This is a genomic window from Proteus appendicitidis (assembly GCF_030271835.1).
Lineage (GTDB): Bacteria > Pseudomonadota > Gammaproteobacteria > Enterobacterales > Enterobacteriaceae > Proteus > Proteus appendicitidis.
The window spans coordinates 922747-980417 of the sequence record NZ_CP127389.1 but is presented as its reverse complement, the minus strand read 5'-3'; the positions used below and the strand labels follow the sequence as shown (position 1 = coordinate 980417).

49 protein-coding genes and 1 tRNA gene (2 of these 50 only partly in view) are annotated in these 57671 nt (G+C 37.1%); 13 read left to right on the top strand and 37 right to left on the bottom strand.

Annotation, left to right across the window (positions count from 1 at the left end; genetic code table 11):
* From QQS39_RS04490 to QQS39_RS04440, 11 genes are all read right to left on the bottom strand, one after another.
* Positions 1-143 carry the start of a fimbrial protein gene (locus QQS39_RS04490; protein ID WP_151434442.1) on the bottom strand. 418 nt of this gene lie to the left of the window's left edge, so the window shows 143 of its 561 coding nt (coding positions 1-143); the start codon lies at positions 141-143; its stop codon lies beyond the left edge, outside the window.
* A gap of 100 nt (positions 144-243) precedes the next feature.
* Entirely contained in the window at positions 244-771 is a 528-nt protein-coding gene (locus QQS39_RS04485) for a fimbrial protein (protein WP_151434441.1), read from the bottom strand.
* Between the two features lie 1946 nt (positions 772-2717).
* Positions 2718-3038 (bottom strand): helix-turn-helix domain-containing protein, encoded by a 321-nt coding sequence (locus tag QQS39_RS04480; RefSeq protein WP_285805461.1) that lies wholly within the window; start codon positions 3036-3038, stop codon positions 2718-2720.
* A 21-nt stretch (positions 3039-3059) separates the two neighbouring features.
* On the bottom strand, positions 3060-3887 hold the full coding sequence (locus QQS39_RS04475) for an MrpH family fimbial adhesin (protein ID WP_151434440.1): 828 nt from the start codon (positions 3885-3887) through the stop codon (positions 3060-3062).
* A gap of 21 nt (positions 3888-3908) precedes the next feature.
* A complete protein-coding gene (locus QQS39_RS04470; RefSeq protein WP_151434439.1) occupies positions 3909-4457 on the bottom strand; it encodes a fimbrial protein in 549 nt (182 codons plus the stop codon).
* Positions 4458-4467: 10 nt separating this feature from the next.
* Positions 4468-4953, bottom strand: a complete 486-nt coding sequence (locus tag QQS39_RS04465) for a fimbrial protein (protein ID WP_151434438.1) — start codon at positions 4951-4953, stop codon at positions 4468-4470.
* Between the two features lie 11 nt (positions 4954-4964).
* Positions 4965-5510, bottom strand: coding sequence for a fimbrial protein (locus QQS39_RS04460; protein ID WP_109373863.1), 546 nt, complete (start codon positions 5508-5510; stop codon positions 4965-4967).
* Positions 5511-5523: 13 nt separating this feature from the next.
* Positions 5524-6282 carry a fimbria/pilus periplasmic chaperone gene (locus QQS39_RS04455; RefSeq protein WP_109373862.1) on the bottom strand — a complete coding sequence of 253 codons (759 nt, stop codon included), beginning with the start codon at positions 6280-6282 and terminating at the stop codon, positions 5524-5526.
* A 55-nt stretch (positions 6283-6337) separates the two neighbouring features.
* Entirely contained in the window at positions 6338-8953 is a 2616-nt protein-coding gene (locus QQS39_RS04450) for an outer membrane usher protein (protein ID WP_196736014.1), read from the bottom strand.
* A gap of 21 nt (positions 8954-8974) precedes the next feature.
* The gene (locus tag QQS39_RS04445; RefSeq protein WP_285805460.1) at positions 8975-9535 is read right to left on the bottom strand and encodes a fimbrial protein; all 561 of its coding nucleotides are present in this window, start codon (positions 9533-9535) and stop codon (positions 8975-8977) included.
* Positions 9536-9618: 83 nt separating this feature from the next.
* Positions 9619-10146: a fimbrial protein gene (locus QQS39_RS04440; protein ID WP_023581066.1), complete on the bottom strand. Its 528-nt coding sequence runs from the start codon at positions 10144-10146 to the stop codon at positions 9619-9621.
* A 677-nt stretch (positions 10147-10823) separates the two neighbouring features.
* On the opposite strand from QQS39_RS04440, the gene mrpI reads away from it, so the two are divergent.
* The gene (mrpI, locus tag QQS39_RS04435) at positions 10824-11384 is read left to right on the top strand and encodes a phase variation DNA invertase MrpI (RefSeq protein ID WP_151434435.1); all 561 of its coding nucleotides are present in this window, start codon (positions 10824-10826) and stop codon (positions 11382-11384) included.
* Positions 11385-11941: 557 nt separating this feature from the next.
* Here the strand turns inward: mrpI and QQS39_RS04430 are convergent.
* The 8 genes from QQS39_RS04430 to QQS39_RS04395 form a co-directional block, all read right to left on the bottom strand.
* The gene (locus QQS39_RS04430) at positions 11942-12262 is read right to left on the bottom strand and encodes a helix-turn-helix domain-containing protein (protein WP_285805459.1); all 321 of its coding nucleotides are present in this window, start codon (positions 12260-12262) and stop codon (positions 11942-11944) included.
* Between the two features lie 17 nt (positions 12263-12279).
* Entirely contained in the window at positions 12280-13128 is an 849-nt protein-coding gene (locus tag QQS39_RS04425) for an MrpH family fimbial adhesin (RefSeq protein WP_151434433.1), read from the bottom strand.
* A gap of 18 nt (positions 13129-13146) precedes the next feature.
* Positions 13147-13683 carry a fimbrial protein gene (locus QQS39_RS04420; RefSeq protein ID WP_151434432.1) on the bottom strand — a complete coding sequence of 179 codons (537 nt, stop codon included), beginning with the start codon at positions 13681-13683 and terminating at the stop codon, positions 13147-13149.
* Positions 13684-13693: 10 nt separating this feature from the next.
* Positions 13694-14185: a fimbrial protein gene (locus QQS39_RS04415; protein WP_285805458.1), complete on the bottom strand. Its 492-nt coding sequence runs from the start codon at positions 14183-14185 to the stop codon at positions 13694-13696.
* Between the two features lie 11 nt (positions 14186-14196).
* Entirely contained in the window at positions 14197-14757 is a 561-nt protein-coding gene (locus QQS39_RS04410) for a fimbrial protein (protein WP_151434430.1), read from the bottom strand.
* Between the two features lie 11 nt (positions 14758-14768).
* Positions 14769-15527: a fimbria/pilus periplasmic chaperone gene (locus tag QQS39_RS04405; protein WP_151434429.1), complete on the bottom strand. Its 759-nt coding sequence runs from the start codon at positions 15525-15527 to the stop codon at positions 14769-14771.
* A gap of 29 nt (positions 15528-15556) precedes the next feature.
* A complete protein-coding gene (locus QQS39_RS04400) occupies positions 15557-18175 on the bottom strand; it encodes an outer membrane usher protein (RefSeq protein ID WP_151434428.1) in 2619 nt (872 codons plus the stop codon).
* 388 nt (positions 18176-18563) lie between these two features.
* Positions 18564-19088 (bottom strand): fimbrial protein, encoded by a 525-nt coding sequence (locus QQS39_RS04395; protein WP_151434427.1) that lies wholly within the window; start codon positions 19086-19088, stop codon positions 18564-18566.
* A 1373-nt stretch (positions 19089-20461) separates the two neighbouring features.
* Between QQS39_RS04395 and rnz the strand changes: the two genes are divergently transcribed.
* Entirely contained in the window at positions 20462-21379 is a 918-nt protein-coding gene (gene rnz / locus QQS39_RS04390) for a ribonuclease Z (RefSeq protein ID WP_285805457.1), read from the top strand.
* Between the two features lie 88 nt (positions 21380-21467).
* Here the strand turns inward: rnz and QQS39_RS04385 are convergent, their stop codons facing one another.
* Positions 21468-22130 (bottom strand): DUF421 domain-containing protein, encoded by a 663-nt coding sequence (locus QQS39_RS04385; RefSeq protein ID WP_151434425.1) that lies wholly within the window; start codon positions 22128-22130, stop codon positions 21468-21470.
* 274 nt (positions 22131-22404) lie between these two features.
* Between QQS39_RS04385 and QQS39_RS04380 the strand changes: the two genes are divergently transcribed.
* Positions 22405-23007, top strand: a complete 603-nt coding sequence (locus tag QQS39_RS04380) for a hypothetical protein (RefSeq protein ID WP_151434424.1) — start codon at positions 22405-22407, stop codon at positions 23005-23007.
* A 364-nt stretch (positions 23008-23371) separates the two neighbouring features.
* On the top strand, positions 23372-25375 hold the full coding sequence (locus QQS39_RS04375; RefSeq protein WP_151434423.1) for a BCCT family transporter: 2004 nt from the start codon (positions 23372-23374) through the stop codon (positions 25373-25375).
* Positions 25376-25440: 65 nt separating this feature from the next.
* Here QQS39_RS04375 and hpaR read toward each other — a convergent pair whose 3' ends face one another.
* A complete protein-coding gene (hpaR, locus tag QQS39_RS04370; protein WP_151434422.1) occupies positions 25441-25878 on the bottom strand; it encodes a homoprotocatechuate degradation operon regulator HpaR in 438 nt (145 codons plus the stop codon).
* A gap of 592 nt (positions 25879-26470) precedes the next feature.
* Here hpaR and hpaC point away from each other — a divergent pair.
* Both hpaC and dtpB read left to right on the top strand, forming a co-directional pair.
* On the top strand, positions 26471-26989 hold the full coding sequence (gene hpaC, locus QQS39_RS04365; protein ID WP_285805456.1) for a 4-hydroxyphenylacetate 3-monooxygenase, reductase component: 519 nt from the start codon (positions 26471-26473) through the stop codon (positions 26987-26989).
* 598 nt (positions 26990-27587) lie between these two features.
* Complete coding sequence (gene dtpB / locus QQS39_RS04360; RefSeq protein ID WP_151434420.1) at positions 27588-29075, top strand: dipeptide/tripeptide permease DtpB; 1488 nt, start codon at positions 27588-27590, stop codon at positions 29073-29075.
* A gap of 189 nt (positions 29076-29264) precedes the next feature.
* Here the strand turns inward: dtpB and fbaA are convergent, their stop codons facing one another.
* The 5 genes from fbaA to QQS39_RS04335 all read right to left on the bottom strand — a co-directional run bounded on the left by fbaA (position 29265) and on the right by QQS39_RS04335 (position 36942).
* Positions 29265-30344, bottom strand: coding sequence for a class II fructose-bisphosphate aldolase (fbaA, locus tag QQS39_RS04355; protein WP_151434419.1), 1080 nt, complete (start codon positions 30342-30344; stop codon positions 29265-29267).
* 63 nt (positions 30345-30407) lie between these two features.
* Positions 30408-31571, bottom strand: coding sequence for a phosphoglycerate kinase (gene pgk, locus QQS39_RS04350; protein ID WP_099074324.1), 1164 nt, complete (start codon positions 31569-31571; stop codon positions 30408-30410).
* Between the two features lie 87 nt (positions 31572-31658).
* Positions 31659-32678 carry an erythrose-4-phosphate dehydrogenase gene (gene epd, locus QQS39_RS04345; protein WP_151434418.1) on the bottom strand — a complete coding sequence of 340 codons (1020 nt, stop codon included), beginning with the start codon at positions 32676-32678 and terminating at the stop codon, positions 31659-31661.
* 257 nt (positions 32679-32935) lie between these two features.
* Positions 32936-34930: a transketolase gene (tkt, locus tag QQS39_RS04340; protein ID WP_151434417.1), complete on the bottom strand. Its 1995-nt coding sequence runs from the start codon at positions 34928-34930 to the stop codon at positions 32936-32938.
* Positions 34931-35718: 788 nt separating this feature from the next.
* Positions 35719-36942 (bottom strand): hypothetical protein, encoded by a 1224-nt coding sequence (locus QQS39_RS04335; RefSeq protein ID WP_285805455.1) that lies wholly within the window; start codon positions 36940-36942, stop codon positions 35719-35721.
* Positions 36943-37630: 688 nt separating this feature from the next.
* On the opposite strand from QQS39_RS04335, the gene QQS39_RS04330 reads away from it, so the two are divergent.
* On the top strand, positions 37631-37762 hold the full coding sequence (locus QQS39_RS04330; RefSeq protein WP_285805454.1) for a hypothetical protein: 132 nt from the start codon (positions 37631-37633) through the stop codon (positions 37760-37762).
* Positions 37763-37784: 22 nt separating this feature from the next.
* On the opposite strand, the gene QQS39_RS04325 is transcribed toward QQS39_RS04330, so the two are convergent.
* A tRNA-Asp gene (locus tag QQS39_RS04325) sits at positions 37785-37861 on the bottom strand.
* A gap of 123 nt (positions 37862-37984) precedes the next feature.
* A complete protein-coding gene (dnaQ, locus tag QQS39_RS04320) occupies positions 37985-38737 on the bottom strand; it encodes a DNA polymerase III subunit epsilon (RefSeq protein ID WP_151434415.1) in 753 nt (250 codons plus the stop codon).
* A gap of 65 nt (positions 38738-38802) precedes the next feature.
* On the opposite strand from dnaQ, the gene rnhA reads away from it, so the two are divergent.
* On the top strand, positions 38803-39282 hold the full coding sequence (rnhA, locus tag QQS39_RS04315; protein WP_285805453.1) for a ribonuclease HI: 480 nt from the start codon (positions 38803-38805) through the stop codon (positions 39280-39282).
* Positions 39283-39293: 11 nt separating this feature from the next.
* Here rnhA and QQS39_RS04310 read toward each other — a convergent pair whose 3' ends face one another.
* Entirely contained in the window at positions 39294-40010 is a 717-nt protein-coding gene (locus tag QQS39_RS04310; RefSeq protein ID WP_151434414.1) for a methyltransferase domain-containing protein, read from the bottom strand.
* A 38-nt stretch (positions 40011-40048) separates the two neighbouring features.
* On the opposite strand from QQS39_RS04310, the gene gloB reads away from it, so the two are divergent.
* Positions 40049-40804, top strand: a complete 756-nt coding sequence (gene gloB, locus QQS39_RS04305) for a hydroxyacylglutathione hydrolase (protein WP_196736000.1) — start codon at positions 40049-40051, stop codon at positions 40802-40804.
* Positions 40805-40879: 75 nt separating this feature from the next.
* Positions 40880-42214 carry a murein transglycosylase D gene (mltD, locus tag QQS39_RS04300; protein ID WP_285805452.1) on the top strand — a complete coding sequence of 445 codons (1335 nt, stop codon included), beginning with the start codon at positions 40880-40882 and terminating at the stop codon, positions 42212-42214.
* A gap of 281 nt (positions 42215-42495) precedes the next feature.
* Here mltD and QQS39_RS04295 read toward each other — a convergent pair whose 3' ends face one another.
* From QQS39_RS04295 to mazG, 4 genes are all read right to left on the bottom strand, one after another.
* Positions 42496-43878: an SLC13 family permease gene (locus QQS39_RS04295; RefSeq protein ID WP_151434411.1), complete on the bottom strand. Its 1383-nt coding sequence runs from the start codon at positions 43876-43878 to the stop codon at positions 42496-42498.
* A 322-nt stretch (positions 43879-44200) separates the two neighbouring features.
* A complete protein-coding gene (gene eno / locus QQS39_RS04290) occupies positions 44201-45502 on the bottom strand; it encodes a phosphopyruvate hydratase (protein ID WP_099074305.1) in 1302 nt (433 codons plus the stop codon).
* A 62-nt stretch (positions 45503-45564) separates the two neighbouring features.
* Entirely contained in the window at positions 45565-47202 is a 1638-nt protein-coding gene (pyrG, locus tag QQS39_RS04285) for a glutamine hydrolyzing CTP synthase (RefSeq protein ID WP_151434409.1), read from the bottom strand.
* Positions 47203-47713: 511 nt separating this feature from the next.
* Positions 47714-48511 carry a nucleoside triphosphate pyrophosphohydrolase gene (gene mazG, locus QQS39_RS04280; RefSeq protein WP_109371538.1) on the bottom strand — a complete coding sequence of 266 codons (798 nt, stop codon included), beginning with the start codon at positions 48509-48511 and terminating at the stop codon, positions 47714-47716.
* Positions 48512-48755: 244 nt separating this feature from the next.
* On the opposite strand from mazG, the gene QQS39_RS04275 reads away from it, so the two are divergent.
* Entirely contained in the window at positions 48756-50030 is a 1275-nt protein-coding gene (locus QQS39_RS04275) for a colicin-like pore-forming protein (protein WP_285805451.1), read from the top strand.
* A gap of 23 nt (positions 50031-50053) precedes the next feature.
* Here the strand turns inward: QQS39_RS04275 and QQS39_RS04270 are convergent, their stop codons facing one another.
* From QQS39_RS04270 to dgt, 4 genes are all read right to left on the bottom strand, one after another.
* Positions 50054-50392 carry a colicin E1 family microcin immunity protein gene (locus tag QQS39_RS04270; RefSeq protein WP_082918392.1) on the bottom strand — a complete coding sequence of 113 codons (339 nt, stop codon included), beginning with the start codon at positions 50390-50392 and terminating at the stop codon, positions 50054-50056.
* 149 nt (positions 50393-50541) lie between these two features.
* Entirely contained in the window at positions 50542-52779 is a 2238-nt protein-coding gene (gene relA / locus QQS39_RS04265) for a GTP diphosphokinase (RefSeq protein ID WP_196569409.1), read from the bottom strand.
* Between the two features lie 86 nt (positions 52780-52865).
* The gene (gene rlmD / locus QQS39_RS04260; RefSeq protein ID WP_285805450.1) at positions 52866-54191 is read right to left on the bottom strand and encodes a 23S rRNA (uracil(1939)-C(5))-methyltransferase RlmD; all 1326 of its coding nucleotides are present in this window, start codon (positions 54189-54191) and stop codon (positions 52866-52868) included.
* Between the two features lie 389 nt (positions 54192-54580).
* Entirely contained in the window at positions 54581-56089 is a 1509-nt protein-coding gene (dgt, locus tag QQS39_RS04255; protein WP_285805449.1) for a dGTPase, read from the bottom strand.
* A gap of 127 nt (positions 56090-56216) precedes the next feature.
* On the opposite strand from dgt, the gene mtnN reads away from it, so the two are divergent.
* Positions 56217-56912 (top strand): 5'-methylthioadenosine/S-adenosylhomocysteine nucleosidase, encoded by a 696-nt coding sequence (mtnN, locus tag QQS39_RS04250; RefSeq protein ID WP_285805448.1) that lies wholly within the window; start codon positions 56217-56219, stop codon positions 56910-56912.
* A 104-nt stretch (positions 56913-57016) separates the two neighbouring features.
* Positions 57017-57671 carry the 5' portion of a vitamin B12 ABC transporter substrate-binding protein BtuF gene (gene btuF / locus QQS39_RS04245; RefSeq protein ID WP_285805447.1) on the top strand. Its footprint extends 173 nt past the window's final position, so 655 of the gene's 828 nt are visible here — the first part of the coding sequence; the start codon lies at positions 57017-57019; its stop codon lies beyond the right edge, outside the window.

The following is a 57671-nucleotide window of genomic DNA, read 5'->3' as shown; positions in this document are numbered from 1 at the left end:
TCTAATATAGAACCTTGTAGACTAACCACGCCGAATCGCTGATGTGATTTCACATCTTGTTTTATATCGGTCACTGCCATTACAGGCTTAACAAATAGCCCTGTTGTAACAAGTAATAATAGTGGCACTATCTTGCGATTCATTGTTTTCTACTCCATAAGATAAACCATTAAAAATACAGCTAAAAATAAAACTAAAGATAAAGCCCCATACGTCCTTATACAGGGCCTAAAAGAACATCTATTATTGGTAAGTTAATGCGAAAGTAGCGATTGCAGTAAAGTCACCAGGTACAGCTGCTTCTGTTGAAGAACCTTGTAAGTAAGCTGCAAAGTTCAGTTCATTTGAACCATCACGAAGAGTTTGAGCTTTTGTTGGTTCACCTAATTTAATTTGTGTATTACCAGCATCAGTAATAACAACTGCTGCATTTTTCGCTAAACCTTCGATACCTAAAGAGCCTGGCAGAATAGCCGCTGCTTCAGCACCAGTGAAGGTAGTTTGAACTGTTTTATAAGTTTCAGTAGAGCATTGCAGTAATTTAATTTTGAAAGTATTAGAAACACTACGGCCACCATCTTTCAGTGCAGTTGCTGAAACTTGTCCTAGTGGAACACGTTGGTCGCCTGAGTTAGGATCAATTGAACATGGAGCATCGATGATTGAACCCCAAAATTCTACGGTACCATGACCTTGATCCGCAGCGAATGCAGAACCAGCAGCAACAGTTAAGCCTAAACCTAAAACTAAACCTAATTTATTTAATTTCATCTTTATGTTTCCTGAAAATATAAGAACGAAGATATTTAAAATAATAAAATTCAATATAAGCAATATAAGAAGATTGCTTAAATGAATGACTCACTAAATAAAGTTTCTATATTTTGATAAAGTTCATCCAGCCAATTTCATATTTAATTTTGAAATTAGATAAAGGAAGCGTATCAAGTTGGACATATTATTCTCGCAGGTTTTATTTAAGTCAAACTACCCCTATTTCATTAAGTCTATTTTTATTAATTTACTGATATTAGGTGTATTTTTTACATTTTCATACAAAACATTACTTCTTGAAAATGACTGAAATGGATTTTAAAACTAAATTGGCACTCTTAAAAAGAGATATTTAAGATTTAAATTCTGACATTTCGAAATTTAAAGTAAAAAGATCTGACTGTCTTTTTACGAATAGGAGTAATAGTCAATTAAACAATATTTTCTTATTTATTTATTTTAACTCAAAATAACAAAAGTTTTACATTATGAAACAAGTCAGACTTAATATATTGATTTATAACAAGATCAAAATAGCGAATTTGTTAATTAATTTATCATCATTATTTACTCTCATATAGAAACCGCATTAAATAACGCCTTTTGATGATAATCTTAAATGGAAGTAAATATTAAAAACAAAACATCAAATAAATATAACTAATTGTATTTAATGAAAAATTTAATGGTTACAAATTTTATAGTTACGTACTTTTACAATAAACGATATAAAAAAAGTAAAAAAAACATAACCAATTGATTTGTAACTAGTTATACAGATAGGCTAATCAAAAATAGAGTATTTCGATAAAAATTTAACACACTGACATAGGTATTTATACCTAAGAAATTGAAGTCATAAAACGAATTTTTCGTATAATTTGCATTTTTTGATTAAGAACACTCTTACATGTTAACTGACTGATAATTCAAAAAAGAAATTCGTGTAACGCTCATGTTTTTCTCAAAAAAACCCAAAAACCTAATCATTTGATTGAAAATAATTACACTTTTTTTGGGTAAAATTTTTAATGTATTTATTAAGAGCCACTTCAAAAATTGAAATTAATTATTTATTGGATTATTGACTATTTTACGTATTGTTACTAATTTCATTGTTAGCTTATTCATATTATTAAATTCCCATAGGAACTACATTTTTTTATCCAAACAGAAACACAATAAAATACACATTATTTACATTACGAACGCATCAATTTAACATTACTCAGATAATGCGTATAGATATTAATCACTATTACTTGTTTTTTAATTATCAATTTTTTTTCAATAAGAATATTGGTGTTTTTTTAATCCTACGATAAATTAGGAATATTTTTATTTTATCTGAATAGATTTAACCCATTTTCGAATAGTTAATTCATTTAAAGAAGTAAGTTTTAAGGTATATGTTAGAAACAATCCTTTATCGGATGAATAATGATAAGTTAATAATTTAAATAAAAACGGGAATTACATTAGTAGTATTTAATTATTCGGCTAAATACATCTTAATAAGAAGATCATTATTAGAGCATCTTTATTTAATAAATTAATTTAGCTTTATTTATATTTTTCACGATGAAATAAAAAAAAGGCATTTTCAACCTAATAGAAATCAATATTCTCCAAATACTCGCTTTAAGAGTATTCTTATCCTACATTTCAAGAAAAATACCTGTGTTAGATAATTATCATCATCATAAAATGACAATTTTATATTTATGACCCATTTTCTTCTCTATATAAAAGAGTAAAAATTGATTATCCATACCTTCCTTTTTGCCATTCACCATGTCAATAACTTGAGTTTGGCTAACAGAACTTAGTTTTTTTAGCATAAAAAAATGGCAGGGTTTCCCTGCCTTACCAATTTGGTAATCAATCAAAGAAAAAGCATACGCTCTAAAACACCAAGTTTGAGTATCCTTTAGCGATATGCATTAGTATAAAAAAACATCAGGCATCGTTTCAGCAATGATGCTACTTCGTTTATCGGTACATTGATTTTCTGATGACAATTTTGATATAAAACAGTCTTCAAAAAACCAATAAATAGGTGTATTTAGATAGTTGGCTAATAGAACAAGGTAACTTAAATCTATCTTGTTCATCCCGCGCTCATATCGAGAAAATTGCTGTTGGCTTACACCAATTTTTTCAGCGATTTGCATACCGGTATAACCTAATTCTTTACGCTTTTTCTGAATTCGTTTTCCAACCAACGCATTAACATCAATATCTGTAAAATCGTAATTCATCATAATATTCACCCATTATCATGATTAAGGCATCGTTAAAATAATTGATCCTGAACCAGAGAAATAGCCCGGTGCAACGCGACCATTTGTATGTAAAGTAGAACTTACTTTTACAGGCATTGAGCCGCCAGCAGGAACATTAATTATGCTGCCGGTCTCACCTGGATTATCATCAAGAAATAAATCAGCATATAAGCTGTTGTCTGAACGTAAAGGCACTCTTCCGCTATCTGAACCTGATGCAATAACCATGACTTTCATCGCTAAATTACAAGTAACATTGATATTCTGATAACGCTGAGCACCTTCTAAGCTATATTCATCAATATCACCATAATTAAGGTTTACTGCGCCTTCCGTTATTTTGCAGGCTCCAACAGGGGGTGGCGCTATACCACATAATGAACCTGGTAATAAACGCCCACTTGGCGATATTCCACTTGAATTTGGTTGATAAAATAATCCCACACATTCCTGATTAGAATTTAAAGCAGGTCCTACGTGATTTGTTTTTCCTTCAAGTGGAAAGGATATATTTCTTAAAACTTCCTCTCGAACTTCAGCCAAAGTACGCAACTTCTCAATTCTTGTAATAATTTGCTTCGCTGATCCACCAGACCCATCAAGATCATGTTTATGGTTAATCGTTGCATAGCAAGTAGACCATCCATAACAAGGGTTTAATGTTCCTGTTGTTTCAGGGTCCCAACGCTGAATAACATAGGTATAGGTCGCATTTGAGGGTGTTCCTGTCGATTCAGTAATATAAGAAAAGATAGATGCCATTGCCGGTGCTGAAAACAACAAACCTATTGCAATACATAAAGCCGGAAGTCGCTTTAATATGGACATATAAAACCTCAACCCTAATAATTAGTCATAATTCAAATGGAATGTGGCGATTGCACTAAATGGACCGCGTTTAATGGATTGGTTCGCAATCGCATCCGGCTCCCCTTGAATAAAGGCATAAAAATTTAAAATCGTGTCATCCGCATTTAATGACATTTTGTCTGTTTCTTTATTAACAGGTAGTGCATTTCCATTTTCAGATTCCAGTCCAACAGCAATACCCGCCGCTTGACTGCTTGGGCTAATCGCTAAAAAACCTTGTCCTGCCATGGCTTGATTTTCATCCCCTTTAAAGGTGATCTTGACGCTTTTACCAATCGTTAAATCACATTCGGACAAGCGTATTTGAAACAACTTGCTTGGTGTTCTTTGATACGCATAAAGGTTTTTGTCCGGTATATTGCCAAAATCTAACTCAACGGTTTCGTCACCGGGCTTTATGGTGCAAGGCTCGTCAACTAATATGCCGTGAAAACGCATATTGTCTGGTGCTGATAAAGCGACTGGTGTGGCTCCCGTAAATATGGCAAGACCCAATACGAACGGGATCGATAATCTTTTTATATTCATCAATACGCTCCTATTGGTATTCGGCAAGCAGTGTTGCCGACACTTCAAATGCACCTTCAGGCAAAGTGCTACCGGGTCTTTTAACGGGCACCGCTTGGATCACGGGAGGGCTATCGGGTGATATCGCAATACGCTCGTTTAATTTAAAAGGCTTACCATCTTGCGTAAGATGAATGCCTAAATCTGGAATATTGGTTTGTAGCGCAGCTTCATCAAACTGTGTTTTAGGACCAATAATAGAAAGTCCTAAATCCCAACCTTTTAAATTTGGATCACAGACCAATCGATAATTCACCGATTCGGTATAGTTAATGCCATCTACTTTATGAATACCTACGTTGTGCCCAAAATAGACATCAATGAGTTCGTTGTTACTAATAACACAAGGGGGTGGCACTAATAAGGTGCCATATAATTTCATATTAGGTGCGTCTGCACTCATGACAGAATAAGAATTCAGTAATGCGATCAGACATAGGTACTTTAATTTATTCATCTTCTGACCTCTTACTGATAATCCACATGCAGTGTGCCACTTGCGACAAAATCACCACCCACTAAGCTTTCATTCTGATCACGAACAGGAATAGCTTCTAATTCAGGTAAGTTGGGATAGGTAAAATTTACCGCTTTACCTAAATCTAATAAGTTTCCCTGATACAGAATACGCACCCCTAATCCCGTAATATTGGTTTGTAGCGCATTTGAATCGAACCCCGTTGCGCTCCCCGTAACATAAACTTTCATGGCATTAGTTGGCATTTTTTGGCAAGTCGCGGTGTAGTGAACAGGCTCTTTATAACGAACCCCATCAATACGAGTACTCATTACCTCACCAAAATTAACTTCGATCATTTTGCCGTCATTAATTAAGCAAGGCGGTGGCGCAATGACATTCCCTGAAATATTGATATAAACAATTCCCGGAATAACATCTTTCACCGCTCTAGCGGGTAAATTCGCAACAGCAGTAAAACTTAGGCCTCCAGTAAACGTTGCCAAAATAAGAATCAACACTGCTTTGCTTGGGCTAAACCGCTGTTCCATTTTCATAAAATAGACCTATTTAGTTTCCTGCTGATGTTTCTGTAACTTTGCATTCATTGCCAGTACAGGTGAATTTCATTTGTGGTCGTCCACCGTAATCATTGATGTAACTGAGTACAGGCGATGCGCCAAACGCAGAAGTATGCAGATTTATCGTTCCTGTGCTTTTAGGGGCAATCATGATTGGTTCAAAACCATCAAGGCTTTTTCCTTGTAATCCTGTTAACCCATCCACTAATGTCACGTAATAAGGTGTTGGGTTATTCACTTCATAGCGATCGCCTTTCTTTATTAAGGTGATTTTTTCCTGCCAAGGATGGGTGAGATCCGTTTGTGTGGCATAAATCGATGCTGGGCGATAAAACAACTTAATTCGTGTTTGCAATGCAATTTGCAACACGTTGGGTTTATCACTACGAGGTGGAATTTCGCGCAAGTTAAAATAGAAAACGCTTTCTCTATCTTGAGGTAATTTGGCAATGTCAGGTAATGACTGCACTTTTACTTGGCTTTTATCGCCCGGCTCAATACGCTGAATAGGCGGTAAAACTAATAATGGGCTGTCAATACGTTCTCCATTTTCATTTTCCATCCAGCCCTGAGCCAAGTAAGGCAGTTCTTTATTTTGATTACTGACATTTAAGCTAATAGATTTATCTGCACCATTAAAAATGACACGCGTTCTATCTAAAGCAATCGCAGCAAGAGCTTGACTAGTAAAGACCATTCCAGTCAATAAAGTGGTTGTTACAATGAATAAGCGCTTTGATAACATCATTTTAAATTACTCTTTTTGTCTGAAATTATTTTTATCTTTCCCTTCTTTCCTAACCTTATTGCGTGATCAATTGAGGTTTAGGTAAGGGTTCTGTTCTTTGATTGATTGTTGAAGGTGTTGCTGTACCATCACCACAAGTCAGTAGTAATGAAGACATAAATAATCCTTCAACTAATGTTGGAATACGGACTTTGCACTGCTCTTGACCATTCCAACGAACACTCAATACATCATCACTGTTAATCCCCGTCAGATAGACATTCCCTCCATCATTGACAATACCTAGCTCACGCCCTTTCTCGGTAGTGACACTGGCACCAAACGGTGGATAAGTTCCATCTTGTAAGCGAATGACAGCCATGGCTTTTTGTCCCGATACCACATCAAAGTGGCGGTAGCCTATTGCGCCTTCTGTTAGGGTTAGCTGTTGAATTGAGCGTAATGCTTCAGCGTTATCTGGCATCTGATCAAGGTCGATGCTGGCACTACTGCGGTAATAATCATTGATATCAGGCAGCACGGCTTTACCAAAAGCATTAGTACGCGTAATAGCGCCGATACTTTTCACTGGCACATCTGAAATGCCATCGGTATCAACAAGTAAACGAGTACTCCCCGTACGGCTTGTACGGTGTAATGCACCACCTTTTGGTGTTAATGTTGCCCCACCTTGTAGTGATAATGTGGCTGATGTGTATTCACCATTAATATGGCTTGCACTAGCCGTGACCAATGCAGCATCAGCGTAATGCATGAGATAGGCATCGGCGGATGGTTTACCGTTACTGCTTAAACCCGCACCAACACGATAGCTACTATTGTCATCAATACGATCGTAATAACTGACATTATGTGAATTACCGTGTTTATTAATCACCGTGTTATAGCTGATAGTTGCGCGATCGCTCCAAGGCATACTGACATTCATATAAACGCCATTATCATTGGTGCCATTGAATTTATTGCGAAACGCCGACAGACTGAGATTGATATTTTTAAAGCTACCAATATCCATCGTTTTGGCTAATGACAAGTTATAGTTATCATTATTAGGCTTATTCCAATAAGTCTGATGACTATAGTTTAAGTAAGCACTCAATCCCCATTCAGGGAACTGCTTACTAAACATAATGGTATAAAGCTCTTTATTGTTATCTTCTTCACCACCACGATAACGGCGATCTAAGTATTGGTTCATACTCATAAAGTCACGTTCAGAGAATCGATAGCCTGCAAATGTTACTTGGCTATTTATTTGTTCAAAACGTTTTGAGTAACTGACTCGATAGGAGCCACCGTGATAACGCTTGTCATCACTTGGAATTTTTGCCCAAGAATGTGTCGCATCAAAAGAGATAGCCCCCAGTGCCATTAGGTCACGACCAATACCCGCAGAAACTGAGTTATAATCGCCCGATACTAATGAACCACCATAAAGTGACCAACCGTTACTGATCCCCCATGAGAATTCACCCATACCAAAAATAGGACCTTCTGTATTACGGTTCATATCCGACGGCTTACCCGCAGATAATTTATATTGCACTCGGCCAGGGCGTGTTAAATAAGGAATACTTGCCGTATCCATTTGAAATTCTTGAACAGATCCATCTTGCTCTTCAACACGTACATCTAATTTGCCACTCACTGCATCATTGATGTCTTGAATACGAAACGGCCCCGGAGCAACCTGAGTTTCATAGATCACACGACCTTGCTGGCTAATCGTCACTTTGGCATTCGTTTTTGCTACACCCGTTACTTCAGGAGCATATCCCCTTAAGTTAGGTGGCAGCATATTGTCATCCGTAGACAAGTTAATCCCAGTAAAACGGAAGTTATCGAAAATGTCAGAACGCGAATAAGTCTCCCCCATCACAAGGCGAGCGCCTAACTGCGTGATAGCTCTATAAAGATAAAGCTGGTTCCATTTCCAACTATTTTCAGTACTATCAGGAAGACCGGTTGTATGCTGATAACTTGCTTGCCAATCGGCACGGAAACGCCAAACACCAAGGTTTGCACCCACGGTTCCTAAGCCTGTCACTTGTTGGCGCTGTTTTCCTTTCGCGGGATCAGTCACGTTAGCATTGACGTTATAGTCAAAAAGCACACCTGAAATACCGTGATCCCAACGAGAAGGTGGATCCCAGTTTGGTGCTGAATATTCAAGATATGCTTGAGGAATAGTAAGAATAAGATTGCCGTTTCCCAGACTTGCATTTACCGTCATGCCGGGAATAGAAGAGATATCAAGACAACTTCCGTTATCTTGATATTTCACTTTTTCAGCCCATTCAGGTTTTAACCCTATTTGATGGATCAACTCTGGCGGTAAGCAAGCTTCGCTACCTTTAGGATCATTGGCTGGTACAACATAGCTAATGTTGTAGAGTTCAGGGAGTTCATTATTATTTACGCGAACAACAAACTCATATCGGCCGGGCATAATATACCCAGCGCGAGAGAAATCTGATAAGTCGATATTTTGCTTATCTTTTAGATCTAAGATATCGGCATTAAATTCAATATCACTATTTGCTAAAGCTGAACTTGAAATACTGGAAGCGCCAGTAAGAATTAAATAGATCAGTACAGCAACAGGCCGAATAGTATGTTGTTTTTTCTTTTTTTCCGTCCCTAAACCAACAGTTTTGAATGTTCTAACCATAAGTTATCCAACCCGATCCATTTAATAGTATTCCAGCTTAAATCGCAGCGTTGTTCGGTAATTTCCAGCTTTTGGTATTTCGTTATTTTTGACTAATCGCGCTTGATAAAGTAACGCCATTGATTTGGAGTCAATACTAACTGGGGGTAATGGCTTACCCGGAATAGCTCGCCTTCCATAACGATCCGCTATTGCTAATGACGCACCTCTCGCTTCACCAGAAAGTGCAAAATTGCCATTATCGTTAGAGGGACCTTCAAACGTTGCAATAAAACGAGGGTTGTCCGCTTCCTGACCTTTTTGTTCAATTAGCGTACATTCCGTTAATCTGATAGAAAAATACTCAATAGGTCCTTGCCCTTCAGTCACCAACATTGGAATCGAAACCGTTGTTAGTGGAATAACTTGTTCACCACTTCCTGCTGCAATCGTGCAAGAGGGTTCTAAAATAGAGCCTGAAAGATTAAGTACCCCAAATCGCTGATGCATGTTTTTATCTTGTTTTACATCACTCGCTTCTGCTGTTGTTATCAGTAAGCTGGCAATAAGGCATAGCCATAGTGGTGTCATCTTGCGATTCATATTTTTCTCCGTAAGAAAAAAATCGTTAAAAATAGACACAGGAAATAAAGCGCTGTACATCCTTGTACAGTGCTTATTTTTTCTTACTGATAAGTCAGCGCGAAAGTTGCGATTGCAGTGAAGTCACCTGGAACGGCAGCTTCTGCAGAAGAACCTTGTAAATAAGCAGCAAAGTTCAGATCGTTATTACCATCACGTAATGTTTGAGCAGCACTTGGTGTGCCTAATTTGATTTGTTTGCCACCCGCATCGGTGATAACAACAGCGGCATTTTTAGCGATACCTTCAATACCTAAAGAACCGGCTAAGATGTCTGCATCTTCTGAACCAGTGAAGGTTGTTTGAACAGTTTTATAAGTTTCTGTTGTGCAATTCTCTAAAGTAATTTTAAAATCACGAGAATTACTACGGCCACCATCTTTTAATGAAGCAGTCGAAATTTGACCTAATGGAACAGTTTGATTTTCTGAATCAGGATGAATAGAACAAGGTGCATCAATAATTGAACCAACAAATTTAACTGTACCGTGACCTTGATCAGCAGCAAATGCAGAACCCGCAGCAACAGATAAACCTAAGCCAAGAACTAACGCTAATTTATTTAATTTCATCTTTTTGTTTCCTAAAATATAAAGGACGAAGACATTAAAAATAATAAATTCATTAGGATTGGATTATTCCTAATTGAATGACTCATTTATTGAGTTTTTGAATTTTGGTATACCTGTGCCCGTCCAAAACGAAATTAAATATCGTTAAAAACAAAACAAAATACACCAAATTGTTTTGTTAAAAATTTTCATCTCGAAATTAAACACATTTAGATAATCAAACTTTAAATATCGGAAAAAGAGTTTATAATTCTAAGTGCAATTACTATAATTTGTGAAAAAAGTAAAAAAATTTATTTCTGGATTTTAAACAAAGTAACCAATCGTGTTCGCTTTTTAAAATAATGATAAATATCAATATGTTAAATAAATGAAAATAAGTGATAGACATTAAATTTGACTTAAGTGAAAAGCCAGAGAATAATAGTAAACAATTTGGTGTATTCTGTTTATTTCTCTAAAGATAACCAAATTCCTGTCCATGCTCATTTTTCGCTTTTCCAATCAATCACTTTCATTTTCTGAAAATAAATAAACTTTCAATAAACTTGTTTAAAATGAACAAGTAAAAGTACAAGCATAAAAAAAATACAACTCTTTATTGATGTATATTACTTGTTATAGTGATGCATCAATTGACTTTTGTTCTTTGTTATCTCATTGAAAAGGTTATGAAAATGAAGCAGCGCAAGTTTCTTACACGTTTTGAGATTAATTCTATTTTGAAGCAAGCAAAGGAAGGACGATATCCAGAAAGAGATTACTGTATGTTTTTAATGTGTTTTTTACATGGATTTCGCGTAAGTGAGCTATGTAATTTAACCTTAAGCGATATTGATTTAGAAAGTCGGATACTCTATGTCAGGCGCTTAAAAGGCGGTTTATCAACCACACAGCCGATTATAGAAGAGGAATATGAAGCGTTAGTTAACTGGTTGAAAAAAAGGGAAACATGGAGAGAAGCGGATTCTGAATGGGTGTTTTTATCGCAAAAAACCGGCGCTATTTCGCGTCAGCAAGTATATGGATTACTTCGCCGTTTAGGTAAAAAAGCTAATGTGTCCATTACTCCTCATCCTCATATGTTACGCCATGCCTGTGGCTATGCACTTGCTGATTTAGGTAGAGATACTCGTTTAATTCAAGATTATTTAGGGCATCGTAATATTTCACATACCGTTATCTACACCGCAAGCAATTCAAAACGTTTTGTTCACATTTGGGATACAATAAATTAATATTTATTTTTTAATAAAAATAGTTTTCGAGAATTATTGCATTAATTATAATAGGCTATATTTTTTCAATGAGAATAAAGATATTTTTTGTATTTTTTATTAAAAAAAGATTAACACAATTTAATATCAAATATAAAAATAACATTTTTATGCTTAATTAAAGATATTCTTTATGGAAAAGTAATCCTATTTTATGCATAATCTTTTATCATTCTAAATTTAATGATGTCTATTATCGCCATTTCAAACAGGTATAAAAAACCACCAGATACATTAGAATAATTTATAACAAACTAAGAGTCATATTAGATAAAGTTTATTCAAAATATTATTAGCTGTTATTTGTCGTATTTTCCTACATATTATACATATTAGGTAATCACTATCCCTAGAAATAGAAAGAGGGATAGTGATTACCTGTTGCATATAAAAAAAGACCTCATATCAAGCGTATAAAATAGACTTATCGACGGAAACAGCGAAAAATCCCCCTCTTAGCCTTATCTAAATAGGCGTTACTATTAAAAATACACGCTCTGTTTTGTCTTTAATAAAGGCTAATACAAGAATGCTTCTAACGCTTTCCTCGCCGAGTTATTACTGTGTTTATCAAAAAGTTTGCTTTTTTTTGATGAAGTAGAAGAGAAACAATCCTCAAAAAACCAATGAATAGGGGTATTTAAGTAGTTCGCTAATAACACAAGATAACTTAAATCTATTTTATTCATTCCTCTTTCATAACGGGAGAATTGTTGTTGGCTAACACCTAATTTAGCCGCTAATTGGCTTCCCGTGTAACCTAACTCTTTACGTTTTATCTGTATCCGTTTACCTACGAGTACATTTACATCAATATTTGCGCGACGATATCTCACCATGATATTTCAACCTTTTATTATGGTAACGTTAAGATCAACGCCCCAGAACCAGAAAAGTAACCAGGAGCAACATGTCCATTGGTTATCAATTTAGAACTTACTTGTATAGAGGTCATTTGGCCTTTGCCAACAAAAATGACATCCCCCTCTTCACCAGGCCTGTCATTAATAAATAAATTAGCGTACAAACTATCATCACTGCGTAGTGATACTCCCCTGCTCATCATTCCTGTTGCAATAACATTTAAAGTAACATCTTGATTACACGTTATATTTACTGTTTTTGAACGCACTGCACCATCCAATTCATTTTCACTAAGATTGCCGTAATTTAAATCGACAGAATCGGCTAAAATGTCACAGTGCCCAATAGGAGGAGGCGCAATAGCACAGATAGACCCTGGCAATAAATAGCCATTGTCAGCAAAACCATAAGCATTAGGCTGATAAAAAATCCCCACACATTCTTGAAGAGAGTTCGTATCAACGTATCGATGTATTGCTACATCGGGGCCATAAGGAAATCCCCCTAATTCTTTCGTAACCGCAATACGTAAATCTTCCATAGTGCGGTATTTATGCCCATCACTTAGAATGGTTCTCGTTGCAGAACCACCGGATTGATTAGGTTGATGGCGATGATTAATCGTTATATAACAAGGTTTTTTCTTATAACAAGGATTCATTGCTGTAGGCGGCTCAGGGTCCCAACGCTGGATGATAAAAGTGTAATCAGCACCTTTTCCATCAGTACCAACCGGCTTCGATTCTGTAATATAAGAAAAAATCGCCGCAAGTGAGGATGTTGAAAAAAATAACGTGGTAGTGAATAAAGAAAAAAGTAATCTTCGTTTAAATATCAGCATATAAACCCCAAGTTAACACTAGTCATAATTCAGATGGAATGTAGCAATAGCGCTAAAACGACCCCGTCTTATTGACTGGTTAGTGATAGCTGCTGGCTCGGCTTGAATAAAAGCACTAAATTTTAAAACGGAGCTTCCTGAATCTAGGGCTATACTGCTAGATTGCTGATTTATCCGTAACGGGCTTCCATTGGCGTCCTCTAACCCAATGGCAATTCCAGAAGCTCTACTACCTGGGCTTAATGCAAGAAAACCTTTCCCTGCCATTGCTTGATTTTCATCTCCTTTAAAAGTGACTCGGACTTTTTTATTAATCGAAAGATCACATTCTGATAAATGGATCTCAAATCCTTGGCTATCTGTTCTGCCGATCCCCGTATAAAAAAAGTTCTCTGGCACATTGCCGAATGTGAGTATCACCGTTTCATCCCCAGGATTAATGACGCAGGGATCATCCACTAATTCGCCATAAAAACGCATATTAGGATTTGCATTAACCATTGAAATATTCCCTATTAATAAAAGGGTACTCAGTGATAATATTTTTAATGCCATCCTCATACTCCTATTGATATTCAGCAAGTAAGGTTGCCGTTGTTTCAAAAGCCCCTTTTTGTAAAGTACTTCCGGGTCTTTTTACGGGAACAGCTTGAATTATGGGAGGTTTATTGGGCGTAATAACAAAGCGTTCATTTAAAATAAAAGGCTCGCCATCTCTTGTAATATGTATAGCTAAATCCGTGATATTGGTTTGTAATGCCGCATCATCGAATTGACTTTTGATCCCTATAATTGAAAGCCCTAATGCCCACTGCGTTGAGTTACCTTCGCATTTCAAGGTGTAATTCACAGGTTGCGTATAATTAATACCGTCAATTCGATTAGCACCAACATTGTTGCCAAAATAGACGCTAATCATTCCGTTGTCCTGAATCACACAAGGTGGTGGAATTAATAACGTGCCAAATAGCCTCAAATTAGGTTCATCAGCGTCACTCCATAATGGAAAAACAGCAAATAAAGTAATAAGCAAAGCCTGTTTTGATTTAGAAAACATCAAATATCCTCCTACTGATATTCCATACGTAATGTTGCGGTAGCAGAAAAATCCCCTCCGGTTAACGAAGTAGAAAGATCACGCACAGGCACAGCTTCAAGTACAGGTAAATCAGGGTAGGTAAAATTAATTTTTTGACCTAACTTAAGTTCTTTGTTCTGATACAAAACACGCACACCTAAACCCGGTATATTTGTCGTTAAAGCATTTGCATCAAAAAAAGTTCCATTGCCATCGACTGAGAGATTCAGTGTATTGATAGGCATATGCTCACATGAAGCATTGTAATTAATAGGTCGCTTATAATTAGAACCATCAACCTGAGTACTCAGTATTTCACCAAAATTAACTTCTACTGTTTTGCCATCATTTATCATGCAAGGTGGGAATGCGATAACATAACCAGTGATATTAATTCGAATAGGATAGATAGGCTCCACGGGATCATCGCGTGACACCATTGCTCTAGGAAATACGTTTGCAACAGCAGTTGAACTTACTCCTCCCATAGAAATAAGTAGAATAAAAATAAAGATTGCCAAAATCCCATTAAACTGCTGTTTTATAAACATATTTCACCCTATTAATATCCAGAGTCGGTTTCTACAACTTTGCATTCAGAGCCATTGCAGTTAAATTTCAATCTCGGGCGTCCACCATAATCATTGATATAACTTAATACGGGGAACACACCAAATTCAGAAGCTTTTAAGTTCAGTTTTCCCTGCCCTTTAGGATCAACCATTAAAGGCACAAACCCCTCTAAACTCTCACCTTTAAGTTCTGTTAATCCGTCAACAATAGTGACGTAATAAGGCGTTGGGTTATGCACAATGTAACTATCGCCTTGCTTAGTTAAGGTGATTTTTTCCTGCCAAGGATTACTTAAATCGGTTTGTGTGGCATAAATTGCTTTTGGTCGATAAAACAATTTAATTCTCGTTTGTAATGCTATTTGTAATACATTAGGTTTATCGCTGCGTGGCGGAATTTCGCGTAAGTTAAAATAAAAAACACTCTCTCTATCATTGGGTAATTTAGAAATATCTGGCAGTGCTTGTATTTTTATTTGGCTTTTATCACTTGGTTCAATTCGTTGGATAGGTGGCAATACAATAAGGGGGCTTTCTATTTTTTCCCCGTTCTCATTTTCCATCCATCCTTGAGCTAAATAAGGCAATTCTTTATTTTGATTACTAATATTAAGACTTACTGATTTTTCGCCACCATTAAAAATAACGCGAGTACGATCTAATGCGATCGCGGCTATCGCTTGTTGAGTAAAAATCATTCCCGTCAATAAAGTGGTTGCTACAATGTATGAACGTTTCAAAGCCATCATCTTTAATTACTCTTTTTTCTGTAAATTATTTAATTGCTAGATTGAAAGAATTTTTTCGGTTTATGTTCTTCCACCAGCGGTGTTGTAATCGCAGGTGATCCTCCTTCACACGTTAATGCTAAAGAAGTGATCAGTTGAGCATCCGCTAATTGAGGTATAATTAGCTGGCATTGATTGCGGCCGTTCCAACGTACATTTAGCGTATCGCCAGAATTAATACCGCTTAAATACACATTACCGTTATCATTAATGATGCCTAATTCACGACTATTTAATGTCATAACGCTTGCGCCAAAAGGTGGATAAGTTCCATTTTGTAGACGCACAATTGCCATCGCTTTTTGTCCTGAAATCACATCAAATTGGCGATAACCAATAGCCCCTTCTGTCAACGTTAATTGTTGAATTGAGCGTAATGCTTCAACATTATCTGGCAATTTTTCCAAATCGACAGAAGCACTTCCCAGATAGTAATTATTAATATCGGGAATGACTGCTTTACCAAAATAATTAGAATGAGAAACGGCATTCAAACTTTTCACCGGTACGTTAGCGACGCCTTTTGTGTCAATTAATAGTCGAGCAGCACCTGGAATACTATTTCGATGAAAATCACCGCCTTTACTTGTTAATGTTGCCCCACCTTGAAAAGATAAAGAGGCAGAGGTGTAATCACCATTAATATGACTTGCTGAAGCCGTTACCAATGCGGCATCACCATAATGGGTATAGTAAGCATCCGCAGATGGTTTACCGCGACTACTGACTCCCGCACCTAAGCGATAGTTATTGTTATCATCAATACGATCAAAATAGCTGAGGTTATGTGAGTTACCGCCACGATTAATAACGGTGTTATAACTAATAGTGGCTTTATCGTTCCACGGCATACTGACATTTAAATAAACACCGTTATCATTATTCCCATTAAATCTATTTCGATAAGCCGATAAACTCAGATTAATATTTTTAAATTTTCCAATATCCATATATTTTGATAAGGAGAAATTGTAATAATCGTTATTAGGTTTATCCCAGTATGTTTGATGGTTATAGCTAATGTAGGCACTTAATCCCCATTGCTGAAATTGCTTACTTAATGTAACGGTATAAAACTCTTTATTATTGTCTTGAGAGCCATTGCGATAACGACGATCTAAATACTGATCCATACTCATAAAGTTGTGATCAGAGAAGCGATAACCTGCAAATGTCAGTTGCCCATCAATTGATTCAAAACGTTTTGAGTAACTAACACGATAGGAGCCACCGTGATAATGCTTATCTTCATTGGGAACTTTGGCCCATGAATGAGTAGCATCAAAAGAAATCGCACCTAACATCATTAAATCGCGACCAAAACCAATCGATGTTGAGTTATAGTCACCTGAAACTAACGCTGCACCATATAAAGACCAGCCATTATTGATACCCCAAGAAAACTCTCCCATACCAAAAATAGGACCTTCTGTTTTATGATCAATCTTAGAAGGCTTACCTGCTGATAATTTATATTGAACACGACCTGGGCGTGTTAAATAAGGAATATTTGCTGTATCCATTTGATATTCTTGTATGGAGCCATCTTGCTCTTCAACACGAATATCTAAACGCCCACTCACTGCATCATTCATATCTTGAATATGGAATGGCCCTGGTGCGACTTGTGTTTCATAAATAACGCGGCCTTGCTGACTAACAGTCACTTTGGCATTCGTTTTTGCTATCCCTGTTATCTCAGGTGCATACCCTCGTAAATTAGGCGGTAACATCTGATCATCAGAATTAAGGCTAATTCCTGTAAAACGGAAATTATCTAAAATCTCAGAACGTAAATAAGATTCGCCCATAATAAGGCGACTTCCCCACTTAGAGATCGCACGATAGAGATAATATTGGTTCCATTTCCAACTGTTTCTTGTGCTATCAAAAACCCCAGTGGTATGTTCGTAACTTGCTTGCCAATCAGCTCTAAAACGCCAAACACCTAAATTGGCTCCCGTTGTCCCATTTCCTGTGACTTGCTGTTTTTGTTTTCCATCTGTGGGATTTCTGACATTGGCATTAACGTTATAGTCAAATAGCACGCCTGCAATTCCCTCATCCCAACGAGAAGGTGGCTCCCAGTTAGGTGATGAATATTCCACATAAGCTTGAGGAATGGTTATTGCAAAAACACCACTCCCTAAGTTTGTTTTTATCGTCATCCCTGGTAATGATGCCTCATTAAGACAAGCGCCATCATCTTTCCATGTGATTTTTGTAAGCCACTCGGGTCTCAATGCAAATTGCTCAACTAATGGCGGCGGAATACAAGGCTCACTCCCTTTTGGATCATCTTTAGGCACAAGATAATCAATGCTATATGAATTACTTAGCTCGTGATTATTAATATTAATAATAAAATCGTATCGACCAGGAGTGATATACCCCTCTTGAGAAAACCCTGATAAATCAATATTTTCTCTATCTCTTAAATCAAGAATATCTGAGTTAAACTCAACGTTATTTGTTGTAGCAAATGCCAAATGAGGAACACCTGACATGCCCCAAATAACGCAATAGATCAGTGTGGCAATAGGGAGAATTCTGTACTGCTTATTCTTATCTTCAACTTTTGTATCAGTAGTCTTGAATAATTTAGCCATAAATAAACCTAACCAATCCATTTAATGATATCTAAATTGGGAATTTAGTGTTGCGAGATACTAAATACCCATTTATGGAAAATCATCGCTTTTGACTATCCGTGCCAATAATGAAAAAACATGAAATAAGAGTAGAAGTTACACTAAATAAAGTTGCCCAATAACAACGCTTAGTCAAAATAATACAGGTCAGTTTTAACGCCCTATTTTCAACACTTATTGAACCCAATCGCGGACAAATACTTAAACTTTGCTTATATTTAAGCCATGCTTATATTAGTAATATCAATCATGTCAATGTGTCGCGATTTTTTCTCTACTCCAAAATTTAAAATAGCTCCTAAGAAAATAAACTCTGTATATCCTTATACAGAGTTTGCTTTTGCTATTATTGGTAAGATAATGCGAAGGTTGCGATAGCAGTAAAATCACCAGGTACTGCGGCAGCTTTTGTTGAACCTTGTAAATAAGCGGCAAAATTTAAATCATTATTGCCATCATTTAGCATTTGAGCTGCACTTGCTTGACCTAATTTAATTTGCTCACCACCCGCATTGGTAATGACAACAGCTGCATTTTTAGCGATACCCTCAATACCTAAAGAGCCTTCTAAAACATCAGCTGCTTCTGCGCCAGTAAACGTGGTTTTTACTGACTTATAAGTTTCAGTAGAGCACTGTAACAGCTTGATTTTGAATGATTGAGAATGGCTACGGCCACCATCTTTCAGCGCACTTGTTGAAACTTGACCTAAAGGAATGCGTTGAGCGCCAGATTCAGGATCAATAGAGCATGGAGCATCGATGATTGAACCGTAGAACTCAACAGTACCATGACCCTGATCACCAGCTGCAAACGCAGAACTAGCCATTACAGATAAACCTAATACCAAACCTAGTTGTTTTAATTTCATTTTATGTTTCCTAAAATAAAGTAATTAATGAAAATATAATAATTAACAACAATTAATTAATCAGGTAAATTAGCCCATAAAATACGGCTAAATAACCATGCTTAATAAAATTACAGGATTCTATTTATTTACCAAACCCAATCACCTTGATTATTAATTGGCTAATTAAATTAATTGAATAATAATTAATTTATGCAATTAGATAACAGGTCATATCAAGTTAGGCTTATTATTCTCTGCGTTTTTATTTAAGTCAAACCGCATAATTTTAATTAAATATAAATTTATTAATTCACTGATATTAATTGTATTTTTTATTGGAATACTCAGAATATAATTACACTCATAAAGAGTGATTGAAACAATCATCTAAAAATAAGTTCGACATGGGAAATGATTAGGGTTTAAATTCTGATTTGAATGAATTTAAAGATTAAAATGTTATTTATGCTTTTTTAAAATAGATATGGGATAAAAATAATACTACTTATATTCTTACTGCATCACCATTTTAACTAATTTTTTACAATTTTTTAATAAATATAGATAACCAATTGATTTAAATAATTATTAATATATAGAATTGTTAATTATTTTTATATTAAATTGTTCCATTTCAATACAACTAAGTTATAAAAAACAATGCCCAATAAGCTCCTTATTTAAGGAATAACTGTAACACATTGAATACAAACAAAATTAAATCATTAATTTGCTATATTTATTAATAAATTACTCATACATTCTTCCATCCCTACTTAATATATAAGTAAATATACTCCAAATGTATTATTTTTATCCATGCAAAAAACCACATTTATATCAGATATATTTGCATATTTTAAAGTATAAAATAAAAGCAATTTTGTTTCATAATGTAAAAAAGATTAATTTTATATTTATACAAAAAACAACAATAACGATAGAAAAAAGATCTTAAATCTAATTAATATTAATTTTTACAATAAGAATAAAAGATATTTTTGAAAAATAAAGCAACATTTAGGATAACCCTTAATCATTTTCTTTGTATATAGGCGATATTTTACACGCTGAATAAAGAATAGTGTTAATGCCTAAATAATATACATTGTTTTCATTTACATTAATGTATATCTAAATCTCAACATGATTATCTAAATAAGATACTCATATTAAGTTGACTATAAGGGTTGTTTTTTTCAATCTTAACTCGCTAAATAGCAAAATTAAGCACTATCAATTAACGTGATTACGCTCTGCGTCAAAAAACAAATTGTTACAGTTTGTTAACTCACGAAAAGAAAATTGTAACAGCGGTAATACATGGCACAATAGCTTAAAGTTCCTACGTTAAGTTAGGGGTGAATTCAACATGGAGAAAATATTTCATTATGGAGCTGACTTTTTTAGGCACAAATGCTGGCGTTCCTTCTAAAGATCGCAATGTCACAAGTATGGTGCTCGATTTACAAAATAAACAAAAAAGTATGTGGATGTTTGATTGTGGCGAAGCGACACAACATCAAATATTGCATACCCGCGTGAAACTGCCGCGTTTAAATAAAATTTTCATTACCCACTTACATGGTGATCATATTTTTGGTTTACCGGGATTACTTTGTAGCCGCTCAATGGGTGGAACGGAAACACTTTTAACGGTATATGGTCCTGCAGGTATAAAAGCCTTTATAGAAACGGCGCTAACATTAAGCCAATCCTATTTAACTTACCCTATTAATATTGTTGAAATTGACAAAGCCGGCTTTCTGTTTGAAGAAGAAGGTATAAAAGTCAGTTGTGAGGCATTGTCTCATCCCGTGCCTTGTTTTGGTTACCGCTTAGAAGAAGAAAACAAACTAGGTAAATTAGATGCAGAAAAACTGAAAGCGGAAAATATTCCTGCTGGTCCTTGGTTACAAGACTTAAAGCAAGGCAAAACCATAACATTACCAGATGGGCGAACTGTTAATGGTAAAGACTATATTGGTGAAGAAATAAAAGGTCGTTGTATTGCGATTTTTGGGGATACTCAACCTACGCCTAATGCATTAAAGCTGGCTAATAACGCAGATGTTATTGTTCATGAAGCGACGTTTAAACATGAAATGGCAGAGCAAGCAAACAGCCGAGGGCATTCAACAACAGTACAAGCGGCACAGTTAGCCAAAGATGCGAATATCAAAAGACTGATTATCACGCATATTAGTAGTCGTTATTCACCGCAAGAGTGTGCTGAATTACTCAATGAAAGCCAACAAATCTTTAGCCATACTGAAATGGCCTCTGATTTTGAGGTATTTAAGTTGTAATTGTGCTTTTGCCATATCACAGTGGCGATATATGTCGCCACTGTAATAAATCAGACGCCACTCATCGACGTATATTTTAGCGATTTATCTATAACGTAGTTCGTTTTATCTTTCCATCTTGCAAAATAAAATTGACTTTTCCATCCCAAAATTCAGCCAAGAAAATATCTTCTGGTTTATCAATATGCTGATTTTTCATCTCATCTTGTAACCACGTTTCATCTTTTTCTATTTGTGCTAACTCTGATGTTCGAATAACACCGTCTTTCATAACAATAATCGAAGGCATTTTTGCGCCATCACATACCACAGTGATTTGTCCATCCGGTTCAATTTGTGCGTAATTGACCTCTTGAAACGAATGAATACCCTGAGCATGAAGACGAGACGTGATATTTAAAATGTCTATTTTGTTCTTTTTCTCCATGATGTTCTCCATTATAAACTCGCCCTTCTTTATAATAGGAATAGGATTACCAATGGTCACTGCACGGAAGAAGTTGAAGCGCTTACTGATATAATTAAGCAAAGAGATAAAACAAACACCTATTAAGAAGACAATAATATATTGATAAAGAGGGATCGCATCGGTATAAATTACCCCACCCATAATGCCACCGAGTACAAAATTTCCAATAAAATCAATAGGTGTTAATTGAGAGAGTTGTGTTTTACCCGATAAATTCATATGCGCTAATATGATAGTAAAACCAATAATAAATTTGATAACAACCAGAAAGTAATATTCCATTTGCCCCTCACATTTCCAATAATTTCTGCACTTATTATAAAGCAGAAAATCTCATCCAGATAAAAATCCACGTTGTTTTTGCTTTATTTTTCATCGAATTTGACTAAGAAAAAACTCTTAATATACTTAGGTTTGTTGATTTTAGGACTCGAACTATACTTATTCAGATAGTTTTGTCGTAATCTTTTCAATCAACACAATAGCTTCTCGCCTTTTCTAGTTCTTACGCGGGATATCACTGAATTGTTTTTGAACACACATTTTGGAGAAAAAAATGAATAAAAAACTACTTACTTCATTGGTTCTAGCGGGTCTTGTTACCATTACAGCAGGTTGTGATGATTCATCTAAGAAAGTCGATGAGGGCATTGATAAGGCAAAGGAAACCGCAACTCAAGTTACTGAAACAGCGCAAGATAAAGCTAATGAGTTAACTGAACAAGCCAAAGATAAAGCCGCAGACTTGAAAGAAAATGCATCAGCAAAAGCAGATGAATTAACACAACAAGCTCAAGAGCTAAAAGATAAAGCGGAACAAAAAACGGCTGAGCTAAAAGCGCAAGCTGATGAAAAAACAGATGAGTTAAAACAAGCTGCATCCGCTAAGGCTGATGAAATCAAACAAAGCTTAGATGCCGAAAGTGATAAATTAGCTGAGAAAGCGGCTGAATTAAAACAAGATGCAAATAAAACCATTGATAACTTAAAGCAAGAGACAGATAAGAAAGTTGATCAATTAAAAGGTGATGCTGCAAAAACAAGTGATGATGTAAAACAGCAAGCCCAAGAAACTGAAAACAAAGCGCTTGATAAAGCTGACCAATTAACTGATCAAGCCAAACAAAAAATTGATGATTTAAAAGCTGAAAACAAATAATCCGATTTCAGTTTTTTTGATGAATTGAGAGCCAGTAAATTTTTACTGGCTTTTTTTTGCACTAAAAAAGACAAGGGTTGATCGATTAAGCAAAAAATGTAACCATGTTCTCCTTTTTTCAACAGGAGAAACCTATTAAAGAGCGAAAGCATCCAAGATATAAGTTTATTAATAAATTGATTTAATTGCAGTTTTCTTCATCTTGCGGAAAAAATAATTTACTTCCGTGCTTTTATAAAACACCTTGCCAATTTGGTGCTTTATTCAAATTTTCTTATGAACTTTTCTTTTCTGATGACATAAGCAATCAGACAATGGGTAGCGAAAAGTTTCTTTCTAGGAAAATAACAATAATAGGTTAACTATGAGTCAACAAAACGATATAACCCCTCAAAAAGTTAGGGTGAAAATTCATCCTCCTGTTTTTTATACATCAGCATTGTTAATTTTACTGGTCGTTGGTTTCTCTGCGTTATTTCCAGAGTTGGCTAATGATAAACTGGGTCATCTTCAGGAAAACCTCTTCACAAATGCGAGCTGGTTCTACATTCTAGCCGTTGCATTGGTTTTGCTGAGTGTGACTTACTTGGGGCTTTCCCGCTTTGGTCAAATCAAGTTAGGGCCTGATCATGCTCGCCCTCACTTTAGTTATTTTGCTTGGTTTGCCATGCTCTTTTCAGCAGGAATGGGGATTGGCTTAATGTTCTTTGGTGTTGCTGAACCTGTTATGCATTATCTGATGCCTCCAACAGGTGAAGCTCAAACCATAGAAGCCGCAAAAGAAGCCATGCGCCTAACCTTTTTCCACTGGGGATTACATGCATGGGCAATTTACGCTATTGTCGCGTTGATCTTAGCTTTCTTCTCTTATCGCCATGGTTTACCGTTAACACTGCGTTCTGCACTTTATCCAATTATTGGTGATCGCATACATGGCCCAATTGGTCATGCGGTTGATATTTTCGCTGTTATGGGAACTGTATTTGGTGTCGCAACCTCCCTCGGCTTTGGTGTTCTGCAAGTTAATGCGGGTTTAAATCACCTCTTTAATGTACCTATTGACCCTTCTGTTCAAGTCATATTGATTGTTGTGATCACCGCACTTGCAACCATTTCTGTTGTTTCTGGTTTAGAAAAAGGCATTCGTTTTTTATCTGAACTTAACTTAGGATTGGCGGTTATTCTTCTTTTATTAGTCATTATTCTCGGTCCAACTGTATTGATATTAAAATCATTTGTTGAAAATACAGGGGGATATCTATCCGAAATTGTCAGTAAAACCTTTAATCTTTACGCATACGAGCCAAAATCGAGTGATTGGTTAGGGGGATGGACACTGCTTTATTGGGGATGGTGGCTTTCATGGTCTCCATTTGTAGGGATGTTTATTGCCCGTATTTCACGAGGCCGTACTATTCGTGAATTTGTTATTGGTGTTCTATTTGTTCCTGCTGGTTTTACCTTACTTTGGATGACTGTTTTTGGTAACACAGCTATTCATTTAATCAAAGATAAAGGTGCCGAAACTCTCGCCAATATCGTGCAGCAAGATGTGTCATTGGCTCTATTTGAGTTCTTAAATTATTTCCCATTCTCATCCGTTTTATCTTTCTTTGCGATGTTGATGGTGGTTGTCTTTTTTGTGACTTCGGCAGACTCTGGCGCTATGGTTGTTGATACTTTAGCTTCTGGCGGTGATAGCGAAACACCAGTATGGCAACGTATTTTCTGGGCGAGTTTAATGGGCATTTCTGCAATTACTTTATTGTTAGCCGGTGGTTTAACCGCGCTACAAACAGTAACCATTGCAAGCGCTCTTCCCTTCTCAATGGTATTGCTTGCTTCTATTTATGGACTAATAAAAGCATTGCGAGTGGATGTATATAAACGTGATAGCCAACAGCTAACGACAATTGCACCACCAGCAAGTCGCAATCCGATCCCTTGGCAACGTCGTTTAAGAAATATTGCCTATTTTCCTAAACGCTCTCATGTAAAACGTTTTATGGATGAAGTGATCCAACCCTCAATGGAAATGGTGTCTGCCGAATTAAGTAAGCAAGCGACACAATGTTTTATCCATAATGAAGAAGATGATCGAATTGGTTTTGAAGTCGATTTAGGCGATGACATGAATTTCTTCTATGAAGTTCGCCTGCGTTTTTATACTCAACCCGCCTTTGCTTTAGCTGGACTCAGTGATGAAGAAAGAGATGAAGAGCATAAATATTATCGTGCTGAAATTCATTTAAAAGAAGGTGGACAAGATTACGATGTAATGGGTTGGACGAAAGAACAAATCATTCACGATATCCTTGATCAGTACGAAAAACACATTCACTTCTTACATGTATTAGGTAAGCAATAATTTTATCTGCATAATAGCAACAAAAAGGAGATGCCATGGCATCTCCTTTTTTCTTATCACATAGCTTATTTCTCTGATTGTTCTACATCATCTACGTTAAGCGCAATCAGTTCTTTTAATAATCCAGATAACTTTTGTAGTTTTTCAGTCGAAAACTTTTGCTCAAGTAATTGATAGCCTTCTTCAATTTTGGGCTGGATCTTATCGTATAAACTTTGCCCATTAGCAGAAAGCGAAACAAAAAGTTTACGTTGGTCACTTACTGGTTTTAAACGACAAATTAGCTCGTCTCTTTCCATTCTAATCAAAATACCCGTTAGACTTGGTCGAAGAATACACGATTTTTGCGCTAACTCGTGGAAATCAATAGAACGTTTATCCGCAAGTACACGAATGATCCGCCATTGCTGTTCTGTCAGATTATGCTCTTTGAGAACAGGTCGAAAAAAACCCATCGCAGATTCCCGTGCTTGTAGCAGCGCGATAGTTAATGATTCATGCATAATCAAGAAGCTCTTTATATGGTGTTATAGGTGAAATGACAAAATATCACGCAATATAGACAGTGAAAAAATACCGCTACTTATGGTTGATAGAATAACTATATTTTAAGAATAGACTAATTGTTACAATTATTCATATTAACAAATAAATAAAGTTGACTCAATTTTTGCAATTTCCTTCCCTTTGGGCAATTTATTACCCATGTTCCTTTTTTAAGATTAATGTCATCTTCCACAATATCTTGAGCTAGACGCATTTTTTATGAGTTGGCAATTTGTGTTATCTCTTTACCAATCAAAAAAAGTAGCCTAATTTGCCTATTATCCCACCTCTAAATTAGGAATAATGGCGCTTAGCGATAAGGTTGTCTCACTGTTTTTTGAGATAAAGTTAACAAGTTGTAACAAAGAAAGATTGCTATCTTTGTTCATGCGCGGTAGCGTTACGGCTTTAAAACAACGCAACAAAGAAACCGGCAATAGCATTACAACTTTGTTAGCGGAGTAGTTAGGTGATTTTTTAGTTATCTAACTAATAATTATTTTAAGTGAAGACGCCCACAGATGAGAAGTCTGGCAGTAGGAGTAAATAATGTCTGAGAAAAAACAGGCTAACCCACTTTTTCGGGATGCGATGGCAAGCTTAGGTGCTGCGGTCAATATCGTGGCAACAAATGGTGATGCGGGATGTTGTGGCTTAACAGCAACAGCAGTATGTTCTGTTACTGATAACCCGCCTACCGTGATGGTCTGCATCAACAGTAAAAGTCAAATGAACGCTATTTTTCAAGAAAATGGAAAATTAAGCATCAATATATTGAATCATGAGCAAGAAGAAATGGCATGTCATTTCGCCGGAATGACAGGGCTTGCAATGGCAGAGCGTTTTACCCAACCAGGATGGCAACACGGGCAATTACAACAACCCGTATTAGCAAATGCGCTCGCCTGCTTAGAAGGCGATATTTATGATGTACGCCAAGTGGGTACACATTTTGTTTATATGACCGAAATTAAGAATATTTCAGTACGTGAAGATGGTGATGGGCTTATTTATTTCAAACGTCGTTTCCATTCTGTTAAAAATGAACAAGTACTAATCTCCGTTTAAAGTTCACCTATTTTACCTCAAGATAAAAACGCACTTTTAATAAGGGCGTTTTTTTATTGATTATAATCACATCATAAAATTAAATATTTATTTATATTAAATGAATACTTATTTAACTAGATAACATTCACTAGCGTTTAGATATTTATTAAATATTTATTAACATCTGTTTGTTATAAAAGATTAATTTTTAATTATAATGAAAAATTTCTTTCTAGAATCAATCAGTCACATAATCAAAAATATTTTCGCTCTACTTTTTCTCTTTATCTTTATTTAATTTATTAAGATTAAAATATAAACAAACAATAATCTCCTTGGTTATATTTTATACCAAAGATCAATTAAATGACTTTATTTGAAAATAAACTAATGAATATTTTTTTCAATCTGGTATTAATCTTACCTACAGTGTGATCAACCTTTGAGAAGTCATTCCATCAATATATTAGTCTACTCGACTTGCTGATTACCTTCTTAAATTTGCAAACATCACTCTAAATGCGACAGATAATGTTACCGTCGTGTAACATTCCTCGTGAATGTGAGTAAATAACATCGTTGTTGAAAATAAATAATAATTAGGGGCATTACAGATATGGATAAACCCGCTCAAGTCGGTTTATTACAACAGCCTAAACCATTCTTTATGATTTTCTTTGTAGAATTATGGGAACGTTTTGGTTACTACGGCGTACAAGGTATTCTTGCCGTTTATTTTGTTAGTAAACTCGGTTTCTCTCAAGAACAGGCTTTTATTACTTTTGGTGCATTCTCTGCACTGGTTTATGGGCTTATTTCTATTGGTGGTTATGTTGGTGACCACTTATTAGGAACAAAACGAACTATTGTTTTAGGTGCTATCGTCTTGGCTATCGGTTATTTCATGACTGGTATGTCAATTATGTACCCTAATTTAATTTTCTACGCATTAGGAACTATCGCAGTCGGTAATGGTTTATTTAAAGCCAACCCTGCCAGCTTATTAGCAAAATGTTACCCACCTAAAGATCCACGTCTTGATGGTGCATTTACGCTATTTTATATGTCGATCAATATCGGCTCCTTAATTTCTTTATCTATCGCCCCTGTACTGGCTGAACGTTACGGATATGCATTGACTTATAATATCTGTGGTATTGGCTTACTCATGGCGTTATTAGTTTATTTCTTCTGTCGTAAAATGGTTGCCAATATTGGTTCTGAACCAGACCATTTACCGATGAGCTTTAGCAAACTGTTATTAGTAATTGCTGGCTCTGTTGCAATGGTATTTGTTTGTGCATGGTTACTGCACAACGTAATGATTGCAAATATCGTTTTAGTCAGCCTGTCTATTATTGTTGTCTTCATTTATTTCCGTGAAGCGTTTAAACAAAAAGACAGAGTCGCTCGTAATAAAATGTATGTTGCATTTGTTCTGATGTTAGAAGCTGTTGTTTTCTATATTCTGTATGCTCAGATGCCAACCTCACTGAACTTCTTTGCTATTCATAACGTTCATCACACGCTTTTAGGCTTTGATATTAACCCTGTAAGCTTCCAAGCACTAAACCCATTCTGGATCATTGTTGCTAGCCCAATCCTTGCTATCGCTTACAGCCATTTTGGCGCGAAAGGTAAAGACTTCTCAATGCCTGCGAAGTTTACTGCTGGTATGCTTCTGTGCTCATTAGGATTCCTTACAGCGGCAGCATCAGGTATGTGGTTTGCCGATGCTCAAGGCTTAACATCTCCTTGGTTTATCGTTCTGGTTTACTTATTCCAGAGCTTAGGTGAACTGATGATCAGTGCGTTAGGTTTAGCAATGGTTGCAGCATTCGTGCCGCAATACATGATGGGCTTTATTTTAGGTATGTGGTTCTTAACACAAGCCACCGCTTATCTGTTAGGGGGTTATGTAGCGACTTTCACCGCAGCACCAGAAGGCATTACTGATCCACTACAAACATTACCTATTTATACTGATGTATTTGGTAAAATTGGTATTGTGACCTTAATTGTCGGTATCGTTATGTGGGCAACCGTACCTTTATTAAATCGCATGATGAAAGAAGAAAGCAGAGACGGTAAAGTCACAGGCTAATCTTTCAATCAATATATTGCTTGATATAAGCGCCTATTTATTAATAGGCGCTTTTTTTATACCTATGCATTTCATCGTTAATATTTAAAGAGAAATATCATCATAGACAAACTGCCTGATAGCTTTTTGCCAGACATAAAAAAACCCGCCAAATAAGCGGGTTTAGTTTAATCATTAAGAATGATCCAATTACAGAACATCAACTGAATTCAATTCTTTAAATGCTTGCTCTAAACGAACAACCATTGATGATTGTGCATGACGTAACCAGTTACGTGGGTCGTAGTATTTCTTGTTAGGTTTATCAGCACCTTCTGGATTACCTAACTGAGCTTGTAAATAGCCTTCGTTCTTTTTGTAGAACTGTAAGATACCATCCCAAGTTGCCCACTGAGTATCTGTATCGATATTCATTTTGATAACACCATAGCCAACAGCTTCTTTGATTTCTTCTGCTGAAGAACCGGAGCCGCCGTGGAAAACGAAGTCTAAGCTATTGTGTGGCAGGTTGAATTTCTCAGATACGTAGTCTTGTGAGTTACGTAGAATTTTTGGCGTTAACTGAACGTTACCTGGTTTATAAACACCGTGAACGTTACCGAAAGATGCCGCGATAGTGAAACGAGGGCTTACCGCACTCAGTTTTTCGTATGCGTAAGCAACATCTTCTGGTTGAGTATAAAGCGCAGAGCTGTCCATACCTGTGTTATCAACACCGTCTTCTTCACCACCTGTACAGCCTAATTCGATTTCTAAAGTCATATCGATTTTAGCCATACGCGCTAAATATTTAGCACAGATTTCGATGTTTTCTTCTAATGATTCTTCAGATAAGTCAATCATGTGAGAAGAGAACAGTGGTTTACCTGTTTTAGCGTAGTGTTTTTCACCAGCATCTAACAGACCATCAATCCATGGTAATAATTTTTTCGCACAGTGGTCAGTATGCAGAATAACAGGAACACCGTAGTATTCAGCCATTTGGTGTACATGATGAGCGCCAGAAATTGCGCCTAAAATAGCAGCTTGCTGTGGTACATCAGATTTAAGACCTTTACCTGCGATAAATGCAGCACCACCGTTAGAGAACTGTACAATAACAGGAGAACGAACTTTCGCAGCAGCTTCTAACACAGCATTGATTGAGTCAGTACCTACACAGTTAACCGCAGGCAGAGCAAATTTGTTTTCTTTTGCTACTGCAAATACTTTTTGTACATCATCACCAGTGATGACACCCGGTTTCACGAAATCAAAAACTTTAGACATGTAATAAGATCCTATATTTGGAACAGGTAGAAAATGGCTTTCTACCTGTATGAGCTGACTTAATTACTGTTTAGCGCGTTCTTCTAACATTGCAACAGCAGGAAGTTTTTTGCCTTCAACGAATTCTAAGAAAGCACCACCACCGGTTGAAATGTAAGAGATTTTGTCTGCGATATCAAATAAATCAATAGCAGCCAGCGTATCACCACCACCAGCGATAGAGAATGCTTCACTATCTGCAATAGCATTAGCGATGATTTCTGTACCTTTACGGAAGTTAGGGAATTCAAACACACCTACTGGACCATTCCACAGGATAGTTTTCGCGTTTTTCAGGATCTCTGCTAAACGTTCTGCTGTAACATCACCGATATCCAGTACTTGTTCATCATCTTTGATATCACTTGCTGATTTTAAAACAGCCTCTGCAGTTTCAGAGAATTCAGTTGCAACACGAACATCACTTGGCACTGGAATATCACATTTTTCCATCAGCTTTTTAGCATCATCAACTAGGTCTGCTTCATATAAAGAGCGACCAACTGGATGACCTTCTGCTGCGATAAAGGTATTTGCGATACCACCACCAACGATTAATTGGTCAGCAATTTTTGATAAAGAATCTAATACAGTCAGTTTAGTTGATACTTTAGAACCACCAACAATCGCAACCATTGGGCGAGCAGGTTTATCTAATGCTTTACCTAATGCTTCAAGCTCTGCTGATAACAGAGGACCCGCGCAAGCAACTTGTGCAAATTTAGCAACACCATGAGTTGATGCTTGAGCACGGTGAGCAGTACCGAATGCATCCATGACGAAAACATCACATAATGCAGCGTATTGTTTAGACAGCGTTTCGTCGTCTTTCTTTTCGCCTTTGTTAAAACGAACGTTTTCAAGAACAACTAATTCACCGGCATTGACTTCAACACCATTTAAATAGTCTTTAGCAAGGCTAACTGGTGCAGTTAATTTATCTTTCAGATAGTCAACAACTGGTTTTAAAGAGAACTCTTCGTTGTACTCACCTTCAGTAGGACGACCTAAGTGAGAAGTTACCATCACTTTAGCGCCTTGTTTTAACGCGGCTTCAATTGTTGGTAAAGAAGCACGGATACGTGCATCTGAAGTTACTTTACCATCTTTAACTGGAACGTTCAGGTCAGCACGGATAAGAACTCGTTTACCCGCTAGGTCTAAATCGGTCATCTTAATTACAGACATGATGAATCCTCTCATTGATTCTCTAAAATTTAGTAATCTTCTGTTCAGTGCCTTGTATTATTACGCGACACCGTCATTAAAACATGATTATTTAAAACCAGTTGCAGCCATTGCTAACGTTGTATCAAGCATTCGGTTAGCAAAGCCCCATTCATTATCACACCAGACTAAAGTCTTGATCAGGTGTTGCCCACTGACTCTTGTTTGTGTGCCATCTACGATTGCACTATGAGGATCGTGGTTAAAATCAGTTGAGACTAATGGCAATTCTGTGTAATCCACTATACCACGAAATGCGCCAGTTGCTGATTTTTGAATTAACCGATTGACATCTAACACATTTACAGCAGTTTTTACAGTGACACTTAAATCAATTGCCGTCACATTAATTGTAGGAACTCGTACAGAAATTGCCTCAAAATGATCCCTAAATTTCGGGAAGATCCGCGTAATTCCTGCCGCCAGTTTTGTATCAACAGGAATAATAGATTGTCCTGCAGCACGAGTACGACGTAAATCCTTATGGTATGCATCAATCACAGGTTGATCGTTCATGGCTGCATGGATTGTTGTTACTGTTCCTGACTCTATATTAAACGCGTCATCCATCATTTTAATGATGGGAATAATGCAATTTGTTGTACAAGATGCGTTTGAAACAATTCGGTGCTCTTTTTTAAGTTCGTGTTGATTCACACCAAAAACGACCGTTGCATCTAAATCTGTTGTACCGGGATGAGAAAAAAGCACTTTCTTTGCGCCTTGTGCAATATGCGCTTCGCCATCAGCTCGTGAGCCATATGCACCACTACAATCAAGTACGACATCAATACCAAGTTCACCCCAAGGTAAATCCGTAATATCAGCGTGATGAAATAAGCGAATAGTATCATCACCCACTTGCAATAAATCGTTATTAATTCGTACATCCCAAGCAAAACGTCCATGGCTGGAGTCATACTTGAGAAGATGCCCAATACCTTGTGCATCAGCCAATTCATTTACTGCAACAACCGTTATTTCAGCTCGTTTACCTGATTCATAAAGCGCTCTTAACACATTACGCCCTATACGACCAAAACCGTTAATAGCGACTCTGATTGTCATGTGACTTCCTTGATAACTCGTGATTTGCAACCGCTTAGAATAATAGAGCAACATACTAATCAACAACGATAAATCAAGTAAATCTAGAAATTGTGCAGTCACCGACATTTTAGGATTAACTGAAACGGTTCAGCTTACTGATAATCAGATTACGAGAAATGAGAGAAGATCGCAATAGTAAACAAAGATGGAAGGATAAAAAAAGAGCACATCTGAGAAATTCTTCCCAAAAATGTGCTCTTGTTAACATTTATTGATTATTTAAGTAAAGATTTTGCCTGTGTAACCACATTTTCAACAGTAAAACCAAACTCTTCAAATAATTCGTTTGCAGGTGCAGATTCACCGAAGCTACGCATACCTACAATCGCACCATCTAAACCAACATACTTGAACCAGTAGTCAGCAATACCAGCTTCGATAGCAACACGCGCTTTCACTGATGTTGGCAATACTGCTTCACGGTAATCTGCATCTTGTTTATCAAATGCATCTGTTGCTGGCATAGAAACAACACGTACTTTACGACCTTCAGCTGTCAGTTGTTCATAAGCGCTAACCGCTAATTCAACTTCAGAACCTGTCGCAATAAAGATTAATTCTGGAGTACCCGCGCAATCTTTCAGGATGTAACCACCCTTCTCGATATTCGCCAGTTGCTCTGGAGTACGTGGTTGTTGTGCAAGATTTTGACGAGAGAAGATCAGCGCTGTTGGACCATCTTTACGATCAATTGCATATTTCCATGCAACAGCGGATTCAACTTGGTCACATGGACGCCATGTGCTCACGTTTGGAGTTACACGCAGGCTTGCCATTTGCTCAACAGGTTGGTGAGTTGGGCCATCTTCACCCAGACCGATAGAGTCATGAGTATAAACAAAGATACTGCGGATCTTCATCAGTGCAGCCATACGTACAGCATTACGTGCATATTCCATAAACATCAGGAAGGTAGCGCCGTAAGGAACAAAACCGCCATGTAATGCAATACCATTCATGATTGCAGACATACCGAATTCACGCACACCATAATGGATGTAGTTACCCGCTTCGTCTTCATTCAGCGCTTTAGAACCAGACCACATAGTCAAGTTACTTGGTGCTAAGTCCGCAGAACCGCCCATGAATTCTGGTAATACTTTACCGAATGCTTCTAATGCATTTTGAGACGCTTTACGGCTTGCAATGCTTGAAGGGTTTTGTTGCAGATTTTCAATAAATGCTTTGGAATCTTTTTCCCAGTTTGCTGGTAATTCACCAGAAACACGACGTTTGAATTCAGCCGCTAATTCAGGGAATTGTGCTGCGTATGCAGCAAATTTAGCATCCCATGACGCTTCTTTTGCTTTACCCGCTTCTTTCGCATCCCACTCTTTATAAATTTCTTGTGGAATTTCGAATGGGCCGTATTCCCAGCCTAACGCTTTACGTGTTTCAGCGATTTCTGCATCACCTAATGGAGAACCGTGAGAATCCGCAGTACCTGCTTTATGAGGAGAACCAAAACCGATAGTGGTTTTACAAATCAGCAGTGAAGGTTTGTCAGTGATCTGTTTTGCTGCTTCAATTGCGGCTTTAATGCTTGCTGCATCGTGACCATCAATGCCACTAATTACATGCCAGCCATAAGCGTCGAAACGTTCTGCGGTATTATCAGTAAACCAACCATGCACTTTACCATCAATAGAGATGCCATTGTCATCGTAGAATGCAATCAGTTTACCTAACTGTAATGTTCCCGCTAAAGAACACGCTTCGTGAGAGATACCTTCCATCATACAACCATCACCCATAAAGGCGTAGGTGTAGTGATCAACAATATCATGACCAGGACGGTTAAATTGAGCGGCTAATGTGCGTTCTGCAATAGCAAAACCCACTGCGTTTGCAATACCTTGACCTAAAGGACCCGTTGTTGTTTCAACGCCTGGGGTGTAACCATATTCTGGGTGACCCGGTGTTTTAGAATGCAATTGACGGAAGTTTTTCAGATCATCTAAAGAAACTTCATAACCAGACAGGTGCAGTAAGCTGTAAATCAGCATCGAAGCATGACCATTAGATAAAACGAAACGGTCACGATCAGCCCAGTTAGGGTTAGTTGGGTTATGATTTAAAAAATCACGCCATAATACTTCTGCAATATCAGCCATACCCATAGGGGCGCCGGGGTGTCCTGATTTCGCTTTTTGCACAGCATCCATACTTAAAAAACGGATCGCATTAGCAAGGGTTTTACGAGTGGTCATTTTCTACTCCAAGTCGGATAAAAAGCATCTAGATAGCTGATTCTCTCAATGCGGGCAAAAAACCGCAATATAAAAAATCCACAAAGGTGGCTATCGTAATTAGCATAAAGCAATAATTCTTTGATTTGCACGGCATTTTTTACGATCAAAGCGGAAAATAACATTACACCACCGCATTGTTGCGCAACAAAAAGCAAAAAAGGCAATGACTTGCGCAATTGAGAAGCGTGCTATTAAACCTTAGCTTGATATGACTAATCAAGATAAAATTTCATTGCTGAATTATCCATCAAATCAAATAAATACCGTATTTGTTTTAATTATAACCTAATAACTAACTGAACTTGTTACAAAGACGTAGAATTATAAGAGCTTAAAAAAGATAAAAAGCAGATAATTCACTGATTCAGTAATAAAAATCTTATTTACATCATATATAGCTAAAAGGAAAAATCAGGGTAACGTAAATGTTACTTATTACCTTAGCAAAACGAGTGAGAAAATAAGTAATTAGGTTATTACAAGAATGGTTTTTATAAATTTTATTACAAAAAAGAATATATTTTTCGTATTTTGACTTTCAATAAGCCTAAAGTTTCTTTTTTCTGTGTTAATTGAATATTTTTTTCTATTATTATTTTTGCAGAAAAATAGTTTCAAAAAACAGCTTACTTAATAATACGCGAAAGTCTGCAAAGCAAAAAACCCAGCATAAATGCTGGGGTTTAGTAATGGAAGGCATCCCTCCGAATTGAATTATCATTTAATGTGGTTATAACTAACCTTGTTCAGATATTTTTAAAGACCGGTATTTTTCTTACTTCTTTAAGGTAGGCAGTACCTTCAGTATTACCAGTACCTGGCGAGGCGCCCAGCATTTTTACAGCAATACCGTAATGCGACTGCCGCCATATTTTCATGCCTAATCCAAACGACGCCATCGCTTGATGAAAATCGTCTTTATACAAATTATCCTGAGGAATAAGATTAAAAACATGATCAATCGTCTCGGGGTTAGATAAAATCGCCTCGCTTACCTCCGGTACCGCTTGATAAGCTATTGAATTGAATCTTTCGGCATCAGGTCTACTACACAATGATTCAACTTTTTTATAACTGCGTGACTGGATTGCACTAGAACCTTCGGTATAGTCTCTGAACCTATGAAAGGCATCAACCCGTAACGTCGATAACAATGGAAAAAGTGCTGCCATTTCATTCAATCGATTAGCGCTGAGAAACAAGAGTTCAGTTGCTTGTTTCAAATCCGATTTAGCAAAGGCAATAACTTCCGTTAAACAAGAGGCCAGCCAATCAAACAATATTTCAAAGGCCTGTAATATACGTAGAAAAATGTACTCATCATGATTAATATAAACGGGTATCATTGAGTATTCTAAGCGTAATTTTTCATTATCAGATAAGCGTAAAAACACAGCAGAACAAATTGTGTCGCAGATAGCTATCATATCCCGCTCATTATTTTCCCACTGTATATTCATTCGTTGATATACTTTTCCCATACACTTTATCAGTCGTCGGCAACGCGTATTAACAAGTCGCTGATCTGGCGCCATTTCATAGAGCCAACTGCCATTATTACGCAATGCATCTAGCTCAAAACGGATTAAGTCCATAGTAATAATAGTCAGTTGCCAATCGATATAATCAGCACTATTTTCTGTGTAATTCTGCCAATGTAATAAATCCAGTGCTAGATAAGATCGGTAACTATAAGTGTCATCAAATTTATCCAAGACGACGTTAAGAAAACTTAGCATCCAATCACCAGCGGAACTGCGGGCTAATTCATCTCGATATACTGCCAGTTGTTGTAATTTTTGCTGGGTAACAAAATGTTTTCCAACCTTATGAAATTCAGAAAGGATCTCTCTAGCATCATACCGATGACTATTATTCAATAGAATGTCTTCGGTGGTCGCTCTATAACTCTTTTCACGTTTTGAATCAGTCCCATCAAGATGCTCTTGCTCTGATATTCTATCAACCATAGTTAGCTCCCGGCTCTTTGTTGCATAAATGTCAGGATTTCAAGTTACTGGGCGAGTAGTTTTATATATTCCATCCCGCGCTTCACTAATACTGTTGCCTTCGCTACATGCCCAGCACTCAATTCACTCGCTGCTTCAGCTAACTCTTCATTTTGAAGCTTCAACCATCGCTCTGTGGATTAATGTATAACCTGAAAGCACAATTCATTAGATATATGAATGTATTTATACAATATAACAGTCATTAAAACCAACAATAATTTAACGTTAAACCAACAACCCTAACTGTAAAAAGACATATTTATCGGAATTACATAAATAAAATCAATCAAGTTAAAATAAAAATAATTTTATTATACAGGTTGAAAATTCTTTAAATTAATCCATGAAAGAGTAATTAAAGCTAATTAAAAGTGATGTTTTGTATTATTGTGGTTTTTTAGTTCACTTCGTTATTATGATTTATTTTATTATTCTAATTGCTTTAATTATTTTAACGGTAATTTTTCGAAGGGTAACGATTAAAGACATCCTGTCATCAATCACAAGTCTGATAAGCAAATACATAAAATATATTTATATTTTTTATTCAAACAATGTTAAAATCTGTTTTCTTGGTTTTCAGTAATTATTTATATATTCAATCAAACGGCTATGCGGGTCTAATAAACAGGGTATTACTGGCTAGGTGGGGCTAGTTTGGATATCAACGGGGATCAGTACTGGTGTTACCCGCTTAATTGCGGGTAGAAGGTCGGAAAAGTGGCATACTGCTGGCTGGTATGATGATAAAACCCCAATAGCAAAAACGCCATGCTAATAAATAGCATGGCGTCATAATTTGGCGGAACGGACGGGACTCGAACCCGCGACCCCCTGCGTGACAGGCAGGTATTCTAACCAACTGAACTACCGCTCCGGGTATCCTTTCGGACGAGGTGAATATTACGAATCTCTTGCCTTGTCGTCAACTGTTTTTCTAACAAAAAGATGCATTTGGATAGTTTTTAATCTTAACTAAGCCTTTATGCTTTTTTTATATTCAAACTGACTCATCATTTGATGCTGGACGCCACAAACAATGCCCGCCTTTTTTCTCAACTAAATCTAATCGAGATTCGTGTTCAGCAAGTTCTTCTGCGGTGGCTCTTATGACTCTTAATCCTGAAACTGGGCGTTCGATACGCTGAATATCATTTTGCTCTTGCTCGTTACTTGATTCGCCTTCCATTGAAAACGCTAATGCTGTTTGTCCACCGGTCATTGCCAAGTAAACGTCAGAAAGTATTTCAGCATCCAATAACGCGCCGTGAAGAGTACGTTTAGAGTTATCTATTAAGTATCTATCACATAAGGCATCAAGGTTATTTCGTTTACCGGGGAATAATGCCCTTGCCATTGCAAGGCTATCGGTAATTTGGCAGAACGTTTCGGTAGGCGGAATATCACGATTAAGCTTTCTAAACTCATAATCCATAAAGCCAATATCGAACGATGCGTTATGAATGATCAGCTCTGCGCCACGAATATATTCTAAAAATTCATCAGCAATATCAGCAAAAGAAGGACAATCCTCTAAAAACTCGTCACTAATACCGTGAACTTCAAACGCTTCGGGATCAACTAATCTTTCGGGCTTAATATAAACATGGAAATTTCGCCCTGTTAATCGACGATTGATAACCTCCACGGCACCAATTTCAATGATATTATGACCTTCATAATGAACGCCCAGCTTATTCATACCGGTGGTTTCGGTATCAAGTACAATTTGTCGTGTGATTGGAGTGCTCATAATCCGTTTTTATGTCAGACTTAGGGTTAGTTTTTCGTATTAATCAAAAAGGATAAGTCGCCTTTATGCACAAGCAGGTAGAAATATTCACCGATGGTTCATGCTTAGGCAACCCAGGCCCTGGTGGTTATGGCGCTATTTTACGCTATCAACAACATGAAAAAACCCTAAGTGAAGGTTTTTTTATGACCACCAATAACCGAATGGAACTTCTTGCCGCTATCGTAGCATTAGAAACATTAAAATTCCCTTGTAAAATTACACTGACAACAGATAGCCAATATGTCAGACAAGGTATCACACAGTGGATCCATAGCTGGAAAAAGCGCCAATGGCGTAAAGCTGATAAAAGCCCTGTGCTTAATGTCGATTTATGGAAACGCTTAGATAGTGCTATTACTCGTCATGAAATCGAATGGCATTGGGTAAAAGGTCATGCTGGTCATGATGAAAATGAACGTTGTGATGAATTAGCAAAAACGGCGGCTCAATCACCTACACAAGAAGACACTGGTTATATTGAAAGCCAGAAAGATAAAACATAATGAATCATATTTTATGGCTCTGAGCGATTGCGTGTAGCGCCTAAAACTCGACCTTTTACACTCAGGCGTGGCAATGCAAATTTCAATGCCGTGGGTGTTAAAGGAAGCGTTCTTTTACGAGCAATAATTAAATTTAAACAGCCACCGATGTGATAGCGGCTACCATCACGTTTTATTGGTCTTGAAAATGGCATAATTTGGAAATTCTGTTGTGTCATGACTTCGTAATTTAACACACTAAGCCAATCAATTTGGCGTCGAAGTGAAAACATACGACTTGAATAAGGCTGCTTTTGTCGTAAAAGAGGCGTACATTTACCTAGCCCTAATAAACTAATAGGGTTAAAGCTCGTTAATACTATCCAGCCATCATCAATTAAAACACGGTCAGCTTCTCTTAATAGCCAATGAGGATCTGCACTATAATCAAGTACATGAGCCATAAGGCAAACATCTATCGATTTATTTTCAAAGGGTAGATAATCTAAGGACGCAATAACATCCGCATTTATTGCATTCGATGTCACATTGACTTGATGTGAAACGATACTTAATTTGGTATCAAGTTCGGCACTGAGTTGACCGAGTTTTAGCAAATGAAAGCCATACATTTTCGGCCACCAGTTTTGTAAACGCAATTCAATCGCCATGCGATAATATTCCCCCCAAGGAATATCACGCCAAGAATCTGGCATTGTAATTGGTTTTACTGAACGCGCTGCTTTCATCGTTTAACCCTTAATATTTTATAAGTAAGGTAACTTATATGGAGCTTATCAGAATTCCTGCTTTATCCGATAACTACATTTGGCTATTAAGTAATGAAAATAGTGAATGTGTGATTGTAGACCCGTCACAAGCCAAACCTGTTATTGAAATGCTCTCACAACGTTCACTAACGCCTATCGCGATTTTATTAACCCACCATCATGAGGATCATGTTGGTGGCGTTGCCGAGCTTGTAAAAAAATATCCTAACATTGACGTTTTTGGCCCACAAGAAACACAAAGTAAAGGGGCTGAAAATATTATTCATAATCAAGAACGCATCATTGTTGGCACCTTCACTTTTAATGTGATTGGCACACCGGGCCATACATTAGGTCATGTTGCTTATTACTGTGAACCATATTTATTTTGTGGTGATACACTTTTTTCTGGTGGTTGTGGTCGTTTATTCGAAGGCACCGCACAACAAATGTTTAGTTCATTACAAAGATTGAGTGCTTTACCTGATAACACATTAATTTGTTGCGCTCATGAATACACCCTATCAAATATGACCTTTGCGCATCATATCATGCCAGAAAATGCACTTATTACCGATTATTTAGCCCAAGTTAGTGAAATGCGTAAAAATTTACAACCAACTGTGCCAATAACACTGAAAAACGAAAAGAATATTAATCTTTTTTTGAAATCTGACGATATTGATTTGCAAAGGATTTTAGATATAACCACTAATACTTATGCTCCAATTAAGACATTTACAAAATTAAGAGAATTAAAAGACAACTTTTAATCTCTATTGATTGTTTTATTTTGGCACACTAAGTATCATTTGGTTTAAAAAACACACAGGATGAATTTTTCTATTATGAAGACAAAAGCGATTTTGTTCTCCATATTGCTATTGGCGGGCTGTCAGCAATCTGAGAACATTAAACCTAATTTGTCTGCGATCACACCAACATCAACGAAAGGGACTGCAACTTCTCACCAACCTCAATATGATGTAAAAACCAATTTATGGGGTTATGTGGTAAGTGAATTGAAAATGGACCTCCCTGAAAATGAAAGGATCTCGCAGCAAGAATTATATTTTTTAAATAATCCCAAACATATACAGAGTGTTGCTTCTCGTGCTGAACCTTATATGTATTCGATTATTGATGAAATTGAAAAACGTGAATTACCGATGGAACTTGCACTTGTTCCTGTCGTTGAAAGTGCGTTTAATCCCCATGTTACCTCTTCTGCAAATGCCGCTGGTTTATGGCAATTTGTACCGATAACCGGTAATTACTATGGTTTGGCACAAAACCAATGGTATGACGGTCGTCGTGATGTTATGGCATCAACTAAAGCAGCCCTTGATTTACTAGAGCGCTTGTATGTGATGTTCGATAGTGATTGGGCACTTGCCCTTGCTGCTTATAACGCAGGCGAAGGTCGTGTTATGCAAGCAATAAAGGCAAATGAGAGTCAAAACTTACCAACAGACTATTGGTCGCTTTCTTTACCTAAAGAAACGATGAATTATGTGCCGAAAATTCTCGCGTTGAGCAAAGTTATTCGTGAAAACAAACAGACCATTACTTTTCCAAAAAGTAACTATCGAGATAAAGCATTAGCCTCATTTGATGTTGGCGAGCAAATCACGTTAAATAAAGTTGCTGAATTAAGTCAGTTACCTATTAATACCGTGAAAGATTATAACCCTGGTTATAAGCGTGGAATAACCGCACCGAATGGTCCTCATGTCATTATGTTGCCTCGCAATAAACTTGACCAATTCCGTAACGCTTTTGAGGATGAAGCGGTATTAGAAACAATTCGCTTGGCTGTTGCCAAAACGAATCAATCTATTAAGCAAGAAGGTGTTTATAAGGTTCGTTCAGGGGATTCGTTTTACGCTATTGCTCGTCGCTACAATATGAGTGTCAAAGACTTACAGCGTATTAATGGCTTAAATGCCAAGAGCACATTACTGGTTGGTCAAACATTAAAAATTCATAATGCTGGTAGTGTCAGTAATACCACGATAACGAAACCAGCAAAACCTTCACCCAGCTACTATAAAGTACGCCAAGGTGACTCTTATTACAGTATTGCCCGTCGCCACGGCATTAACCTAAAACAGTTAATGAGCTGGAATGCTGACATTAAAATGTTAAAACCGGGTACTCAATTAACACTGTATATAAAATAGTTTTTGTACTTAAACGTTTTGAAAGCCATCAATATATTTAATACCTTAGCGGTGATAAATAGAGATGGCTTTTTCTTTATTATCAATGAGTCACTCTTTTTATCCCTTTCATCCCTTTTATCCTTTTCGTCTATTCCTTCTATTTTATTCTGCTTGAATATGGCTCCCCCTTTACCATTGCAAATATTAGGTAATAAAAAAAGCGCCTGATATTTAACTATCACGCGCTTCATTTTTATCTCTATTTGATTAATTTAGCGTACTTAATTTAGCACACTAACTTATAGCCAGAAGAACCAAGCAAACAGAGCGATAACTAAGATACATACTAAGTTCAGCACACCACCGACACGTACCATTTCACTTTGTTTAATGTAACCTGAACCAAAAACAATCGCATTTGGTGGAGTTGCAACAGGCAACATAAACGCACAGGATGCACCAATACCGATAATCATCGTTAACGCCATTACTGGCATACCTAATGCTTGTGCTACTGTTGCAAAGATAGGTACTAATAACGCGGCACTTGCGGTATTACTGGTAAATTCAGTTAATACGATGATAAAGGTTGTTACCGCAAGGATAATCACGAACCAGTGGCTTGCACCAAAGGTTTCCTTCATGAAATCTGCCATCACAAGGCTTGCACCAGAAGACTGTAAAATAGCGCTCAGTGTTAAACCACCACCGAACAGCATTAACACACCCCACTCTGTATTCTCTTGGATTTGGCTCCAGCTTGCTACACCTGTTACACCGATAACAATTGCCGCACTAACCGCAATAACTGTATCTAAATCTTTTACACCACCAAGAGCACTGCTGATGAAAGAGCTGAAGATCCAGCAAAATACGGTAACTAAGAAGATAGTCATGGCGATAACACGTTTGTTATTCCACTCTAACACTTCTAATTTGAGATCAAATTTATGTTTTAAATTAGGACGTAGCATCAGGTACATCACAATAAACATGATAGGCAATAACACTAACATGATTGGAATACCGTATTTCATCCACGTAATAAAATCTAAATTCAATTGAGCCGCAGCAATCGCATTGGGAGGGCTACCAACCAACGTACCTAAGCCACCGATACTTGCACTATAAGCAACACCTAATAATACGAATACGAAAGTATTACGCTCTGAACGAATATCTAAGTTGGATAAAATACCTAATACTAAAGGGAGCATCATCGCAGCCGTTGCTGTGTTACTGATCCACATTGAAAGTAATGCAGTTACACCAAATAACAACAATACCGCGATTGAAAGTTTACCTTTTGCAATCATCAGCAAGCGGTTAGCAATTAAGCGATCTAGCCCTTGAATATGAAGCGCTGTCGCTAATGCAAAGCCACCGAAGAATAAGAAAATAATGGGATTTGCAAATGATTTTAATGACTCATTGGTATTCATTAGCCCGAGTACAACGGCTAATATAGGAATAAATAATGCTGTTATCGTAACGTGAATAGCTTCTGTCAGCCATAACACCCCAACAAACACCATTAATGCTAAACCTGCATTGGCCTTTGGATCATAAGGTAAAAATTCTAGCAAAAGTAGTAATAACACCACATCGATAGCCAGAATAATTAACCCTCGTTTGTTTATCGGGCTAGACTTCGCCGATGGGGCTAAATTGGATGCGTCCATGATAATACTCCACATTAGCTGATATGAACATTGGATTCACTAAGCTTAAATTGTTAACGAAATAGGTTATATGTGAAATATAAAAACATTTCTCGCCATTGAAAACGCACAAAAGCCATATTTGGGATCTCATCCACGAGAATTAACCAATTTATTAATAAAAGAGTAATAATTGAACACTATTTTCTCTTACGCATCACACTTTTTAAAAGGCGTTAAGAATAAATATTCTGTTTTTTCTGTAAAAAAACCAAAAAAAAGAGGAGAACACAAGGTTCTCCTCTTTCAGATTAATAAGATTTTTTAATCAAAGGTGCAAGAATTATGCTTGACCTTTAACTTCTTTCAGACCGTTGAAAGGTGCTTTGTTACCTAATGCTTCTTCGATACGGATCAGTTGGTTATATTTAGCAACACGGTCAGAACGGCTCATAGAACCTGTTTTGATTTGGCCTGCTGCTGTACCCACTGCTAAGTCAGCGATAGTTGCATCTTCAGTTTCACCAGAACGGTGAGAGATAACTGCTGTGTAGCCTGCATCTTTCGCCATTTTGATTGCTGCTAAAGTTTCTGTCAGTGAACCGATTTGGTTGAATTTGATCAGAATTGAGTTAGCGATGCCTTTATCGATACCTTCTTTCAGGATCTTAGTGTTAGTTACAAACAGGTCGTCACCAACCAGTTGGATTTTGTCACCAAGAACTTTAGTTTGGTATGCGAAACCATCCCAGTCAGATTCGTTTAAACCATCTTCGATAGAAACGATTGGGTATTGTTTAGTCAGTTCTTCTAAATAATGAGTGAACTCTTGTGAAGTGAAGGTTTTGCCTTCGCCTTTCAGTTCGTAGTTACCTGTTTCATTGTTGTAGAACTCAGAAGCTGCACAGTCCATAGCCAGAGTAACGTCTTTACCTAAAACGTAACCCGCTTTCTCAACTGCTTCTTTGATAGCAGCTAATGCAGCAGCGTTAGATTCTAAGTTTGGTGCATAACCACCTTCGTCACCAACTGCAGTGTTCATACCTTTTGCTTTCAGCACTTTTGCTAAGTGATGGAAGATTTCTGAACCCATACGCACTGCTTCTTTCAGAGAAGGCGCGCCAACTGGTTGGATCATGAATTCTTGGATATCAACGTTGTTATCTGCGTGCTCACCACCGTTGATGATGTTCATCATTGGCAGAGGCATAGAATATTGACCGTGAGTACCGTTCAGATCAGAAATGTGCTCGTACAAAGGCATACCTTTCGCAGCTGCTGCTGCTTTTGCGTTTGCTAAAGAAACCGCTAGGATTGCGTTTGCACCAAAGTTTGATTTGTTTTCAGTACCATCTAAATCGATCATGATTTTATCGATGTTAGCTTGGTCTTTTGCATCTTGGCCAAGGATCGCTTTAGCGATTGGACCATTAACAGCAGCAACCGCTTTCAGAACACCTTTACCTAAGAAACGTGATTTATCACCATCACGTAATTCTAAAGCTTCGCGAGAACCTGTTGATGCACCTGATGGAGCAGCCGCCATACCAACAAAACCACCTTCTAAGTGAACTTCTGCTTCAACTGTTGGGTTGCCACGAGAATCAATAATTTCACGACCAAGTACTTTAACGATTTTGGACATTCGGTTTTCCTCTGTACAAGTTAAATTTCCGAGAAGAGATACCCTATCTCTTCTCATATATCCTATTTCAGCAGACCTTTTTGGTTATCAAAGGCTGCTTTCACAAAGCCTGCAAATAACGGATGGCCGTCACGCGGCGTTGAGGTAAACTCTGGGTGGAACTGACAAGCAACAAACCAAGGATGGTTTGGATTTTCAATAATTTCCACCAGCTTGTTATCTACTGAACGACCTGCGATACGTAAACCCGCATCTTCGATACGTTTTAATAGCAAATTATTTACTTCATAACGGTGACGATGGCGCTCTGTAATGGTGTTTTTGCCATACAGAGTACGTACTAAGCTATCACCACTTAAATGGCAAGGCTGAGCACCAAGGCGCATCGTGCCACCTAAATCACTGTCTTCTGAACGCATTTCGACATTACCGTCTTCATCACGCCATTCGGTGATTAATGCAATAACAGGATATTTACAATCTGGTGCAAATTCAGTGGAGTTTGCGCCTTCCATACCAACGACATTACGTGCAAACTCAATCATAGCAACCTGCATACCTAAGCAAATGCCCAAGTAAGGGATTTTATTTTCGCGTGCATATTGAGCAGCCATAATTTTGCCCTCAACACCACGTTCACCAAAACCACCCGGTACTAAGATTGCATCTAACCCTTTAAGCATTTCTACGCCACGGGTTTCAACGTCTTGTGAATCAATTAGTTTGATATTTACAGTAACACGGCTTTTGAAACCACCATGTTTTAATGCTTCAATCACTGATTTATAGGCATCTGGTAATTCAACATATTTACCCACCATACCAATGGTCACTTCGCCTTCAGGATTTGCTTCTTCGTAAATAACTTGTTCCCACTCTGCAAGATTTGCAACTGGGCAATCTAAGCTGAATCGTTTACAGATATAATCATCTAATCCCTGTGATTTCAATAGTGCAGGGATTTTATAAATGGAATCGACGTCTTTTAATGAAATAACCGCTTTCTCTGGTACATTACAGAACAGTGCAATTTTGGCACGTTCGTTTGCAGGAATAACGCGGTCTGAACGGCAAATCAACGCATCAGGTTGGATACCGATCGACAGTAATTCTTTTACTGAATGCTGAGTTGGTTTGGTTTTCACTTCACCAGAAGCGGCTAAATAAGGCACCAAAGTTAAATGCAGGTAGAATGTATGCTCGCGGCCTACTTCTGCTGCCATTTGGCGAATCGCTTCTAAGAATGGTAAAGATTCGATATCACCAACTGTCCCTCCGACTTCAACTAAAACGACATCATGGCCTTCACCGCCACGGATAATACGTTCTTTGATTTCATTAGTGATATGAGGAATAACTTGAATTGTAGCCCCAAGATAGTCACCACGGCGCTCTTTACGTAATACTTCAGAGTATACGCGACCTGTCGTGAAGTTATTACGACGAGTCATTTTCGTGCGAATAAAGCGCTCATAGTGCCCTAAGTCGAGATCAGTTTCAGCACCATCGTCAGTGACGAAGACTTCCCCGTGCTGAATTGGGCTCATAGTACCTGGATCGACGTTGATATACGGATCCAACTTCATCATGGTGACATTGAGTCCACGGGCTTCGAGTATAGCCGCCAGAGAGGCTGCGGCAATGCCTTTACCCAGAGAGGATACGACCCCGCCGGTCACAAAAATATAATTCGTTTTCATGCTGAACCTGAAAGTTTAGGTGTATTAGGATGATGGATATAACTGGACGGGAACACAGTATACCCGAACCTTATTTTCGCTACAAACATTCTTAGTAGTATAAAGTTCTTTTTCATCACGCCACTTATCCGTTTAAACACGAAAAAACAGTAAAAATTCAATTAACTAAACCCGTGAAAATATTTCTCAAGCATTTTAGCTTAATCCTTTCAGCTAAGATATCATTTTTAAAGAAGAGATGCTTTATTTTTTTCACGGTATTAAGTGTAGCAGGTTTATAGCGAGATCTTTTGCTTATGATCATGCTTTTAATTTTTTTGAGGTTAATCACATTTTTAATGCAATAAAATGTAACTACAAGATTTTAAATCACCCAAAAACAAAAAAACGAAATTACCTTTTATAATTTCGCTTTTTAAAATCTTTTATAAAAATCGCTGAAAAAACGAGATGTTATAGACTATTTTTATCGCACTTTATGTCACGCTGGCGTTAATTTGCGTGTCACAATTCACTCAACCTGTTGTCCTTTTGCTTTCTGCCAACAGATCTCCATCTCTTCCAATGAGGCATTTTCTATGCCTATACCTTCTTCTGAGAGCGTTTTTTCAACAAAACGAAAGCGTTGTTCAAATTTTCTGCATGCTCGATTGAGTGCTTGTTCAGGTTTTTGTTTTAAATGGCGTGATAAATTCACCACAGAAAACAGTAAATCACCTAACTCATCTTCAATTCGAGAGGCATCTTGAGGCTCTTTTTTCACTTCAGCCATCACTTCATCAATTTCTTCATAAACTTTACCTAAAACAGGCTCTAGTTCATTCCAATCGAATCCCACAGAAGCACACCGTTTTTGGATTTTTTCGGCTTTCATTAAAGCGGGCAATGACACAGGGATATCATCTAACAATGAAAATAGAGCTTTAGCTTCACGCTCTTGAGCTTTGAGCTTTTCCCAACGGTGCTTTTCGGTGGCGAAATTATTGTCACTTTCAGATACAAAAATATGAGGATGGCGACGTTCTAATTTATTGCTAATGGCTTCACAGACATCATTAAAATCAAATAGATTTTGCTCTTGTGCCATTCGTGAATAAAAAACGACTTGATAAAGCAAATCGCCTAACTCTTCTTTTAAATCAGCAAAATCTTTGCGCGTAATGGCATCTAATACTTCATAGGTTTCTTCTAATGTATAAGGTGCAATAGTGTCAAAAGTCTGCACTTTATCCCATTCACATCCAGTATTAGGATCACGTAGCTGTGCCATAATTTCTAATAAACGAAAGATTTCACGATTTTCTGACATCACATTGCCTTTTAAATAAGAGTTAGCTTTATCCTGTTTAACATATTTTTAGATAAAAAAATGCCGAGAACAGTTGTCTCGGCATCTTATCATTTCAAGCTCAAGATCTTAAAAAGAACTTTTTTGAAAGAATAATGACATTTTAAATTGAACTATAAATTTGTTATTTACAAATATACTCCTCACTATAAATCCACGTTTCAACACCATATAAATACGTCATTTTTGTTAAAGGATTAATAAAATGAGTGAAAATATAATTCAATTTAGTTCATTAACTGTAACGCCACATAGTGCTTATATTCCTGAGTATGCTTTTAATAATGGTTTTTCTTTTAATCAAGCTACAAATATTATTTGTAATAATTTTATACAGGATAAAAAACAAGAATGCCCTGTTTGCGGAAAGAAAAATTGCCCTGAGTTTAAAAATGAATGTAAATCTTACTTAAAACAGAAAACTGAATTAGCATTAAAAAAAGCATTAAGAATGCGACCCTATGGCCGTGCTTTAATGCATAGATCAAACGAGTTTAATGAAAGTTCTCCATTGCTATTATTAAATATGGAAGAAAATAACATTCCATTAAATAATGAAAATATAGGTCGTATATTTGAAGCAGATCTGAATCTAAGTAGAATGTTTTACCAAAAAATGAACTATATAAATGGTTTTCTTTTTGATATTCATTTTAGTCCTCATCCAGACCCTATGTTACAAAATATAGGTGAAAAATTTGGGGAATATTCCCGCTGGTTACCCTCAGTTAGATTAGCTTTACATGCCTTATATGCAGATAAAGGTGCAGACAATATAAATAATTTCCCTGAGATGCAAAAATATATCAGAGAACAAGATTTTAAATCTGCATGCCAAAATTTCCACAAGAATATGACGTTTACACGTCGTAATTTCCAAATTGCTGATATTTTAGCTCAACAAGCAAATAAAAAAGAACAAACAAACGATGATTTTAAGCAGTTGCATGATTCAATAAAGTTTACTGCTGATTTTTATAAAGAAGTGTTTAATGCTTATGGTGATAAAGCAAGAAAATTAGCGGAGTCTTTAGCACAACAAGCCAGAGGAAAAACCATCCGTAACGTTGATGATGCGCTAAAAGCTTACGAAAAATACAAAGCGGATATCAATAGAAGAATTAATGCCAAAGATCGTAAAGCTATTGCAACTGCATTGGAATCGATCAAACTCGATGATATAGCTCAAAAATTAAAAAAATTTAGTAATGGTATGTTTTTTGTGAGTAAAGCTCTTGACGTCAAAGATCTATCGATAGAGTTAATAAAAGCAACAGAAACAGATAATTGGCGTCCATTTTTTGTTAAAGCAGAGACTATATTTGTAGGAATGGCGGCTACATCTGTAGCAGGATTTACATTTAGTGTACTTCTAGGTGGTCCCATAGGGGTATTAGGATATGGATTGCTTATAGCAAGTATTGGAGCATTGATTGATAACGACTTAATTGAAAAAGCCAATAATTTGATTGGTATTTAATTAATACTTTAAAGGTTGTTTATTTAGAGGAACAACCTTTTCACTAACACAAATAATATAAAAATTATTGTAATTGGTATAGATAATAAAAACACGATGAAACTATATAAAGCTAAACCACCAGCTTTACCAGCTGTATCTAAAAATAGTCCTCGATTCCAAAATTCTCTAGTAGTAAATTGAAGAAAAAAATATTCAATCCCCCATTTAGCCAACGGATATAATCCAATACCAGAAATACTAATTAACAATATTAGACTTTCATACTTCAACTCATACTCTAAGCAAGAGTATAAAAATAGAGCGCCAATAAACCATCCCCAACACATATTCTTAATATAATATTGTTTAGTTATCTTCATATTTACCTACGAGATCTCTTTTATTTAAAACCATATTTATTTTAAATAAACCCTAGCAATTAAATTACTAACTAAATATACAGATTTTCTGATTTTTAGATAAAAAAATGCCGAGAACAGTTGTCTCGGCATCTTATCATTTTAATAATTTAGTGAGAAAAGCGTTTCGCCTCTATCACATCTGGCAACTGATTAAGTTTTGCCAAAATACGACCTAATACTTGGAGATTATAAATCTCAATATTCATATCGATTGTCGCAATTTGTTGCTTCACATCGCTACGGCTACTCACACCAAGTACGTTTACTTTTTCATTGGCTAAAATTGTCGTGATATCACGTAATAACCCACTACGATCATTCGCTACAACACGTACTACCAATGAATAACCGCTGGAGTAATTTTCTCCCCATACCGCATCAACAATACGCTCTGGTGCATGAGAAAGTAATTCAGCCAGTTGCTCACAGTCAGCACGGTGAATCGAAATACCACGACCTTTAGTAATAAAGCCGACAATATTGTCACCCGGAATAGGCTGGCAACAACGCGCAATATGGTGCATTAAGTTACCCACACCTTCGACAACAATGCTTCCACCAGACCCTGTGGTTCTTGGTGCTGGCGTTTTGTTTTCGAGCGTGCGCAGTGCCTCTTTATCTTCATCTTCTGCAGTGGCTTTATTCAATTTGCTTTGAATAAAGTTCACTAATTGGTTGATTCGAATATCACCGACACCAATACCTGCTAATACTTCATCAACACTATGAACGTTATAACGTGCGATCAGCAGTTTTTCTGCTTCTTTCATGTTGATATCCATATGCGCCAATTCGTTATCTAAGATCTGACGCCCCGCAAGAATATTTTTATCGCGATCTTGCTTACGGAACCAATTATGAATTTTCGCACGTCCACGGCTTGTCGTGACATAACCTAAGTTAGGATTTAACCAATCGCGACTTGGATTTGGATGTTTTTGCGTAATAACTTCAATTTGGTCGCCCATCTGTAATTGATAGCTAAATGGCACAATACGCCCACCAATTTTTGCCCCAATACAACGGTGCCCCACATCACTATGGATATGATAAGCAAAATCAAGCGGTGTTGAACCTGCCGGTAAATCAACAACATCACCTTTTGGCGTAAAGACGTAAACCCTATCATCAAAGACTTGGCTACGAACTTCATCCAGCATTTCGCCAGAATCCGCCATCTCTTCTTGCCATGCAATCAGTTTACGTAACCATGCAATACGGTTTTCATAACTGCCTGTACCGCCTTTCGTCGCAGCGCCTGTTGCACCTTCTTTATATTTCCAGTGCGCAGCCACACCCAATTCTGCATCTTCATGCATTTGGCGAGTACGTATTTGAATTTCAACCGTTTTACCTTCAGGTCCTAACACAACGGTATGAATAGATTGATAACCATTGGGTTTTGGGTTTGCGACGTAATCATCGAATTCATCAGGTAAATGACGGAAATGAGTATGCACAATCCCTAATGCGGCATAACAGTCTTGAAGACGCTCAACAACAATACGTACCGCTCTCACATCAAATAACTCATCAAATGCGAGATTTTTTTTCTTCATTTTGCGCCAGATACTATAGATATGTTTGGGACGTCCATAGATATCTACATTAACATTCTCTTCTTTCATATAACCGCGCACTGTACTGACAAAATTATCAATATACTGTTCACGGTCGATACGACGCTCATGAAGTAAGCTGGCTATTTTTTTGTATTCATCAGGATGAAGATAGCGGAAGCAGAAATCTTCTAATTCCCATTTTAATTGACCAATACCCAATCGGTTGGCTAATGGTGCATAAATATTAAAACACTCTTTTGCTGCCAGTACGCGCTCATCTTCTGTGGCATCTTTCACTTCGCGTAAATGGGCAATACGCTCTGAAAGTTTGATGACCACACAACGGAAATCTTCCACCATAGATAACAACATTCGGCGAACATTATCCACCTGAACAGAGCTTGTTTCATTGGTATGCGTTGCTTTTAACTGGCGTATGGCATCCATTTCCATTACACCACGTACTAAGCTCCAAATCGCATCACCAAAATGTTCAGTGACGATTTCCTGATCAATAAGATTTTCTTCAGCAAGGGGGAAAAGAAGCGCTGCCCTCATGCTGTCTTTGTCCATGCTTAATGTCGAAAGAAGCTCCACCATTTCAACACCACGCCACAATAGCAGTTCGGCATCTTCACGCCCTTGAACAGTACGATGGCAGTATTCCCAGGTTTGCATGATTTCACTACCCGCATTGACATGGGTTAAGTTCAAGCTGTTGACCCATTTATCAACAGCAAACTCTCCTGCAGGTGTTAAGTGAGCACTTCTTACTGCAACCATATTCTCTCCCTACACGGTATAAATCTTATTTGCGACTTATTACTGGCTAACTGTTTATTTTCGACCAAATTTATTTTCGACTAAACTTATTTTCGACTAAACAGTGCCATTGATTCCAGATGACCCGTTTGTGGAAACATATCCAACATTTTTAAACTGATTAGCCGATATCCAGAATCTAATAATATCTTACTATCTCTGGCTAACGTGGTCGGATTACAGGAGACATACACGATTTTTTCTGCGGATAACTTCACAATATGTGACATTACCTCCAAAGCCCCTGCCCTTGCAGGATCTAACAACACTTTGTTAAACCCTTCTTTCGCCCACGACATCGCAGAAAAATCAGCCGATAAATCTGCATGCCAAAAATGCGCATTACCTAATTGGTTCAGTTCTGCATTCTGTTTCGCCATTTCAACCAGTGCGGGTACACCTTCTATACCCACCACTTCACTCACGCGTTTTGCGATAGGTAAGGTAAAATTTCCCATACCGCAAAACAGATCTAATACGCGATCTTCTGGCGATAAATCAAGCCAATTAATGGCTTGAGCAACCATCTTAGGATTTATTTCATCATTCACTTGAATAAAATCAGTGGGTGCAAAACGTAAATTAAGACCTTCTATTTGATAGAAGGGTTCCTTCTCAATTGAAGTTAATCGTGCTATCTCGCTATTATCACCTGCAAGATACATCGTAACTTGATGAGTTTGAGAGAAATCACGCAAACTCTGTTTATCACTCTCAGGCAATGGCGATAAATGGCGTAAAATAACCAGTGGACCATTATCAGCGAGCACCATTTCAACATGCCCTAAATCACGTACTGATATTAAATTTTTAAGGCATGTCCAAAGCGGAGACAATAAATCATTGAGCTGTGGCTTTAATACTGGGCATTTTTTTATCATGACCAAATCATTAGAGCGCTCTTGACGAAACCCCATCACCAACCCTTTTTCAGGTTGATAACGTAATCCCAATCTTGCTCTACGACGATAACCATATTCAGCCCCCGCAATCACAGGCTCTGCTGAAATAATCACCCCCGTTTCACGCTTAATAAGGTGCGATAACACACCGGCTTTGGTTGTGCGCTGTAGCGCAATGGGCACATGCTGCTGCTGACACCCGCCACAACGCTCATAATATTCACAATGAGGCGCTATACGCTGTTCACTGGTAGTCAAACGCTTAATAACTTCGCCTTTAGCAAACTGGCGCTTTTCTTCTGTTAAACGAATACGAGCAGTTTCTTGTGGGAGTAGTCCTTTTACAAAAATCGTTTTGCCCTCAGCGTGAGCAATACCTTGACCATTTGCATCCAATGCACTGGCGGTCACTTCCAGAGTTGTTACCTGTTTTTTCACAGGACGTTTTTTAGGGGAATAAAACTGCACCATAGTATTAAATTAAGTATCAATGACGGATTAACAGTGAAATGACATCGCTTTAGGATACGCTGTATGTTTTTCAGCGTTACATGAATGACTATGCATTTCAGAAGAAAACATGGAGAGAGTATAACATCGAACAAGTTATTTACTTAACTGATATAAGCAATATTTTTGTTAAATTGAGAAAACTTTTAATGATAACAACCTAAGACTCTCACTTTATGGATTTTATATTGTTCTATAACTAACAAATATTATATATAACTTTTATATTGAATATATTTACAATTAATAACATCTATTTTCTGTTATTTTAATAAATCTTTATTATCACTAAGAAAAGTCTAAATTTTATCACCAATCAATTAGATAGCATTTTTCTTAATGATTACAAATTAATCACAAACCATTAATTTCCTATATTCTTCATAAGCATAATGATCAGTCATTCCACTGATATAATCTTGAATTAATCTTGTTCGATAATAAAACTCTAAAATTTTTCCTCTTTCAGTATTTATATCATCTAGCTTTTCTAACATCTCGTTATAAGCCAGTTTATGTTTAACAGAAAGCTTATGATATAAACGCGTCTCAATAACATATTTAGGATGTTCGTTATATTTATGCAATCTTAAAAAATCTTCAGTTGATAATAAAAGCAAGGGCTTATAGATATCAAGTAATCCACTGATCACGCGATATCCTTTCATTTCAAGCTCTTCAACCTCAGGATGGCTAAATACCCATTTTTTAGCAACACTTTTTAATGTCGTTAATAAACGATGCTCCGCACTATTTCCTTCAAGCAAGGCATGATTAAAGCGACCTTCATACACTTGTGGTAAATTTTTTATAAAACGGTACGCCGTATAAGGAACTAATTTTCCTGTAATATAAACTCGTAAATACATAAAAAACTGATCTTGCATACTGCGTTTAGCTTCATTTTGATCGACTTTTTTATAAGCACGACCCACAGTAATATCGAATAAATCACCTTCGGCTACATCACCATTTTCACGCCATACATCACGTAAAAGCTGAACAAGACGGTTGATATCAAAAATTCCCTTTTCTACCGCATCATCTAAATCTGCAATGCAATAAGAGATGTCGTCGGCAGCTTCCATAATATAAGTAAGAGGAAAGCGACAAAATTCGCCCATATCTAATTTTTCTTGTACTTCTTTTACAAATGCTAATTCAGACCAGTAATACCCTGGTTTTTTCATTAAATAGCTATATTCTTTGGGGACTTCACCTTGCCAATAAGCAGGTCGGGTATATTTTAATACACAGCCAATTTGCGCATAGGTTAAATTCAATTTAAGAAGATGGTGCGCCATCCGAATAGCTTGAGCATTTCCTTCAAACTGGCATAAATCTTGGCGTAAAGTTTGTCGCAATTCATTTAATTGCACTTTAGCTGAATACTGCATAGGAATAAAAGGACAACTGTCAAATTCGGCTGTCGCCTCTGGTGATAATACTTTTTCAAACCAATGCTTAATCGCGGCTTCACCAAAATGACCAAACGGTGGATTACCAATATCGTGCATTAAACACGCCATCTCAATTAAGCTTTCTAAACTATCAATACGATCACTTAAACCATATTCTTCAAGCTTATTTTGTTTTTTTAATTCACCAATAATTTGCTTAGCGATATAACGCCCAATTTGTTGAACTTCAAGAGAATGAGTAAGACGGCTACGTACAGCAGAATTTTGCTCTAGGGGAAAGACTTGTGTTTTTTGTTGTAAACGACGAATAGCGGCTGAGTTAATAATACGTCCACGATCACTTTCAAACTGACGAGAAACCTGTACTTCATCGTTAATATCGATATCACTGCTGTTATATTTGCGTTGATAATTTAACTTCAGCTTAAAATCGATCATTTCTGTCCTCTTTCTGGTTTCGATGAAACGAATTCTCTATTCTTTGTGTTATATCGTGTTTTTCCGATAGATGTTAAACTCTATTTAAATTTCCATTTATTATTAACCTACAAGTGAGTATGACACAATGAGAGTTGGCGTAATAGGTGCAATGGAGCAAGAAGTCACACTTCTGCGTGAGAAAATTGAAGATTGCCAAATCTTATCTCGTGGCGGTTGTGAAATCTATACAGGCACAATCAACGGTGTTGATGTTGCATTATTAAAATCAGGTATTGGTAAAGTTGCGGCTGCAATTGGCACAACATTATTACTTGAGCATTTTCGCCCTGATGTTGTTATCAATACTGGTTCAGCAGGTGGTTTAGACTCAAGATTAAATGTCGGTGATATCGTTGTTTCAACGGAAGTTCGCTATCACGATGCTGATGTTACTGCGTTTGGTTATGAACCAGGTCAAATGGCACAATGCCCTCCTGCTTTTATTGCTGAGCCTAAACTTGTTCAAATAGCAGAAGAATGTATTGAATCACTAAAATTAAATGCTGTTCGTGGTTTAATTTGCAGTGGTGATGCATTTATTAATGGTGCGGAACCTTTAGCCCGTATCCGTCGCACATTCCCAGAGGTTGCAGCCGTAGAAATGGAATCAACCGCAATTGGTCATGTTTGCCATCAGTTCAGCACACCATTTGTTGTGGTTCGTGCTATTTCTGATGTAGCCGATAAAGAATCACACTTAAGTTTTGATGAGTTTTTATCTGTTGCCGCAGAGCAATCAAGCTTAATGGTGACAGCGATGTTGGATAAATTAAAAAACTAATTAAGTCGAGATAATCCTAATATCGCTTTATCAATACCCCGCCTTTATTTTTTACTTATTCTAAGATAAAAAATAGGTGGGTATTTTTTACTATTGGAAAAGTAATGCGTTTATTTATCAATCTTGGGTTATTACTCTGTTCATTATTTTGCTTCAATTTTGCCATTGCTATCACGCCTGCTGATCGTGTTATTACACTATCGCCATCAGCCACTGAAATGGCTTATGCTGCGGGCATGGGTGATAATATTGTCGGAGTTAGTGCTTACTCTGATTATCCAGAGGATGCCAAAAATATTGAACAGGTTGCCAATTGGCAGGGGATTAATATTGAGCGCATTCTATTATTAAAGCCTGATTTAGTCATTGCATGGCAAGGCGGTAATCCACAACGGTCGTTAGATCAGTTAAAAGCTTTGGGTATTTCTATCATTTATTCTGATCCACAAAGTATTGAAGAAATCGCAGACGATCTTATTACGCTTTCCAATTATAGCCATCATCCTGATATAGCATTAAAAAGCGCCCAACAATTGCGCCAGCAATATCAAGCATTACAGCAAAAATATGCATCAAATATATCGAATCAAACCAAGAAAAAAGTCTTTATCCAATTTGGGATGCAACCATTATTTACCACATCAAATAGCACATTACAGAGCCATATTACCGCGCTTTGCGGTGGAGAGAATATCTTTGCTAACAGCCCAGTAGCATGGCCTCAAGTAAGTCGTGAGCAAGTACTTACAAAGCAACCTG

Excerpts from the sequence above, each read along its gene's own strand:
- fbaA (WP_151434419.1), bottom strand. The coding sequence starts at position 30,344 with ATGTCTAAAGTTTTTGATTTCGTGAAACCGGGTGTCATCACTGGTGAT.
- pyrG (WP_151434409.1), bottom strand. The coding sequence starts at position 47,202 with ATGAAAACGAATTATATTTTTGTGACCGGCGGGGTCGTATCCTCTCTG.
- QQS39_RS04395 (WP_151434427.1), bottom strand. The coding sequence starts at position 19,088 with ATGAAATTAAAACAACTAGGTTTGGTATTAGGTTTATCTGTAATGGCT.
- QQS39_RS04450 (WP_196736014.1), bottom strand. The coding sequence starts at position 8,953 with ATGGTTAGAACATTCAAAACTGTTGGTTTAGGGACGGAAAAAAAGAAA.
- QQS39_RS04470 (WP_151434439.1), bottom strand. The coding sequence starts at position 4,457 with ATGAATATAAAAAGATTATCGATCCCGTTCGTATTGGGTCTTGCCATA.
- QQS39_RS04485 (WP_151434441.1), bottom strand. The coding sequence starts at position 771 with ATGAAATTAAATAAATTAGGTTTAGTTTTAGGTTTAGGCTTAACTGTT.
- hpaC (WP_285805456.1), top strand. The coding sequence starts at position 26,471 with ATGTCTGAGAAAAAACAGGCTAACCCACTTTTTCGGGATGCGATGGCA.
- QQS39_RS04420 (WP_151434432.1), bottom strand. The coding sequence starts at position 13,683 with ATGGCATTAAAAATATTATCACTGAGTACCCTTTTATTAATAGGGAAT.
- QQS39_RS04415 (WP_285805458.1), bottom strand. The coding sequence starts at position 14,185 with ATGTTTTCTAAATCAAAACAGGCTTTGCTTATTACTTTATTTGCTGTT.
- mazG (WP_109371538.1), bottom strand. The coding sequence starts at position 48,511 with ATGTCAGAAAATCGTGAAATCTTTCGTTTATTAGAAATTATGGCACAG.
- rnz (WP_285805457.1), top strand. The coding sequence starts at position 20,462 with ATGGAGCTGACTTTTTTAGGCACAAATGCTGGCGTTCCTTCTAAAGAT.
- QQS39_RS04430 (WP_285805459.1), bottom strand. The coding sequence starts at position 12,262 with ATGGTGAGATATCGTCGCGCAAATATTGATGTAAATGTACTCGTAGGT.
- QQS39_RS04405 (WP_151434429.1), bottom strand. The coding sequence starts at position 15,527 with ATGATGGCTTTGAAACGTTCATACATTGTAGCAACCACTTTATTGACG.
- rlmD (WP_285805450.1), bottom strand. The coding sequence starts at position 54,191 with ATGGTGCAGTTTTATTCCCCTAAAAAACGTCCTGTGAAAAAACAGGTA.
- QQS39_RS04375 (WP_151434423.1), top strand. The coding sequence starts at position 23,372 with ATGAGTCAACAAAACGATATAACCCCTCAAAAAGTTAGGGTGAAAATT.
- dgt (WP_285805449.1), bottom strand. The coding sequence starts at position 56,089 with ATGATCGATTTTAAGCTGAAGTTAAATTATCAACGCAAATATAACAGC.
- QQS39_RS04310 (WP_151434414.1), bottom strand. The coding sequence starts at position 40,010 with ATGAAAGCAGCGCGTTCAGTAAAACCAATTACAATGCCAGATTCTTGG.
- relA (WP_196569409.1), bottom strand. The coding sequence starts at position 52,779 with ATGGTTGCAGTAAGAAGTGCTCACTTAACACCTGCAGGAGAGTTTGCT.
- QQS39_RS04455 (WP_109373862.1), bottom strand. The coding sequence starts at position 6,282 with ATGATGTTATCAAAGCGCTTATTCATTGTAACAACCACTTTATTGACT.
- QQS39_RS04480 (WP_285805461.1), bottom strand. The coding sequence starts at position 3,038 with ATGATGAATTACGATTTTACAGATATTGATGTTAATGCGTTGGTTGGA.
- QQS39_RS04380 (WP_151434424.1), top strand. The coding sequence starts at position 22,405 with ATGAATAAAAAACTACTTACTTCATTGGTTCTAGCGGGTCTTGTTACC.
- QQS39_RS04270 (WP_082918392.1), bottom strand. The coding sequence starts at position 50,392 with ATGAAGATAACTAAACAATATTATATTAAGAATATGTGTTGGGGATGG.
- eno (WP_099074305.1), bottom strand. The coding sequence starts at position 45,502 with ATGTCCAAAATCGTTAAAGTACTTGGTCGTGAAATTATTGATTCTCGT.
- gloB (WP_196736000.1), top strand. The coding sequence starts at position 40,049 with ATGGAGCTTATCAGAATTCCTGCTTTATCCGATAACTACATTTGGCTA.
- QQS39_RS04440 (WP_023581066.1), bottom strand. The coding sequence starts at position 10,146 with ATGAAATTAAATAAATTAGCGTTAGTTCTTGGCTTAGGTTTATCTGTT.
- QQS39_RS04475 (WP_151434440.1), bottom strand. The coding sequence starts at position 3,887 with ATGTCCATATTAAAGCGACTTCCGGCTTTATGTATTGCAATAGGTTTG.
- QQS39_RS04335 (WP_285805455.1), bottom strand. The coding sequence starts at position 36,942 with ATGGTTGATAGAATATCAGAGCAAGAGCATCTTGATGGGACTGATTCA.
- hpaR (WP_151434422.1), bottom strand. The coding sequence starts at position 25,878 with ATGCATGAATCATTAACTATCGCGCTGCTACAAGCACGGGAATCTGCG.
- QQS39_RS04410 (WP_151434430.1), bottom strand. The coding sequence starts at position 14,757 with ATGTTTATAAAACAGCAGTTTAATGGGATTTTGGCAATCTTTATTTTT.
- mrpI (WP_151434435.1), top strand. The coding sequence starts at position 10,824 with ATGAAGCAGCGCAAGTTTCTTACACGTTTTGAGATTAATTCTATTTTG.
- tkt (WP_151434417.1), bottom strand. The coding sequence starts at position 34,930 with ATGACCACTCGTAAAACCCTTGCTAATGCGATCCGTTTTTTAAGTATG.
- mltD (WP_285805452.1), top strand. The coding sequence starts at position 40,880 with ATGAAGACAAAAGCGATTTTGTTCTCCATATTGCTATTGGCGGGCTGT.
- dtpB (WP_151434420.1), top strand. The coding sequence starts at position 27,588 with ATGGATAAACCCGCTCAAGTCGGTTTATTACAACAGCCTAAACCATTC.
- pgk (WP_099074324.1), bottom strand. The coding sequence starts at position 31,571 with ATGTCTGTAATTAAGATGACCGATTTAGACCTAGCGGGTAAACGAGTT.
- QQS39_RS04460 (WP_109373863.1), bottom strand. The coding sequence starts at position 5,510 with ATGAAAATGGAACAGCGGTTTAGCCCAAGCAAAGCAGTGTTGATTCTT.
- QQS39_RS04445 (WP_285805460.1), bottom strand. The coding sequence starts at position 9,535 with ATGAATCGCAAGATGACACCACTATGGCTATGCCTTATTGCCAGCTTA.
- dnaQ (WP_151434415.1), bottom strand. The coding sequence starts at position 38,737 with ATGAGCACTCCAATCACACGACAAATTGTACTTGATACCGAAACCACC.
- QQS39_RS04295 (WP_151434411.1), bottom strand. The coding sequence starts at position 43,878 with ATGGACGCATCCAATTTAGCCCCATCGGCGAAGTCTAGCCCGATAAAC.
- QQS39_RS04425 (WP_151434433.1), bottom strand. The coding sequence starts at position 13,128 with ATGCTGATATTTAAACGAAGATTACTTTTTTCTTTATTCACTACCACG.
- rnhA (WP_285805453.1), top strand. The coding sequence starts at position 38,803 with ATGCACAAGCAGGTAGAAATATTCACCGATGGTTCATGCTTAGGCAAC.
- epd (WP_151434418.1), bottom strand. The coding sequence starts at position 32,678 with ATGACAATCAGAGTCGCTATTAACGGTTTTGGTCGTATAGGGCGTAAT.
- QQS39_RS04465 (WP_151434438.1), bottom strand. The coding sequence starts at position 4,953 with ATGAATAAATTAAAGTACCTATGTCTGATCGCATTACTGAATTCTTAT.
- mtnN (WP_285805448.1), top strand. The coding sequence starts at position 56,217 with ATGAGAGTTGGCGTAATAGGTGCAATGGAGCAAGAAGTCACACTTCTG.
- QQS39_RS04400 (WP_151434428.1), bottom strand. The coding sequence starts at position 18,175 with ATGGCTAAATTATTCAAGACTACTGATACAAAAGTTGAAGATAAGAAT.
- QQS39_RS04385 (WP_151434425.1), bottom strand. The coding sequence starts at position 22,130 with ATGGAATATTACTTTCTGGTTGTTATCAAATTTATTATTGGTTTTACT.
- QQS39_RS04275 (WP_285805451.1), top strand. The coding sequence starts at position 48,756 with ATGAGTGAAAATATAATTCAATTTAGTTCATTAACTGTAACGCCACAT.